Origin of the sequence: Nocardia sp. NPDC051832 (genome assembly GCF_040681285.1) — a bacterium.
Taxonomy (GTDB): domain Bacteria; phylum Actinomycetota; class Actinomycetes; order Mycobacteriales; family Mycobacteriaceae; genus Nocardia.
Window position 1 is genome coordinate 67,027 of record NZ_JBFAYL010000007.1, and the last position, 55,835, is coordinate 122,861.

General features: G+C 67.9%; 54 protein-coding genes, 1 other RNA gene and 1 pseudogene (1 of these 56 running past the window's edge). 34 read left to right on the forward strand and 22 right to left on the reverse strand.

Features of this window, described 5'->3' with window-relative positions; all coding sequences use genetic code 11:
- Positions 1–23: 23 nt before the first annotated feature.
- The 5 genes from AB0M14_RS34510 to AB0M14_RS34530 all read left to right on the forward strand — a co-directional run bounded on the left by AB0M14_RS34510 (position 24) and on the right by AB0M14_RS34530 (position 7,763).
- Positions 24–3,365, forward strand: coding sequence for a hypothetical protein (locus AB0M14_RS34510; RefSeq protein WP_365003240.1), 3,342 nt, complete (start codon positions 24–26; stop codon positions 3,363–3,365).
- A gap of 60 nt (positions 3,366–3,425) precedes the next feature.
- Positions 3,426–4,682, forward strand: coding sequence for a hypothetical protein (locus tag AB0M14_RS34515; protein ID WP_365003244.1), 1,257 nt, complete (start codon positions 3,426–3,428; stop codon positions 4,680–4,682).
- A gap of 36 nt (positions 4,683–4,718) precedes the next feature.
- Positions 4,719–4,985 carry a hypothetical protein gene (locus AB0M14_RS34520; RefSeq protein WP_365003247.1) on the forward strand — a complete coding sequence of 89 codons (267 nt, stop codon included), beginning with the start codon at positions 4,719–4,721 and terminating at the stop codon, positions 4,983–4,985.
- A gap of 134 nt (positions 4,986–5,119) precedes the next feature.
- On the forward strand, positions 5,120–6,016 hold the full coding sequence (locus AB0M14_RS34525; protein ID WP_365003862.1) for a M48 family metalloprotease: 897 nt from the start codon (positions 5,120–5,122) through the stop codon (positions 6,014–6,016).
- A gap of 31 nt (positions 6,017–6,047) precedes the next feature.
- Entirely contained in the window at positions 6,048–7,763 is a 1,716-nt protein-coding gene (locus AB0M14_RS34530; RefSeq protein WP_365003250.1) for an N-6 DNA methylase, read from the forward strand.
- A 1-nt stretch (position 7,764) separates the two neighbouring features.
- On the opposite strand, the gene AB0M14_RS34535 is transcribed toward AB0M14_RS34530, so the two are convergent.
- The 4 genes from AB0M14_RS34535 to AB0M14_RS34550 form a co-directional block, all read right to left on the reverse strand.
- The gene (locus AB0M14_RS34535) at positions 7,765–8,385 is read right to left on the reverse strand and encodes a TetR/AcrR family transcriptional regulator (RefSeq protein WP_365003253.1); all 621 of its coding nucleotides are present in this window, start codon (positions 8,383–8,385) and stop codon (positions 7,765–7,767) included.
- A 100-nt stretch (positions 8,386–8,485) separates the two neighbouring features.
- Positions 8,486–8,671 carry a hypothetical protein gene (locus tag AB0M14_RS34540; protein ID WP_365003256.1) on the reverse strand — a complete coding sequence of 62 codons (186 nt, stop codon included), beginning with the start codon at positions 8,669–8,671 and terminating at the stop codon, positions 8,486–8,488.
- A gap of 161 nt (positions 8,672–8,832) precedes the next feature.
- Positions 8,833–9,348, reverse strand: a complete 516-nt coding sequence (locus AB0M14_RS34545; protein ID WP_365003258.1) for a gamma carbonic anhydrase family protein — start codon at positions 9,346–9,348, stop codon at positions 8,833–8,835.
- Between the two features lie 35 nt (positions 9,349–9,383).
- Positions 9,384–10,352, reverse strand: coding sequence for a helix-turn-helix domain-containing protein (locus AB0M14_RS34550; RefSeq protein ID WP_365003261.1), 969 nt, complete (start codon positions 10,350–10,352; stop codon positions 9,384–9,386).
- Positions 10,353–10,423: 71 nt separating this feature from the next.
- Between AB0M14_RS34550 and AB0M14_RS34555 the strand changes: the two genes are divergently transcribed.
- From AB0M14_RS34555 to AB0M14_RS34570, 4 genes are all read left to right on the forward strand, one after another.
- Positions 10,424–11,191: an MBL fold metallo-hydrolase gene (locus AB0M14_RS34555; protein WP_365003263.1), complete on the forward strand. Its 768-nt coding sequence runs from the start codon at positions 10,424–10,426 to the stop codon at positions 11,189–11,191.
- Between the two features lie 175 nt (positions 11,192–11,366).
- Complete coding sequence (locus tag AB0M14_RS34560) at positions 11,367–11,720, forward strand: hypothetical protein (protein ID WP_365003266.1); 354 nt, start codon at positions 11,367–11,369, stop codon at positions 11,718–11,720.
- Positions 11,721–11,766: 46 nt separating this feature from the next.
- A complete protein-coding gene (gene ald, locus AB0M14_RS34565; protein ID WP_365003269.1) occupies positions 11,767–12,879 on the forward strand; it encodes an alanine dehydrogenase in 1,113 nt (370 codons plus the stop codon).
- Positions 12,880–12,937: 58 nt separating this feature from the next.
- A complete protein-coding gene (locus AB0M14_RS34570; RefSeq protein ID WP_365003271.1) occupies positions 12,938–13,324 on the forward strand; it encodes a hypothetical protein in 387 nt (128 codons plus the stop codon).
- A gap of 4 nt (positions 13,325–13,328) precedes the next feature.
- On the opposite strand, the gene AB0M14_RS34575 is transcribed toward AB0M14_RS34570, so the two are convergent.
- Positions 13,329–13,946, reverse strand: coding sequence for a helix-turn-helix domain-containing protein (locus AB0M14_RS34575; RefSeq protein ID WP_365003274.1), 618 nt, complete (start codon positions 13,944–13,946; stop codon positions 13,329–13,331).
- 77 nt (positions 13,947–14,023) lie between these two features.
- Between AB0M14_RS34575 and AB0M14_RS34580 the strand changes: the two genes are divergently transcribed.
- Both AB0M14_RS34580 and AB0M14_RS34585 read left to right on the forward strand, forming a co-directional pair.
- On the forward strand, positions 14,024–15,418 hold the full coding sequence (locus tag AB0M14_RS34580) for an MFS transporter (protein WP_365003278.1): 1,395 nt from the start codon (positions 14,024–14,026) through the stop codon (positions 15,416–15,418).
- Complete coding sequence (locus AB0M14_RS34585; RefSeq protein WP_365003281.1) at positions 15,418–16,341, forward strand: NAD-dependent epimerase/dehydratase family protein; 924 nt, start codon at positions 15,418–15,420, stop codon at positions 16,339–16,341. Before AB0M14_RS34580 ends, AB0M14_RS34585 begins: the two co-directional genes overlap by 1 nt.
- Before the next feature lie 2 nt (positions 16,342–16,343).
- On the opposite strand, the gene AB0M14_RS34590 is transcribed toward AB0M14_RS34585, so the two are convergent.
- From AB0M14_RS34590 to AB0M14_RS34600, 3 genes are all read right to left on the reverse strand, one after another.
- Complete coding sequence (locus AB0M14_RS34590) at positions 16,344–16,934, reverse strand: hypothetical protein (RefSeq protein ID WP_365003284.1); 591 nt, start codon at positions 16,932–16,934, stop codon at positions 16,344–16,346.
- An 83-nt stretch (positions 16,935–17,017) separates the two neighbouring features.
- The gene (gene sigJ, locus AB0M14_RS34595; protein ID WP_365003287.1) at positions 17,018–17,962 is read right to left on the reverse strand and encodes an RNA polymerase sigma factor SigJ; all 945 of its coding nucleotides are present in this window, start codon (positions 17,960–17,962) and stop codon (positions 17,018–17,020) included.
- A 25-nt stretch (positions 17,963–17,987) separates the two neighbouring features.
- Complete coding sequence (locus tag AB0M14_RS34600) at positions 17,988–18,374, reverse strand: RidA family protein (protein ID WP_365003290.1); 387 nt, start codon at positions 18,372–18,374, stop codon at positions 17,988–17,990.
- Between the two features lie 133 nt (positions 18,375–18,507).
- Here AB0M14_RS34600 and AB0M14_RS34605 point away from each other — a divergent pair, with 133 nt between their 5' ends.
- On the forward strand, positions 18,508–19,437 hold the full coding sequence (locus tag AB0M14_RS34605; RefSeq protein ID WP_365003293.1) for a cobalamin biosynthesis protein: 930 nt from the start codon (positions 18,508–18,510) through the stop codon (positions 19,435–19,437).
- A 78-nt stretch (positions 19,438–19,515) separates the two neighbouring features.
- Here AB0M14_RS34605 and AB0M14_RS34610 read toward each other — a convergent pair whose 3' ends face one another.
- Genes AB0M14_RS34610 through AB0M14_RS34620 form a run of 3 tightly spaced genes read right to left on the reverse strand, consistent with a single transcriptional unit; the run spans position 19,516 to position 21,527 of the window.
- The gene (locus AB0M14_RS34610; protein WP_365003296.1) at positions 19,516–20,133 is read right to left on the reverse strand and encodes a hypothetical protein; all 618 of its coding nucleotides are present in this window, start codon (positions 20,131–20,133) and stop codon (positions 19,516–19,518) included.
- A gap of 27 nt (positions 20,134–20,160) precedes the next feature.
- Positions 20,161–21,048 carry an SURF1 family cytochrome oxidase biogenesis protein gene (locus AB0M14_RS34615; protein ID WP_365003298.1) on the reverse strand — a complete coding sequence of 296 codons (888 nt, stop codon included), beginning with the start codon at positions 21,046–21,048 and terminating at the stop codon, positions 20,161–20,163.
- Entirely contained in the window at positions 21,048–21,527 is a 480-nt protein-coding gene (locus AB0M14_RS34620; RefSeq protein WP_365003302.1) for a low molecular weight protein-tyrosine-phosphatase, read from the reverse strand. The genes AB0M14_RS34615 and AB0M14_RS34620 overlap by 1 nt, the downstream gene beginning before the upstream one ends.
- Before the next feature lie 386 nt (positions 21,528–21,913).
- Here AB0M14_RS34620 and AB0M14_RS34625 point away from each other — a divergent pair, with 386 nt between their 5' ends.
- The 4 genes from AB0M14_RS34625 (at position 21,914) to AB0M14_RS34640 (ending at position 25,862) form a co-directional block, all read left to right on the forward strand.
- Positions 21,914–22,648 carry a tyrosine-protein phosphatase gene (locus AB0M14_RS34625; protein ID WP_365003305.1) on the forward strand — a complete coding sequence of 245 codons (735 nt, stop codon included), beginning with the start codon at positions 21,914–21,916 and terminating at the stop codon, positions 22,646–22,648.
- Between the two features lie 310 nt (positions 22,649–22,958).
- Positions 22,959–23,996, forward strand: coding sequence for an Rv2231c family pyridoxal phosphate-dependent protein CobC (cobC, locus tag AB0M14_RS34630; RefSeq protein WP_365003308.1), 1,038 nt, complete (start codon positions 22,959–22,961; stop codon positions 23,994–23,996).
- 30 nt (positions 23,997–24,026) lie between these two features.
- Positions 24,027–25,148 carry a Nif3-like dinuclear metal center hexameric protein gene (locus AB0M14_RS34635; protein WP_365003311.1) on the forward strand — a complete coding sequence of 374 codons (1,122 nt, stop codon included), beginning with the start codon at positions 24,027–24,029 and terminating at the stop codon, positions 25,146–25,148.
- A gap of 69 nt (positions 25,149–25,217) precedes the next feature.
- Positions 25,218–25,862 (forward strand): hypothetical protein, encoded by a 645-nt coding sequence (locus tag AB0M14_RS34640; protein ID WP_365003313.1) that lies wholly within the window; start codon positions 25,218–25,220, stop codon positions 25,860–25,862.
- Positions 25,863–25,874: 12 nt separating this feature from the next.
- Here the strand turns inward: AB0M14_RS34640 and AB0M14_RS34645 are convergent, their stop codons facing one another.
- From AB0M14_RS34645 to AB0M14_RS34660, 4 genes are read right to left on the reverse strand one after another with little or no spacing between them, the layout of a single operon-like run.
- A complete protein-coding gene (locus tag AB0M14_RS34645) occupies positions 25,875–26,639 on the reverse strand; it encodes an ESX secretion-associated protein EspG (protein WP_365003316.1) in 765 nt (254 codons plus the stop codon).
- Positions 26,640–26,671: 32 nt separating this feature from the next.
- Positions 26,672–28,021: a hypothetical protein gene (locus AB0M14_RS34650; RefSeq protein WP_365003319.1), complete on the reverse strand. Its 1,350-nt coding sequence runs from the start codon at positions 28,019–28,021 to the stop codon at positions 26,672–26,674.
- Complete coding sequence (locus AB0M14_RS34655) at positions 28,021–28,410, reverse strand: hypothetical protein (RefSeq protein WP_365003322.1); 390 nt, start codon at positions 28,408–28,410, stop codon at positions 28,021–28,023. The genes AB0M14_RS34650 and AB0M14_RS34655 overlap by 1 nt, the downstream gene beginning before the upstream one ends.
- 44 nt (positions 28,411–28,454) lie before the next feature.
- The gene (locus AB0M14_RS34660) at positions 28,455–29,006 is read right to left on the reverse strand and encodes a DUF3558 domain-containing protein (protein ID WP_365003324.1); all 552 of its coding nucleotides are present in this window, start codon (positions 29,004–29,006) and stop codon (positions 28,455–28,457) included.
- A gap of 384 nt (positions 29,007–29,390) precedes the next feature.
- Here AB0M14_RS34660 and AB0M14_RS34665 point away from each other — a divergent pair, with 384 nt between their 5' ends.
- From AB0M14_RS34665 to AB0M14_RS34690, 6 genes are all read left to right on the forward strand, one after another.
- The gene (locus AB0M14_RS34665; protein ID WP_365003327.1) at positions 29,391–30,128 is read left to right on the forward strand and encodes a C4-type zinc ribbon domain-containing protein; all 738 of its coding nucleotides are present in this window, start codon (positions 29,391–29,393) and stop codon (positions 30,126–30,128) included.
- Positions 30,129–30,311: 183 nt separating this feature from the next.
- Positions 30,312–31,478 (forward strand): bifunctional RNase H/acid phosphatase, encoded by a 1,167-nt coding sequence (locus AB0M14_RS34670; RefSeq protein ID WP_365003329.1) that lies wholly within the window; start codon positions 30,312–30,314, stop codon positions 31,476–31,478.
- Between the two features lie 155 nt (positions 31,479–31,633).
- Positions 31,634–32,338, forward strand: coding sequence for a hypothetical protein (locus tag AB0M14_RS34675; RefSeq protein ID WP_365003332.1), 705 nt, complete (start codon positions 31,634–31,636; stop codon positions 32,336–32,338).
- 201 nt (positions 32,339–32,539) lie between these two features.
- On the forward strand, positions 32,540–33,499 hold the full coding sequence (locus AB0M14_RS34680; RefSeq protein ID WP_365003335.1) for a YihY/virulence factor BrkB family protein: 960 nt from the start codon (positions 32,540–32,542) through the stop codon (positions 33,497–33,499).
- The gene (locus AB0M14_RS34685; RefSeq protein WP_365003338.1) at positions 33,496–33,702 is read left to right on the forward strand and encodes a hypothetical protein; all 207 of its coding nucleotides are present in this window, start codon (positions 33,496–33,498) and stop codon (positions 33,700–33,702) included. Before AB0M14_RS34680 ends, AB0M14_RS34685 begins: the two co-directional genes overlap by 4 nt.
- 112 nt (positions 33,703–33,814) lie before the next feature.
- Positions 33,815–34,546 carry a S1 family peptidase gene (locus tag AB0M14_RS34690; RefSeq protein WP_365003341.1) on the forward strand — a complete coding sequence of 244 codons (732 nt, stop codon included), beginning with the start codon at positions 33,815–33,817 and terminating at the stop codon, positions 34,544–34,546.
- Here AB0M14_RS34690 and AB0M14_RS34695 read toward each other — a convergent pair.
- Both AB0M14_RS34695 and AB0M14_RS34700 read right to left on the reverse strand, forming a co-directional pair.
- Entirely contained in the window at positions 34,543–35,061 is a 519-nt protein-coding gene (locus AB0M14_RS34695) for a TrmH family RNA methyltransferase (RefSeq protein ID WP_365003344.1), read from the reverse strand. The genes AB0M14_RS34690 and AB0M14_RS34695 overlap by 4 nt on opposite strands.
- A 144-nt stretch (positions 35,062–35,205) precedes the next feature.
- Positions 35,206–36,093, reverse strand: a complete 888-nt coding sequence (locus AB0M14_RS34700; RefSeq protein ID WP_365003346.1) for an alpha/beta fold hydrolase — start codon at positions 36,091–36,093, stop codon at positions 35,206–35,208.
- Positions 36,094–36,178: 85 nt separating this feature from the next.
- Between AB0M14_RS34700 and rnpB the strand changes: the two genes are divergently transcribed.
- Together rnpB and AB0M14_RS34710 are read left to right on the forward strand one after the other, a co-directional pair.
- Positions 36,179–36,582, forward strand: an RNA gene (gene rnpB / locus AB0M14_RS34705) — RNase P RNA component class A.
- A 302-nt stretch (positions 36,583–36,884) separates the two neighbouring features.
- Entirely contained in the window at positions 36,885–37,718 is an 834-nt protein-coding gene (locus AB0M14_RS34710) for a slipin family protein (RefSeq protein WP_365003349.1), read from the forward strand.
- A gap of 99 nt (positions 37,719–37,817) precedes the next feature.
- On the opposite strand, the gene AB0M14_RS34715 is transcribed toward AB0M14_RS34710, so the two are convergent.
- Entirely contained in the window at positions 37,818–38,219 is a 402-nt protein-coding gene (locus AB0M14_RS34715; protein WP_365003351.1) for a hypothetical protein, read from the reverse strand.
- A 425-nt stretch (positions 38,220–38,644) separates the two neighbouring features.
- Here AB0M14_RS34715 and AB0M14_RS34720 point away from each other — a divergent pair, with 425 nt between their 5' ends.
- From AB0M14_RS34720 to AB0M14_RS34730, 3 genes and pseudogenes are all read left to right on the forward strand, one after another.
- On the forward strand, positions 38,645–38,977 hold the full coding sequence (locus tag AB0M14_RS34720; RefSeq protein ID WP_365003354.1) for a hypothetical protein: 333 nt from the start codon (positions 38,645–38,647) through the stop codon (positions 38,975–38,977).
- A gap of 20 nt (positions 38,978–38,997) precedes the next feature.
- Positions 38,998–39,975: pseudogene (locus AB0M14_RS34725) on the forward strand (RNB domain-containing ribonuclease); the annotation flags it as partial.
- A gap of 33 nt (positions 39,976–40,008) precedes the next feature.
- Positions 40,009–40,956, forward strand: coding sequence for a hypothetical protein (locus AB0M14_RS34730; protein ID WP_365003865.1), 948 nt, complete (start codon positions 40,009–40,011; stop codon positions 40,954–40,956).
- Between the two features lie 1,044 nt (positions 40,957–42,000).
- On the opposite strand, the gene AB0M14_RS34735 is transcribed toward AB0M14_RS34730, so the two are convergent.
- From AB0M14_RS34735 to panB, 4 genes are all read right to left on the reverse strand, one after another.
- On the reverse strand, positions 42,001–43,173 hold the full coding sequence (locus AB0M14_RS34735) for a CHAD domain-containing protein (RefSeq protein ID WP_365003356.1): 1,173 nt from the start codon (positions 43,171–43,173) through the stop codon (positions 42,001–42,003).
- A gap of 9 nt (positions 43,174–43,182) precedes the next feature.
- Positions 43,183–44,148, reverse strand: a complete 966-nt coding sequence (gene pip / locus AB0M14_RS34740; protein WP_365003359.1) for a prolyl aminopeptidase — start codon at positions 44,146–44,148, stop codon at positions 43,183–43,185.
- Positions 44,148–44,588, reverse strand: a complete 441-nt coding sequence (locus AB0M14_RS34745) for a hypothetical protein (RefSeq protein WP_365003362.1) — start codon at positions 44,586–44,588, stop codon at positions 44,148–44,150. The genes pip and AB0M14_RS34745 overlap by 1 nt, the downstream gene beginning before the upstream one ends.
- Before the next feature lie 133 nt (positions 44,589–44,721).
- A complete protein-coding gene (gene panB / locus AB0M14_RS34750) occupies positions 44,722–45,576 on the reverse strand; it encodes a 3-methyl-2-oxobutanoate hydroxymethyltransferase (RefSeq protein WP_365003868.1) in 855 nt (284 codons plus the stop codon).
- Positions 45,577–45,762: 186 nt separating this feature from the next.
- Here panB and AB0M14_RS34755 point away from each other — a divergent pair, with 186 nt between their 5' ends.
- The 7 genes from AB0M14_RS34755 to AB0M14_RS34785 all read left to right on the forward strand — a co-directional run.
- Complete coding sequence (locus AB0M14_RS34755; protein ID WP_365003365.1) at positions 45,763–47,298, forward strand: alpha/beta hydrolase; 1,536 nt, start codon at positions 45,763–45,765, stop codon at positions 47,296–47,298.
- A 203-nt stretch (positions 47,299–47,501) separates the two neighbouring features.
- Positions 47,502–48,377, forward strand: coding sequence for a PHB depolymerase family esterase (locus tag AB0M14_RS34760; RefSeq protein ID WP_365003368.1), 876 nt, complete (start codon positions 47,502–47,504; stop codon positions 48,375–48,377).
- Between the two features lie 119 nt (positions 48,378–48,496).
- On the forward strand, positions 48,497–49,837 hold the full coding sequence (locus AB0M14_RS34765; protein ID WP_365003371.1) for a glutamine synthetase family protein: 1,341 nt from the start codon (positions 48,497–48,499) through the stop codon (positions 49,835–49,837).
- Between the two features lie 84 nt (positions 49,838–49,921).
- Complete coding sequence (locus tag AB0M14_RS34770) at positions 49,922–52,936, forward strand: bifunctional [glutamine synthetase] adenylyltransferase/[glutamine synthetase]-adenylyl-L-tyrosine phosphorylase (protein WP_365003374.1); 3,015 nt, start codon at positions 49,922–49,924, stop codon at positions 52,934–52,936.
- A gap of 117 nt (positions 52,937–53,053) precedes the next feature.
- Complete coding sequence (locus tag AB0M14_RS34775) at positions 53,054–53,662, forward strand: aminodeoxychorismate synthase (RefSeq protein ID WP_365003376.1); 609 nt, start codon at positions 53,054–53,056, stop codon at positions 53,660–53,662.
- A gap of 137 nt (positions 53,663–53,799) precedes the next feature.
- Positions 53,800–54,744: an endonuclease/exonuclease/phosphatase family protein gene (locus tag AB0M14_RS34780; RefSeq protein WP_365003378.1), complete on the forward strand. Its 945-nt coding sequence runs from the start codon at positions 53,800–53,802 to the stop codon at positions 54,742–54,744.
- A gap of 105 nt (positions 54,745–54,849) precedes the next feature.
- Positions 54,850–55,835: the 5' portion of a metallopeptidase gene (locus AB0M14_RS34785; protein WP_365003381.1), read on the forward strand. 454 nt of this gene lie beyond the right edge of the window; 986 of the gene's 1,440 nt are visible here — the first part of the coding sequence; its start codon is at positions 54,850–54,852; its stop codon lies beyond the right edge, outside the window.

The following is a 55,835-nucleotide window of genomic DNA, read 5'->3' on the forward strand; positions in this document are numbered from 1 at the left end:
CTGATCAGGTGGTGGATAAGCCGATGACGGTGGGTCGTCGGATCGAGAAGCCGGTTGTGACGGTGACGGATCAGGTTGTGGAGAAGCCGGTTTCGGTGACGCGGCGGATCGAGAAGCCGAATGTGACGATCACTGATCAGGTGGTGGATAAGCCGATGACGGTGGGTCGTCGGATCGAGAAGCCGGTTGTGACGGTGACGGATCAGGTTGTGGAGAAGCCGGTTTCGGTAGCGCGGCGGATCGAGAAGCCCGTGGTCACCGTGACCGATCAGGTGATCGAGAAGCCGTACAAAGTGACTCGCACGACCGAGCAGCCGCGCGTCTCCGTGCGGGATCAGGTCGTCGAGAAGCCGATGCAGGCCACCCGGCGGATCGAGAAGCCGGTCGTCACCGTGACGGATCAGGTTGTGAACAAGCCGGTTTCGATTGCGCGGCGGATCGAGAAGCCGAATGTCACCATCACCGATCAGGTGGTGGACAAGCCGGTGACGGTCTCGCGCCGGATCGAGAAGCCGGTCGTCAACATGACCGACCAGACCGTCGAGAAGCCGATGACGGTCGGCCGCCGGATCGAGAAGCCGGTCGTCCGGGTGACCGATCAGGTGGTGGACAAGCCGGTCGACATCACCCGCCACATCGAGAAGCCGACCGTCACGGTGACCGACAAGGTCACCAACAAGGCGGTCGAACTCGAGCGCCACATCGAACAACCGGTGGTCAGCATCGTCGACAAGATCTCCAACAAGCCCGTCGAGGTGCAGCGCCTGGTCGAGAAGCTGGTCGTCAACATCGTCGACAACGTGCAGACGCGCCCGGTCGAGGTGCAGCGCCTGGTCGAGAAGCTGATGATCGACATCAAGGACAACGTCGTCAGTAAGCCGGTCACCATCGAACGCCGGGTGGAGAAGCCGGTCGTCAACGTGGTCGACAAGGTGGTCGAGGTACCCGTGCAGAAGTTCGTGGAACGGGTCGTCGAGAAGCCGGTCGAGAAGATCATCGAGCGGGTGGTGGAGAAGCCGGTCGAGAAGGTGGTCGAGAAGATCATCGAGGTGCCGGTCGAGCGCATCGTCTACAAGACGGTGGAGAAGCCGGTGACCCGGACCGTCGAGCTCATGGTCGAGAAGCCGGTGATCAAGACCGTCCAGGTGCCGCGCGAGATCGTGGTCGAGAACATCGTGCAGCGGCCGGTCGAGAAGGTGGTCGACCGCGTGGTCGAGAGCGTGGTGGAGCAACCGAACATCATCGAGCGGACGATCGAACGTCCGGTGGACAAGGTCGTCGAGCGCACTGTGGAGAAGCCGCACATCATCGAGAAGGTCGTCGACCGTCCCGTCGACAAGGTGGTGGAACGCATGGTGGAGAAGCCGAACATCATCGAGAAGGTGATCGACCGTCCCGTCGAGCGCATGGTGCAGAAGGTCGTCGAGAAGCTCAACGTGGTGGAGAAGGTCGTCGACCGTCCCGTCGACAAGGTGGTCGAGCGGGTGGTGGAGAAGCCGAACATCATCGAGCGCACCATCGACAAGGTCGTCGACCGCATCGTCGAACGAGTGGTGGAGCAGCCCAACATCATCGAGCGCACCATCGACCGTCCGGTGGACAAGGTCGTCGAGCGCGTCGTGGAGAAGCCGAACATCATCGAGCGCACCGTCGATCGCCCCGTCGACAAGGTGGTCGAGCGGATGGTGGAGAAGCCCAACATCATCGAGAAGACCATCGACCGCCCGGTCGACCACGTCGTGGAGAAGGTCGTCACCAGCCCCAACATCGTCGAGAAGACGGTCAACCGGCAGGTCGATCAGGTGGTGGAGAAGGTCGTCACCAGCCCGAACGTGGTGGAGAAGGTGGTCAACCGCAACGTCGATCACGTGGTGGAGCGGGTTGTCGACAAGCCGAACATCATCGAGAAGACCATCGATCGTCCGGTGGACAAGGTGGTGGAACGCGTCGTCGAGAAGCCGAACATCATCGAGAAGGTCATCGATCGTCCGGTGGACAAGGTGGTCGAGCGGGTGGTGGAGAAGCCCAACATCATCGAGAAGACCATCGATCGCCCCGTCGACAAGGTGGTCGAGCGCGTGATGGAGAAGCCCAACATCATCGAGAAGACGGTCGAACGTCCGGTGGACCGGGTCGTCGAGCGGATGGTGGAGAAGCCGAACATCATCGAGAAGACCGTCGACCGGCCGATCGACAAGGTGGTGGAACGCGTCGTCGAGAAGCCGAACATCATCGAGAAGGTCATCGATCGTCCGGTGGACCAGGTCGTCGAGCGCGTCGTCGAGACCCCGAACATCATCGAGAAGACCGTGGACCGCAAGGTCGATCAGGTGGTGGAGAAGGTCATCACGCACCCGAACGTGCTCGAGAAGGTGGTCAACCGGCAGGTCGATCAGGTGGTGGAGAAGGTCGTCACCAACCCGAACATCATCGAGAAGACGGTCAACCGCAACGTCGACCAAGTGGTGGAAACCGTTGTCACCAACCCGAACATCATCCAGAAGCGGGTCGATCGCAACGTCGATCAGGTCGTGGAAACGGTGGTCACCAACCCGAATGTGGTCGAGAAGGTGGTCAACCGTCAGGTCGATCAGGTGGTGGAGAAGGTGGTCACCAACCCGAACGTGGTCGAGAAGACGGTGAACCGTCAGGTCGATCAGGTGGTGGAAAAGGTTGTCGAACAACCGAACATCATCGAGAAGACCATCGATCGCCCCGTCGACAAGGTGGTGGAGCGGATGGTCGAGAAGCCGAACATCATCGACAAGGTGGTCGATCGCCCGGTCGACAAGGTCGTCGAGAAGATCGTCGAGCGGCCCAAGATCGTGGAGAAGACCATCGAGAAGCCGGTCGACAAGGTGCTCGAGAAGACCGTCCAGGTCCCGCGTCTGGTCGAGAAGGTCGTCGAGAAGCGCGTCGACGTCCTGGCCGAGCGGATCATCGAGAAGCCGGTCGAGACCATCGTCGAGAAGATCGTCGAAAAGCCGGTCTATGTCGAGGTGGAGAAGATCGTCGAAAAGCCGGTGGAAAAGATCGTTGAGGTTGTTGTCGAAAAGCCGGTGCTGGTGCACAAGTACGTGGAGAAGCCGGTCGAGCGGGTCGTAGACCACGGCCAGGAGACCGTCACCACCGTTGTGCACGAGGACAAGGGCTCGGCGAGGGAGGTGCAGGCGGTGGTTCGCGAATCCGGCGAACCGCGCGACGTGGAGTTCATCGAGCGTCGCACCGGCCGGCATCCCATCGACGGCATCCTCGGCAAGGCGTCCGACGTCCTGCCGGGTGAGGAACTCGTCCAGGATTCGCGTTCCGAGCAGAAGGACCGCGACCGTGACGACGCCGATCGGGATCATCGCCAGCATCACTGACGATCCCTGCTCTACCGACCGGAAAGCACATCCGTAACCCTTTACAAAGGAGTTTCTGTGATGTCAGATTTCACGCATTTCGCCCCTGCGACAAAGGCTCTCGGTGATCGCAACGATTGGCGCGCCCGCGGTTTCGCACTCGGCGCCATGGTCCTGCTCGGTTCCGGCGCGCTGCTCGGTGCGGCTCCGTTGGCCCAAGCCCAAGAGGTGACGGCGGAGGCCAATCAGCAGATCGACGCTCGTTTCGCCGATTTCGGCGGCGCCGGCTCCATCTGCGGCCAGCCCACCGGTCCGGCCAGTGCCGTCGCCGGCGGCGCCATGCGCGCCTACCAGGGTTGCAACATCTACTACTCCGCCGATACCGGCGCGAAGGTGATGTACGGCGACATCCTGGCGAAGTACCAGGCGATGGGTGGGCCGGAGGGGTCGCTGGGCTTCCCGACCAACGACGAGAGCGGCACCGGTGACGGTGTCGGCCGCTTCAACAACTTCGCCATGGAAGGCGGCGCGGCCATCTACTGGAGCCCGCAGAACGGTGCGCACGTCGTCGAGGGCAAGGTCCTGGACGCCTGGCGCGCCAGCGGCGGCGTGGCCGGCCCGTTCGGTTATCCGACCGCGGACATGACCGATGCCAACGGCGTGATGACGGGCATGTTCGCCGGTCCGGCCGGAACCGAGATCCAGTGGTCCGAGGCCAACGGCACCGTCACCGTCCCCGCCGATCTGGCCGCGACCCTGCCCGGGTTCAAGGCCGGGGCGCCGAACATGCAGGTACCGGCCGTCCCGCCGGCGCCGAACATGCCCGAAGCGCCCAACCCCATGCCCGATGTGGCCGCTCCGACCGTGAATACGGATACCTCCTCGGGCATCAACCGGTGGTGGGGCGTGCCGATCGGCCTGGCGATCACCGCCGCGGCCGGCGCACTGCTCGGCCTGATGGGTCGTCGTCCGGCGACCACGGCCCGGGTCGATCGCCCGGTGGCGACCCGGTCGATGCCCCCGCGGGGCGCTACCACGCGGGTGCCGGAGCCGCCGAAGTACACCGCGCCGCCGCGCCCGGAGTACAAGGCTCCGAAGGTGGACGTGCCCAAGACGCAGCCGTGGACCACGCCGCGTCCGGCCTATGAAGCCCCCAAGCCGGCCACCCCGCCGCGCATGGTGGATCGCGAACACGAGGAGCCGCTGACCACAGGGCGACACGCGTTCACCGACGACAAATCGAAAGATGTCGGCATGTCCGTCACCTACGAGAACAACGCAGTCGGCGCCAACCAGCGCAGCTGGGAAGACAAGAGCGATTCCGATCCGAACCGCTAGCAAGCGCATCACCAATCCGATTAGGAGGGCACAGCAATGGAATGGATCCTGGGACTTCTCGCTGGACTGGTCGGCGGTAACCTCGCCGGCGCCAAGAGCAACCTCGGTATGGCCGGCAACAGCGCCCTGGGCGCCGTGGGCGGCGGCATCACCGGCGCCATCATTCAGGCCGCCACCAGCAGTGGACTGGACTTCGGTCAGGTACTCGGCCAGGTCGCCGGTGGTGGTGTGGTCGGTGCGATCCTGACCGCGGTCGGGTCGATGATCACCCGCGGCCGGGGTACCGGTACCCACACTCGCTGATCACAGTTGACGGCATCGGCGCGCCCGCGACATCGCACGGGCGCGCCGATGCTCGTTTCTGGCCCCTCAACACGCACGGAGACGAGGCAGTCGTGAATGCCAACGGGTGGAAGACTTTCGGTTTGCTGGTCGGTATGTCGGCGCTCATCGTGTTCATCGGAGCGCTGTTCCGCAATCCGGCCATCCTGGTTCTGTCGGTGCTGCTCGCGATCGGCATGAACGCCTACGCCTACTTCAACAGCGACAAGCTCGCGTTGCGGGCCATGCAGGCCCGGCCGCTCGGCGCCGACGAGGCGCCGCAGATCCATCGGATCGTGCAGGAACTGGCGAGCGCGTCCGGGCAGCCGATGCCCCGGCTCTATGTCAGCCCGGCGGGCACGCCGAACGCCTTCGCGACCGGGCGCAATCCCCAGCACGCCGCGGTCTGCGTGACCCAGGGCATCCTGCGGATCCTCGACGAACGGGAACTGCGCGCGGTGCTGGGGCACGAGCTGTCCCACGTCTACAGCCGCGACATCCTCACCTCGTCGATCGCGGGCACGATGGCGGCGATCGTCTCCGGCATCTCGCAACTGGCGCTGTTCTCCGGCGGCATGCGCGGCGACGGGCGAGTGAATCCGCTGGCGATGCTGCTGGTTTCGCTGTTCGGTCCGATGGCGGCGACGATGGTCCGGCTGATGGTGTCGCGCACCCGCGAATACGAGGCCGACGCGGACGGCGCCCGCCTCACCGGCGACCCGATGGCGCTGGCCTCGGCGCTGCGCAAACTCGACAGCGGTATCGCGGCGGCCCCGATGCGGCCGGTCCCGAAGATCGCCTCCCGCGCCCATCTGATGATCGCGAACCCGTTCGGGCCGTTCGGTCGCGGCCGGAACGGGCCACAGGGCGGGCCGATGGGACAGCCCAGCCGGATGGGCCGGATGTTCGCCACGCATCCGCCGATGGCCGACCGGATCGCGCGCTTGGAGCGGATGGCGGGCAAGCCGGAGACACCGAGATACGTGGCGCCGGATGATCGATATCGGGGGTGAAGCCCCGCGCGACTGGGGCACAATCCCAGCCATGAGCGCGGCGCGCGAGCGCAAACGGCACGGGCGGCACTACACGCCGCCCGTGCTGGCGCGTTTCCTGGCGGCTCGGTTGCTGGCGCATGTGCCCTCGGGTGATGTGCTGCGGGTGCTGGATCCGGCCTGCGGAGACGGGGAGCTGCTGCTGGCGGTCCGGCGCGAGGCGGCTGTCCGGCTGCCGGGGGTGCGCCTCGAGTTGACCGGCTACGACCTCGACGGGTCGGCGGTGACGTTGGCCCGTTCCCGGGGCGGCGACGAAATCAGCTGGCACTGTGGGGATTTCCTGATCGGCGCGGCGCGACTGCCGGATGGTGCGTTCGACGCGATCATCACCAACCCGCCCTATGTGCGTACCCAGCAGCTCGGGGGAGCCACTGCGCAGCTGCTCAGTAGACAGTTCGGTTTGACCGGGCGGATCGACCTGACCCATCCATTCGTCGCGATCGCGCCGCGGCTGCTGAGACCCGGTGGGGTTCTCGGATTGCTTTGTGCGAATAGGTTTCTCACCACCAGAGCCGGCACCAACATCCGCGCGATACTGCAACGTGAACTAGCGCCGGTGGAGCTGTACGACCTGGGGGACACGAAGCTGTTCGAGGCGGCGGTGCTGCCCGCGATCACCATCGCCCGGCGTGACGGGCCGGCCACCGAATGCAGATATGCGTCGGCGTACGAAGTCGATGTCGCCGAGATCCCCAGCGAAAGAGACCTTTTCGAAGCTTTGACCCAGAATGACGGCAGCGTGATCACGCACAAGGGCCGAACCTTCGCCATCGAGGTGGGAAGCCTGTCTACGGGCAGCGAGCCCCCTCCTCGCGATCCCGCGACTGCGCCTGGCGTTCCCGCCTCTGCTGCTGTTGCCGTGCCCGCGGGCGCCGGGCCATCCCGGTCTCCTGGGCACGGTGCGGGCGGGGCGTGGCGGATGTCGCGACCCGCGGTGGACGCCTGGCTGGCGGGGGTGGGGGCGGCGACCTGGAAGACGTTCGGGGAGGTGGGGCGGATTCGGGTGGGGATCAAGACGACCGCGGATCGGGTGTTCATCTCGGATCGGTGGGGGCAGGCGGATCCGTGTCCGGAGCCGGAGTTGCTGTTCGATTTGCTGACCCATCATGATCTGGAGCCTTGGCGGATCGTGCGGGCGCGCGACACTCGAGTGCTGTACCCGTACGACACCACGCAGCCCCGCCGGATTCCGGTGGATCTGCGTGAGTTTCCAGGGGCCGCAGGGTATTTGCGGAATCACCGGGCTGTGCTGACGGCGCGCAAATACGTGATCGAGGGCGGGCGGGAGTGGTTCGAGATCTGGGTGCCGCAGCGGCCGCATCTGTGGCAGGTGCCCAAGCTGGTGTTCCCGGATATCAGTGTGCGGCCCAGATTCGCGTTCGACAGATCCGGCGCGGTGGTCAACGGGGACTGCTACTGGATCTCGCTGGCCGACATCGGCGCCGAGCGGATCGCGTATCTGCTGATGGGCGTGGCGAATTCGGGCCTGGGGCTACGGTTCTACGACGCGGTGTGCGGCAACCGGCTCTACTCCGGCAGGCGGCGCTGGATCACCCAGTATGTTTCCCGCCTGCCGGTACCCGATCCCGGCTCCCGAGCCGCATCCGAAATCATCGACCTGGTCGGCGAATTCGTGGACGGCCGCCCCCTCGACCCGGACGCGCAGCGGATCCTCGACGAACGCGTGGACCTCGCCTTCGCGGGCTGACTCACGCGGTGACGCGCACCCCGACCATGGGAAGCAAAGTGCGCCGGGCGAACTCGCGCCCCGCGGCCGGATCCGCCAGCGGAATCAAGCCATCCGGCGTCAGCGCGAGCGAGTGCGCCAGCCGAGCCATCACTTCGGCGACCAGATCGGCGTCGAAATCCCCATCCACGGGCCGCAATTCCCGCAGTTTGGCCGCCAGATAGGTGCGCCCGACCGCGAGGATCGGCCCGGCCTCGGTGGTCAGCCGCGGCAGAATCAGATCCGGCTCGGTCGCCACCAGCCGGCGCAGCAGCTTGTTCCCCGCGATCGCCGCGATGAACGCGACGAAGATCTCGACCAGCTGCTCGTCGGGCCCGCCCTCCACCCCTTGTACCCGCTTGTCGATCTCGGCGACGAACCGCTGCGCCTCGCGCACGCTCACCGCTTCGACCAGTTCGTTCTTCGATTCGAAACGCCGGTACAGCGTGGCCGGGCTGATCCCGGCGCGGCGCGCGACCTCGCCCATGCTGGTGCGTTTGATGCCGAAGTCCAGGAATGCCGACAGGGCGCTTTCCAGCAGCTTCTCGCCGTCACTGACGGGCTTCTCGAGGATGCGCTGCAGGATGGTCGGAACGTTCGGCATGGGGCTCCAGTCGGTGGCCGGATGATGCGCCGCAGCGACGATGCTGGTGCGGGGCGTTCATTATTTCACCGGCATCGTCGATCCTGCGGTCGCTATCGCCTTAACTGCGCGGTAAGTCGAAAGCGGCCATCTCTTGCTCGATCGCATTGGCCGCGAAATCTATACCGCTGGACCGTAGTTCGTGCACGCGACGCTGCAGGGCTTCGACCCCGCCGGGTTGCGCCGCGATGTCGGCTACGCTGATCCGCCCCTTCGACCGGTGCAGCACCGGCTCCCCGTACGCCACCGTAATACCTCCTGCCATACACGCCTGCCCCACATGGTGTCCCCGGGGCGGACGGTTCGAACGTCTCGGCAAGAGCCCCCGGGACGCCGGGCACGCAGGCAAAATGTTATCAGTGGTTCTTACTGGACACTTGATCAGTGTGGCCTGTCTCACACCAATCTTCACAAGACCTTTGCGTCCCGATGCGTGGCCATGTTGTGCAGGTAGACCGCACAGTTGAGGCGGATGCGATCCAGCTCGGGCTCGGTCAACTCCCGGCGAACCTTGCCGGGGACACCGGCTACCAGCGAGCCCGGTGGAATCTGCGCGCCCTCCGGGATCAGGGCATTGGCCGCGATCAGGCTGCCCGCCCCGATCACCGCGCCGTTGAGCACGGTCGCGCCCATGCCTACCAGCACGTCGTCGCCGATGCTGCAGCCGTGCAGAATCGCGTTGTGCCCCACCGAAACTCCGGCGCCGACGGTCAGCGGCATGCCCGGGTCGGCGTGCAGCACGCAGCCGTCCTGAATGTTGGTCTTGGCTCCGACGCTGATGTCCTCCAGGTCGCCGCGCAGCACCGCGTTGTACCAAATGCTCACCTCGGCGGCCAGCCGCACCCGGCCGATCACGGTCGCGTTCGGGGCCAGCCAGGCGGTGTCGTCAATCTCCGGCGCAACTCCGCCGATCTCGATCATCATGCTTGGCAACCTAACCCACCTCGCCCGCCCGGCGGCTAGGCGACCGAGGTGCGGCGGAACAGCGCGCGGTGCGCGGCGGGGCTGGTGCCCAGGATGCGATGGAAATGGTGGCGCAGGCTGACCGCGGTGCCGAAGCCGGTGTCGGCGGCGATGCGGTCCATGGTGTCGTCGGTGGTCTCCAGCAGCAGCCGGGCGCGGTCGGTGCGCTGCGACAGCAGCCACTGCTGCGGACTGGTGCCGGTGCGGTCGCGGAAGTGCCGGGTGAAGGTGCGCCGGGACAGCAGCGCGACGGCGGCCCAGCTGTCCAGATCGATCGGATCGCCGAGGTGGGTCCGGGCCCAGAGCATCGCGTGCTCGATGGGGTCGTCGTCGACGGCGTCGGGAACCGCGACCGGGATGTACTGGGCCTGTGAGCCGCTGCGGTGCGGCGCGGTGACCAGGGCGCGGGCGAGGTCGGTGGCGGCGCGGCTGCCGAGGTCGTGCCGGACCAGGTGCAGGCAGCAGTCCAGGGCGGCGGCGACGCCGGCCGAGGTGATGAGGTCGCCCAGGTCGGACCAGAGCGTGTCGGCGCGGACCTGGACGGCCGGGTAGGCGCGGGCCAGCTCGTCGGCCGAGGACCAGTGCGTGGTGATCTCGCGTCCGTCGGCCAGGCCGCTGGCCGCGACGGCCCAGGCGCCGAGGCATAAGCCGACGACGCGGGCGCCGTTGGCGTGGGCGCGGGTGAGCGCGGTGTGCAGGGCGGGGGAGAGGCCGGCGCCGCGGATCCAGCTGGGGATCACGATGGTGTCCGCGCTGTCGAACACGTCGAGACCGTGCCGGACGTGGATGTCGAAACCGGCGGGGGTGCTGAGGGTTCCGGGGCGCTCGGCGCAGACCTGGACGTCGTAGGGGCCGCTCGGTTCGCCGCCGGCGCGGCCCGCGCCGATGCGGCCGAACACCAGGGTGGGCACGGACAGGTGGAACGGGCTGATGCCGTCGAAGGCGAGGACGGCCACGGAATGCATGGCCCGATCTTAGCGAAAGGTGACTCGCGGGCCACTAGTCGTGAGTCGCGGTGGCGCGCAAGCTCTTTCTCATGACCGAGACGATCGAACGCACCAGCCTGCAAGCCCTGCACATCGGCGGACCCACGCTGCGGTTCCGGTACGGCGGGCTGACCTGGCTCACCGACCCCACCTTCGACGCGCCGGGGGATTATCCGGGCCCGGTCACCCTGCACAAGCTCAACGGTCCCGCGGTGCCGGTGGAGCAGGTCGGACCGGTGGACGTGGTGCTGCTCTCGCACGACCAGCACGCGGACAACCTCGACAACTCCGGGCGGGAACTGCTGGCCTCGGTGGGCACCGTGTTGTCCACGCCGGAGGCGGCCGGGCGGCTGAACGGTGTGCGCGGCCTGGCGAACTGGGAGACGGTCACCGTCGGCGCGGTGACCGTCACGGCGGTGCCCGCGCTGCACGGGCCCGAGGGCTGCGAGCCGGTGACCGGTGTCGTCACGGGATTCGTCTTGCAGGCCGCGGGCGAGCCGACGGTCTACGTCTCGGGGGACAACGCCTCGGTCGACCTGGTCGGGGCGATCGCCGAACGGTTCGGCCGGATCGATGTCGCGATTCTCTTTGTGGGCGCGGCGAACCCGGGCCGTTTCGGCGATACCGATGTCACCCTGAACGCGCGCACCGCGGTCCAGGCCGCGGCGCGGCTGGGCGAGGCCGTCATCGTGCCGGTGCACGGCGAGGGCTGGGCGCACTTCACCGAAACGCTCGAGCACCTGGCGCGCACCTTCGAATACGCGGGCCGCGCCGGGCAATTGCGGATTCCGCCGCTGGGGCAGGAGATCGGTGTCTGAATTCCCCGGAATGCGGTGCCGCGCGCCGTGCCATCGATCCGAGGATTGCGTTTCGCGAAGAATAGCGCGTTCCTCGAATCTTTTGGTGCAGTAGGTAATTGGGTTTGCCGTGTGGTAGTTCTTTCCTGGCCCGCGGCGCGGATGCCGCGGGCATGTGTTCAAGGGAAGTGACTGTATGAAAGCGATCCGCATTGTCGGCGCGTGTGTGGCCGTCATCGGTATCGGTATCGGGGGATTGAGTGTGGCCTCGGCCGCGCCGGGTGTCTCCAGTGGATCTTCGAGCGGATCGGCGGGCACCACGCCCACCATGCCGACCGTTCCCACGCCGAATCCGAATCCGGGCTGTGTCGGTGCCTGCCCCGGGCCGATCATCACGGTTCCGCCGAATCCGGGCTGCGTAGGGGCCTGCCCGGGCCCGGTCGTGACGGTTCCGCCGCGTCCGGGTGGCGGCATCTGCGTCGCCTGCCCGCCGGAAGTGACCGTGCCCGGCCCGCAGCCGCCGATCGTCGTGGGCCCGCAACCGAAATAGGGCGCGCCCTCGTGCTTCCGGGCCTTCCGTGGGCCACGATGGCGATATGAGGATCGCGGTTCCACGGGAGGTCAAGGAACAGGAATTCCGGGTGGCGCTGACGCCGGCCGGCGCCGCCGAATTGGCGAGCGGCGGGCACGAGGTGCTGGTCGAAACAATGGCCGGGGCGGGGTCGGGATTCGCCGACGCCGATTATCTGAAAGCCGGGGCGCGGGTGGCGGCCGATGCCGCCGCCGCGTGGGACGCGGACCTGATTCTGAAAGTGAAAGAACCCCTGCCGCAGGAATATTCGCTGCTGCGCCGGGGCCGGATCCTGTTCACCTATTTGCATCTGGCGGCGTCGCGGGAATGCACCGACGCGATCCTGAGTTCGGGGATCACCGCGATCGCGTACGAGACGGTCCGGTTGCCGGACGGGTCGCTGCCGCTGCTCGCGCCGATGAGTGAGGTCGCGGGGAAGCTGGCCACCCAGGTCGGGGCCTACCATCTGATGGCGCCGCTGGGCGGGGCCGGCGTGCTGCTGGGCGGGGTGCCCGGCGTGCGGCCCGCCGAGGTGGTGGTGCTCGGTGGCGGGGTTGCCGGGACGAACGCGGCGACCGTGGCCGCCGGGATGGGCGCTCGGGTCAGCGTGCTCGATACCAATCTCGCGCGATTGCGGGCGCTCGACGCGCAGTTCCGGGGGCGGATCGGGACCGTGGCGTCCAACACCGCGGAAATCGAGCGGGCCGTGCTGGCCGCTGATCTGGTCATCGGGTCGGTCCTGGTGCCCGGGGCGCGGGCGCCGAAATTGGTCTCGCGGGAATTGGTTGCCGGTATGCGGCCGAATTCGGTGCTGGTGGATATCGCGATCGATCAAGGCGGCTGCTTTGCCGGTTCGCATCCGACCACGCACGCGAATCCCACTTTCCGCGTGGCGGATTCGCTGTACTACTGCGTCGCCAATATGCCGGGCGCGGTGCCGCACACCTCGACCGTCGCTCTGACCAACGCCACCCTCCCGTACGCGCGCGCTATCGCCGATCTCGGAGTGCGGGCGGCGCTGGCCGCGAAACCCGAACTCGGACTCGGGCTCACCGCGGACGGTGGCCATCTGTTTTCGGCGGAAGTCGCCGCTGCCCACGGGTATTCCATGCCCGAGCCCTACGGTCTCGCGGTCTGAGGTCCGGGCGCGGCAGCGCGACGTGGCGCGATCCACGAAGCGCGAGGACACTGAGGACATGGCAAACAATGGACCGTTCGGCATCGACCCGGAGGATTTCGAGCGCGTACTGCGCGAGGTCGGCGTGGAGTTCCGGGACAAGCTCGAGCAGGCCAGTCAGTACATCGATCGCAATAGTTTCAACGCGCTGGGCGCGCTGCTCGGGCAGTTCGCGCAGCAGCAGGAGCGCCCGAGCGCGCCGAAACCGGAGGGGCCCACCACCGGCGAGACCGGCAGCGGCGTCTGGGCGATCTACACCCTCGGGGCGGATGGCGAGGCCCGGGTCGATCAGGTCTTCCCGAACGAGCTGGAAGCCCTGCGCGCCCATCGGGACAACACCGATGATCGGCGGCGCGTGCGCTTCCTGCCCTACGGAGTTCCCGCGAGCGTCCTCGACGCCGGGTGAGCGGTCAGGGCAGCAACTGACGAATCAGGGCGTCGCTCGCCCATGACGTCCACTGCGCGGGCGTCCAGCCGCGTTCGTGGACGAGCAGGTGGTAGGTCTCGGGGGCGAGTACCGCCAAACTGATGTCGGCGGCGCGTTCGGTGTCGAGACCGGCGCGCAAGGGGGATTTGGCGGCGAGGGCTTCGGCCAGCCGCAGCTGCACCAGGTGGCGCTGGGCGAGGTTGGTCTGCCACAGGTCGGCGAGTTCGGGATCGGTCGCGGCGGCCGAGCGGATCACTTCGAGCAGGGCACTGACGCGGCCGAAAATCGTTGCCGCGGCGTCGACTTGGCGCCGGATCTGGTCCTGCGGCGGCGCCTCGACGGCGGCGGCGAACCAGGGGCGGTCCAGGGTCGCGATCGGTTCGGCATCGCCGGCGATCTCCAGGTCCAGCAGCTCGGACAGGATCGCGCGCTTGGTCGCGAAGGTGAAGTAGAGCGTCTGCACCGCCATGCCCGCGGCTTCGGCGATGGCCTTCATCGTGGTCGCCGTGTAGCCGCGGGTGGTGAACAAATTCCGCGCGGCCGTCAGCATCTTGGCCCGGTTGGCCGTCGTCTTGGCCGCCCGGGCGCCCTTCTCGGTCATACCGCAGATAGTACTTGACTAGAGCGGCGCTCCAGTGAAACTCTCACTAGAGTATTGCTCTAGTGAAAGGTTCGATCATGAGCGGCGGCAGAAGTTTCGGGGCACGGGATCGGCTGATCCTGGTGCTGATCACGGTGGTCGAGCTGGTGGTCTTCTTGGACACGACGGTGCTGAACGTGGCGTTGCCCAGCATCGGCGCCGACCTCGGCCTCGGCGAGGCGGGTCTGGGCTGGGTGACCAACGCGTATCTGCTGGCCTTCGGCGGTTTCATGCTGCTCGGCGGGCGGGCCGCCGACGTACTCGGGCCGCGGCGGGTGTTCGCCGGGGGACTGGTGGTGTTCACCGTCGCGTCCGCGCTGGCCGGGTTCGCCGAGACCGCGACGGTCCTGATCGGGGCGCGGGCGTTGCAGGGCGTCGGCGCGGCCGTCCTGATCCCGGCGCAGCTGGCGTTGCTCACCGCGGCGTTCACCGAACCGGGCGCGCGCAACCGGGCCTTCGGGGTGTGGAGTGCGATGGGCGCCGCGGGCGCGGCGCTCGGCACGGCGGTGGGCGGGCCGCTCACCGATCTGTTCGGCTGGCCGTCGATCTTCCTGATCAATCTGCCGGTAGGTGTGCTCGCGCTGGCCTTCCTCCGGCTGCTGCCCGCGGATTCGGCCCGCGGCGGGTCCGCGCGGCTCGACGTGCCCGGCGCGATCGCCGGGACTGCCGGGCTGCTGCTCGTCGGGTATGCCATCGGGGCGCTGGGCGACGCGACGACGCGGGGCGCGGCGACCGCGCTGCTGGGGCTGGGACTGGTGCTGCTCGGCTGCTTCGTGTTCGTCGAAAAGCGCAGCCCGCACCCGCTGATGCCGTTGCGGCTGTTCGCGATTCGGCAGGTGAGCGGATCGGCGGTGGTCAATGCGCTGGTCGGCGCGGCACACGTGCCGGCCTTCGCGCTGCTGGCGCTGTACTTGCAGAACACCCAGCACTACACCGCCACCGAGTCCGGACTCGCGGTGCTGCCGGTCGCCGTGGTGAACATCGTCATCTCCCGCAGCCTGATTCCGTTCGCGCTCGACCGGCTCGGCGCGTGGCGGGTACTGACGGTGGGCCTGGGGCTGCAAGCCTTGGCCATGGGCTGGTTCGCGCGGTTGCCGGAGCACAGCACGTACCTGGTCGATGTGCTGCCCGGGGCGGTGCTACTCGGAATCGGTTTGCCCGCTGCGTTTGTCGGCGTCACGGCGCCCGCGGTGACCGCCGTCGCGCAGGCCGATGCCGGTATCGCGGCGGGAATCGTCAACACGGCTCAGCGGGTAGGGTCGGGACTCGGGGTGACCGCGTTGCTGTTGCTCGCCGAACTGGCGACGAGCTCGTACCGGAGCGGTTTGACGATCGCTTTCGGGGTGGCGGGCGCGCTGGCCGCGCTGGGTGCGGTGCTGACCGTGGTCCTGTTGCGGACGAGTGTCGTGCGGACCGAGAAGGCGGTGCTGTGATGCGGGTTCTGGTGCTGGGTGGATACGGGGCCGTCGGGCGGCATCTGGTGGCCCGCTTACGGGCGGACGGCGAGACCGTGCTGGTGGCTGGGCGTGATCCCGAACGGGCCGACCTCGTAATGGATTTGGGTGCGGACGAGCTGCTGTCGTACCGAACGGCCCTGGAGGGGGTGGACGTCGTCGTCAACGCCTCCGGGTCCGAGGACGTCCGGTTGGCGCGGCTGGCCGGGGCCGCCGACGCCGCGTTCGTCGATATCACCGCCAGTGCGGAATACGCTGGGCGACTGCGGGATATCGAGCCGGTGCGGCCGGTGATCGTGGATGTCGGGCTGGCGCCGGGGCTGACGAATCTGCTTGCCGTGGCGGTGCATTCGCCCGAGAGCGGCCCGATCGATCTGGCGGTGCTGCTCGGTGCGGGTGAGGAGCACGGCGCCGCCGCTACGGCGTGGACCTACGGTCTGCTCGGGCGCAGCTTCGATGCCGGGGACGGTAGCGTGCGGAATTTCAGTCGGCCCAGCACATTTCAGCTACCCGGTTACGGGCGGCGGCGGATGTATCGGGCCGATTTCTCCGATCAGCACACGTTGACCCGGGAACTCGGGGTCCCGGTGCGTACCTACTTCGCGGTGGACTCGCGCCTCGCGACCGCCGGTCTGGCCGCGATGACCTGGTTGCCGGGTGCGGCCAAGTTGCCACGCGGACTGCACTTTCCGGGTACCGACGAGTGGCTGGTACTGGCCCGTCCGCGATCCGGTCCGGCGCGGTGGGTGCGGGGGCGCAATCAGTCGCGGGCCACGGCGCTGCTGGCGGCCGTCGCGGTCCGGCGGGCACGGGACTGCGCGGCTGGAGTGCGTCCGCTGCATCAGTTGATGGAGCTATCGGAGCTGGCGGGCGCGGCGGATCTCGAACTCGGGCAGGCCTGAAATCAGGACGGGCGTACCGGCGTCCAAGCCTGCGCGCTCCGCAGCAGGGCGAGGGCGCTGTCCGGGACGAGTTCGCGCGGCAGGACATAACCGTTGGCGTCGGCAGGCTGCACATACACCGCGTCCTCGGTGGTGACGATCTTCCGGATCTCGCGGTAGCGGTGGGTGAGCGGCTGGGTGACCAGACTCAGCTCCATCGCGTCCGGGGTGTAGCGCGCGGACATGCGGGCGCCGGAGTAGCTGTAGGCCTTGATGTTCGCGGCCGGGCGGTTCATCCGGACGGCGGTCAGGATGCCGACCAGGACCAGCTCGATCGCGAGCACCGCGAAGAACGAGCCGCAGATCTCGCTGGGCGCGCTGTCGGTGCCGTCGGCGAGCCAGTGGATGGTGTTACGGGTCAACAGGAAGACCGGGAGGGCGAGCAGGATGCCCCAGCGCAGCGGCAGCCGCCAGGCGATCAGCGCGGCGGCCCGGCTCAGGCGCAGGGCGGTGGCGCTGTCACAGATGAAGGTCGTTTCGTGCAGCGCGGTATCGGGTTGCGGCGCAGGCTGGTCCGGGTAGCTGTGCTGTCCCACCGGCTGCTGCTGTTGCATGAATCCCCGATCCTTGGTTGATGATTCGCCGCGATGGTAGACAAACCGCCGCTACCTGTCGAATCAACAAGATCATCGGCGAGTTACTCGCCGTGCAGAAAGAAGGTGGGGTCGCCCTCGGTGGGGAGGTCGTGCAGCTTGTCGGGATTGCGGACGACGTCGATGGCGACGATGCGGCCGGCGTCGACGGTGAAAGAGAAGACGCCCGTGTGGGTTCCGTCGAAGACGACCAGTCCGGGGTGGCCGTTGACCAGCACCGCGCGGCCCCAGGCGCCCTGCGCGGAGGGCGCGTGGTACCAGCCGAGCAGCATCTTGGCCACCAGTTCCGCGCCGTGGACCGGCTTGCGGATGGCGGGCACCTTGCCGCCGCCGTCGGCGGTGAGGCTGACCTTCGAATCCAGCACGCCCAGCAGGGCGCTCAGGTCACCCGAGCGCCACGCCAGCGCGAAGGCCGAGACCACCTTCTCCTGCTCGTCCGGGGAAGCCGGGAAGCGGGGCGTGCCGCTCTCCACGTGTTTGCGGGCGCGAGAGGCCAACTGCCGCACCGCGGCCGGGGTGCGGCCCACCACCTCGGCGACCTCCGGGCCGGTCATGCCGAACACGTCCTGCAGCACGAACGCGGTGCGCTCGGCCGGCGAGAGCGATTCCAGCACCACCAGCAGCGCGGTCGTGACGCGTTCGTCCTGGGAGATCTTGTCGGCGGGGTCGTCCCAGCTGGTGACCTCCGGCTCCGGCAGCCACTCGCCGACGTACTGCTCGCGGCGCGCGCGGGCCGAGCCGAGATAGTCGAGGGCGAGACGCCCGGTGACGGTGGTCAGCCAGGCGCGCAGGTTGTCGATCTCGCCGGCCTTGCCCGACTCGTGCTGGCGGTGCAGCCGCAGCCACGCCTCCTGCACCACGTCATCGGCGTCGGTGAGGCTCCCCAGCGTGCTGTAGGCCAGCCGCCGCAGGTACGGGCGATGCTCCTCGAACTGCCGCGCCAACTGCGCGGCGTCGATCGGTTCGGGAGTCGGTGCCTCGGTGCTCACGTCCAAGAGTCTGACACCAGGGCGCTCAAGCCGCCGCAACCACCTCCACTTCAACCAACCAGTCGGTCTCCAGCAGCTGCACCACGATCGCCGTCGTCGGCACCGCCCGGCCCCCGAGCGCCGCCACTCTGGCCTCGGCATTCGCCGCCGCGTACGCCGGATCTCGCAGATAACTGGTGAGCCGCACGATGTTGTCCACGGTCATCCCCGCCGACGCGAGGATCACCCGGATGTTCTGCCAGATCAACCCGAGCTGGTCCGCCACCGTCTTCCCGGCCACCCCCGCCGCGTCCAACCCCATCGTCCCCGCCACGAACAACAGCCGCTCATGCCCCCGCACCTCCAGCCCATGCAGATAATCGGACGTAGCTGGATAGATACCTTCGTTCGGACTGTGCGCAAACGTCTCCATGGGCCGATCATGCGGCGAGACCTCGTGCCCGTCAACGGGTTTCGCCCGGTTGCGGAGGTGTGCTGGTTCCGGTGTGCGGGACCGTCGGGGGTTGGGGGAGGGGTGGGGGCCGGGCGGTCGTTACCCTCGCTGGATGCGGACGGGAACTGCTACTGCGGCTGGGCTGGTGCTCGGATTCGCGTTGGATCGTGTGCTGGGGGATCCGCGGCGCTGGCATCCGGTGGCCGGGTTCGGTTCGGCGGCAAGCGCGTTGGAATCGGTGACGTATGCCGATCGGCGGGTCAACGGGGTGGTGCACGAGGCGGTCGCGGTGGGGGTGGTGGTCGGGTTGGGGTACGCGGTGCGGGGCGGCGGGGTGGTGGCGACCGCGCTGGCGACCTGGACGGTGCTGGGCGGGCGCAGTCTCGCGCGGACCGGGCGGGAGATGGCCGATCGGCTCGAAGCCGGTGATATCGAGGGCGCCCGCGCGCTGCTGCCGTCCCTGTGCGGTCGCGATCCCGCGGTGCTCGACGCCGACGGATTGGCCCGGGCCGCACTGGAATCCATCGCCGAGAACACCTCCGACGCGACCGTCGCCCCGCTGGTCTGGGGCGCTCTGGCGGGCGTACCGGGCCTGCTCGGCTATCGCGCCGTCAACACCCTGGACGCCATGATCGGCTACCGCAACGACCGCTACCGCAACTTCGGCTGGGCCGCCGCCCGCACCGACGACGTGGCGAACCTGCTCCCCGCCCGCCTCGCCGGTGTCCTCACCGCGGCCCTGGCCCCCGTGGTCGGCGGCCGCCCCCGAAACGCACTGCGCGCCTGGCGTTTCGACGCCGCCAAGCATCCGAGCCCGAACGCCGGCGTCGCCGAGGCCACCATGGCCGGCGCCCTCGGCATCCAACTCGGCGGCCGCACCCAATACCGCTACGGCACCGAACTCCGCCCCACCCTCGGCGCCGGCCCGCCCCCGGAGGTCCCGGACCTGCGCCGCGCGGTCCGCATGTCCGAGGCCGTCCAACTCGCCGCCACCCTCACCACCGCGGCATTCGCCCTGCTGGCCGATCGCCGAGCGGCCTGAAGCAAGGGAGCGGGAGTTCCGTGACCCAACCTTGTCTTCCCCGCCACCCGCTCTCGAGTCGGTGACCGCGAGCCGTTGTCAGTGGATGTGCTGCTGGGTGCCGGTTCGACGGTCGAGAATTGTCACCTCGCCCGGCGAGCAGTCCGGTGGACAGCGATTGTCATGGCAGATCAACGTGTCGAGAGCGGTGGTGATGGACGCGTCGGCACCGAGGAATGCGGTGTCCAATTCGTAGGTGATGTGGACGCCCCGGCCGTGGCGTTCCGGTGTGAACGGTTCGATGGGCGGGTCGGGCGGAAGCTGGGTCAGCAATTGCCGGAAACCGCGGCCGTCGTACCAGATCTCGGCGACGGCGTGGCTGCTCAGCGCAGCCGCCGCCGCGGGCGCCCAGAGGTTCGGGCCGATCACGCCGAAACAGCCACGACGAGGTAGCTGATCGTCGTCGAACGCGGCCGTTTGATCGCTGCTGACCGAGAATGCGACGGCGGAACTGATCTCTGCCCGGACGCGAGCGGGTGTCGGCAGGTCGTCTTGTGCGTGTGAATGCAGTAAGTCGCTGAGTACGGCACCGACCACTCGGCTCGCCAGATTCGGATCGTCCCGGCTCGCACCGAAGTACATCGCCGGTCTGCTTCGGACCGCTTCCCCGGCCTCCAGCACCCGGATGTGCGCCGCGCTGTAATCGGATCTCCCCACACCGCGATTCTAATCGCGATTGACGGGTCAGCGACGGCCGTAGCGGTCGGCCAGCCGGGACTCGGTGGTCGGTGCGGGGGCAGGGTCGGTGGGGGAATCTGATTTCGGCGTGGGCGTGGATTCGGTTGTGGTGGTGGCGGGTTCGCCGCGGGAAGCGCGGTCCTTGCGGCGTTCGCGGAGTTCGGCGTAGACGAAGTAGCCGAGGCCGAGGGGAGCCATGATGCCGAAGGCGAGCCATTGCAGGCCGTAGGAGAGGTAGGGGCCGGCGTCCAGTTGCGGGAGGGGAGTGGGGGTGAAGGCGCCGGGCTGGTTTTCGGAGATCTGGAGATAACCGCCGCGGTCTTCGCCGGTGGGGAGCGCGGTGATGGGCTGGGCGAGGACGGTGGCGGCCTGGGTGGTGTCGATCGAGTAGACCTGGCGGTAGCCGTCCTGGGTGAGCGGATCCTTGCCGGGGGTGACGCCCTCCGAGGTGCGGACGCGGCCCTCCAGACGTTGCTGTCCGGTGGGCGCGGCGGGGATCGGCGGTGGGGCCGAGGTGCCGTTGAGGCCCGCGATCATGCCGCGGTCCACGAGGACGAGGTGGCCGTCGGTCAGTTTGAAGGCGGCGAGCACGGCGTAGGCGGGCGCGCCGTCGAGGTGGCGCAGGCGCACCAGCACCGTCGAGTCGGGGACGTAGCTGCCCTCCGCGGTGACCCGCCGCCATTCGGTGTGCCCGTCCGGCTGGGTGAATAGGCTGGTGATGTCGACGGGGTCGGCGCGCACCGAGTCGGCGATCAACTCGTTGCGGTGCTCGGTCGCGACGTTCTTGCCGAGCTGCCACGGGGCGAGCACGGTGAAGCACATATAGGCGAAGGCGACGACGACCACGGCCAGGATCACCCAGCTGGGCCGCAGGAGAAAGGTGAGTTTGCGCATCAGCGGTGTCCGTCGGGGAGTTCGGCGCGCACCCAGTCGAGCAGGCCGGGGAGGGCGGCTTCGATCTGGACGCGGACCAGTTCGAAGTCGGCGATGTCGCCGTAGTAGGGGTCGGGCACGTCGGGTCCATCGGCGCCGGGGTCGAAGCCGCGCAGCAGGGCGCGCTGCTCGGACGGCACGCCGAGGTGGGCGAGGGCCCGTTCATGGGTGCGGTCGAGCGCGACCAGTAGATCAGCCGCCAGATGATCGGGGCCGAGCACCGCGGCGGCATGCCCGACCGGGTATCCGTGGCGGCGCAGAGTGGCGGTGGTGCGCGGGTCGGCCTCGTCGCCGACATGCCAGGATCCGGTGCCCGCGCTGGACACCCGCACCTGGTCATCGAGCCCGGCCAGCCGCAGATGGTGCGCGAACATCTTCTCCGCCATCGGCGAACGGCAAATATTCCCCGTGCAAACGAACGTGACGTGCAGTTCACCCATTGCGCACCTGGTCTGAGCTGGTTTTCACGCTTCCTCTGTCTCTCTGGAAACCCGTGGCGTCGTGCCGGCGTTCTCGTGTCCGAGCATACGAGACAGGGCGATCGCGTTCGCTCGGGCCGACGCGCACATGGCCATGGCCATGACTGGTTGTGCCGAGAGGTGACACGCGTTACAGTCTGTGCGCAATTCAAATACGAGCCACATCGTATCGAAAAGGGTTTCACATGGCAGTTCGCACACTCACTCGCACGGCAGGCACCCTTGCTCTGTCGGCAACCCTGCTCCTGGGCGGATTCGCCCTGGCCGAGGCAGCGCCCGGCGGACTGGGCTCCGGCTCGTCCAGCGGCAGTGCCAATGGCAGCACCGGGACGCCTCGCCTCGCATCCGTGGACAACTTCCGCGACGTCGCGGGCACCGGTGGCGGTTACCTCGGCACGGACGGCAAGCGGGTAAAGCAGGGCACGTTCTACCGGTCCAACGCCATTGACGCTCCGAGCGAAGCCGACCTGGCCGCGCTGGCTTCGGTCGGCCTGCGGACCGTGATCGACCTGCGCGGACCGGAGGAGGTAGCGAAGGCCCCGGACAAGTTGCCTCCGGGTGTGGGTTATCGGAATATCCCCATTTTCGGCGGCAATATCGCGGATGAAGCCCGAGGGGTGCGCACGCCCGAGGAGGCGCGCGCGTTGGCTCATCGCGTATACCGGGGATTCGTGACCGGGGCGGACGAGCGGAACGCGCTCGGACAGGTGCTGACCGCGCTGGCGACCGAGCCGGGTCCGCAACTGTTCCACTGCGAAATGGGTAAGGACCGTACCGGCTGGGTGGCGGCCACTCTCCTTAGCCTCGCCGGTGTTTCGCGGGACACGATCATGTCTGATTTCCTGCTGTCCAACGAGTACGCCGCAGCGTCGATCAAGGCCAGGCGCGCGGCGATCGTCGCGCAGTACGGCGAAGAAGCGGCGAAGATCTTCGATCCGATATTCGGTGTCGAGGCAGGGTTCTTGCAAGCGGCATGGTCCCAACTCGATCAGTCGTACGGCTCGGTGGCGAAGTACCTCACCGAGGGGCTCGGCCTCAGCGCCGAGACCGTCACCGCACTGCGGGCGAAGCTGATCACCTAGCCCGCGTGTCGCGGCGTCGCGGCCGGTGCGGTGGAATCCGAGCTCCGCCACGCCGCCGCGATGATTGCATTACGAGCGGTCGTTACCCAGGCTTGGCACCCATGTCCTCCGCCTGCCCGTCCTGCTCCTGGCCCTCCCCGATGCAGGTGTCCACGCATCGGGGCGTCCGCTATCTCCGCTGTGTATGCGGTGAATGGCTGATCGCGCGCGGTGATGCGGTGACCTTGATGGCCGGCCGCGGTTGCTCCACCGCACCCGAACACCTGGAATTGATTCCGCTTCCCGAGGAGTGACCTACTACGGTGATCTGGTGCCCGAGGAGAGCGTCGACCACGTGAAATTGCGTCACCACGGTGATGTGGACGCGGTGCCGGGCATGCTCGATTTCGCGGTGAACGTGCAGGGCAGCGCCCCGCCGCCGTGGTTGCGGGAGCGTTTGGCCGGGCGCTTGGACGCGCTCGGCCGCTACCCGAGCGCCGCCGAAGCCGCCACCGCCCGAGCCGCGGTGGCGGCCCGGCACCGCCGAAACCCGGACGAGGTGCTGTTGCTGGCCGGCGCCGCCGAAGGCTTCGCGCTGCTGCCGAAACTGGCGTCGCGGTCGGCGGCGGTGCTCCACCCGTCGTTCACCGAGCCGGAGCTGGCGTTGCGGGAGGCCGGGGTGCCCGTGCGTCGAGTGCTGCTGGCGCCGCCGTACCGGCTGGCGTCGGCGGTCGTGCCCGATGACGCCGATCTCGTGGTGCTCGGCAACCCCACCAATCCGACCTCGGTCCTGCATCCCGCGGCAGCGATTCACGCGCTGCGCCGTCCGGGCCGGATCGTGGTCGTCGACGAGGCGTTCACCGATGCGGTTGCGGGCGAACCGGAATCGCTGGCGAGCCTGCGCGCTCCGGACATTCTGGTCTTGCGCAGCCTCACCAAGACGTGGGCGCTGGCGGGGCTGCGCTGCGGATATTTCCTTGGTGCGCCCGAGATCCTGGCCCGGTTGAACCATGGCCGCGCGCATTGGCCCTTGGGGACACTGCAATTGGAGGCGATCACCGCTACCGCCGAACCCGGTGCGGTCGACGAAGCGCAGCAGCGGGCAGCGGTGATCGCCGCCGAACGGGATTCGATGATCGAGCGGTTGACCGCGGCCGGAGTGCAGGTCCACACCCCCGCCGACGGCCCGTTCCTGCTCCTGCTCGTCAGCGATGGTGAACTGCTTCGAAAGCACCTGGCCGGCCAAGGGATTGCCGTCCGCCGTGCCGACACCTTCCCGGGCCTGGGCCCGGACCACCTCCGCGTGGCTGTCCGCGGGACCGCCGAGGTCGATCGGTTGATCGCGGCGATTCGCGCGGCAGATCTCTGACCTTGGCGAGCAATTAATGGAAGGTGGACGGTGACGACACTGGCAGATCTCATCGGGGTGCTGGACGCGGCGTATCCGCCGAAGTTGACGGAGTCGTGGGATTCGGTGGGGCTGGTGTGCGGGGATCCCGCGGACGAGGTGACCCGGGTCCTGTTCGCCGTGGACGCTACGGCCGGAGTGGTCGAGGAGGCGATCGACTGGCGGGCACAGGCTTTGGTGGTGCATCACCCGCTGTTGCTGCGCGGGGTCGACTCGGTGGCGGCGGATACGCCGAAAGGCGCACTGCTGCATCGGCTGATCCGATCCGGGTGCGCGTTGTTCTCGGCGCACACCAACGCGGACTCCGCCGATCCGGGCGTCTCGGACGCGCTCGCGGCGGCGGTCGGGCTCACCGTGATCGGACCGCTGGATCCGAAACCTACCGCGGCCGTGGACAGCTGGGTGATCCAGATTCCCCGCGCGCACACCGATCAGGTGCTGGCGGCGTTGTTCGCCGCGGGCGCGGGCGGCCAGGGCGCCTACCACGAATGCGCCGCGCGGACAGCGAGTCTCGGGCAGTTCCGGCCGCTGGCGGGCGCGAATCCGGCGATCGGATCGATCGGCGAACTCGAGCACGTCGAGGAGGATCGCGTCGAAGTCATCGCGCCGCCCTCGGCCCGTGCCGCCGTGCTGGCCGCGCTGCACGCCGCGCACCCGTACGAGGAGCCCGCGTACCACGTCACCGAGCGGGCGGCGCTGCCTTCGGGACTCGGCATCGGCCGGGTCGGCACCCTCCCGGAACCGGAAACGTTGCGCGCCTTCACCGCCCGCGTCGGCGCGGCCCTGCCCCAGACCGTGTGGGGCGTGCGTGCCGCCGGGGACCCGGATCGGATGATCCAGACCGTCGCCGTCTGCGGCGGCGCGGGCGACTCCTATCTGGGCAAGGTGTCGGCCCTCGGCGTCGACGCCTACGTCACCTCCGACCTGCGTCATCACCCCGCCGACGAACACCTGCGCGCCGGCGGACCCGCCCTGATCGACGCCGCGCACTGGGCCACCGAGTTCCCGTGGTGCGGTCAAGCGGCGGCGATCGTCCGAAAGGCCTTGCCCAGCCTGGAAACCCGAGTCAGCACACTGCGCACCGACCCCTGGACGGTCAGCGCGGGCGACTGACTGGCGCCGGCCGGTTCAGGTTGCCCCGATCGGGCGAATCGACCGCCCGATCGGGGGTATAACCAGCGCATGAACTTCTCAGTGGACTTCGGGGTCGTACAGATCACGATGATCCTGCTCATCGTGCTGGGGCTGGCGCTGCTGGTATCGGCGCTGGTCAAGGTGCGCCGAGTCGGCGGCCTGCGGGTGCTGCTCGGCCGCGGATCGGCCGGGCTGGTCCTGCTCCTGGTCGCGGTGGTGCTGCTGTGGTTCGCCACGCTCATGCAGACCTTCCTCGGGCTGAGCGGGGAGATCAAAGCCGCGCACGTGGTGGTGAACGAGGTTTCGGGACAAGACCATCAGCTCGAAGTCGACCTCACCCTCTTCGGCCAGGACGGTGAACCGGACCGGCGGGAACGGTATCTGGTCCAAGGCGACCAGTGGGCGATGCAAGCCAACATCGTCGAACTGGAGCCCTGGGTGAACGCGCTCGGCTTCCACTCCGGCTACAAGGTGAGCCGCCTGTACGGCCAGCGCACCGACGGCGAACCGACCACCCAGCGCCACATCTTCCTCAACGGCAGCGACAAAGACTTCTTCGACGACATGCGCGAAGGCGAATGGTGGACAAAGCCTTTCGTACGCTCCGCCTACGGCAACGCGGTGATCGCGGTGCCGGGCGAATGGGACGTCTACATCTCCCGCGACGCCATCAAGGTCCGCAAACCCGACTGAAAAGCGTTGCGCCTACCAGGCGTTCGTGCGTGACCGCTGACATGCCTCGATGCGGTACTGCAATTGCCGCAGGATCTCCTCCGTCGGTCCGGGCGTGACACTCAGGTCGTTGTCGTTGTGGTTCACCAGCAGATACCGGCCGTCGTCCGGATAGTCCAGCCAGTGGAACGCCTGGCCGTCCTTGGTCGGCCGGGCGTCGTAGGCGATGCTCGGATAGACGGTGATCTCGCCCAGGCTGGTGCGCGGACGCTGGAAGAACCGGTTCAGCTGCTGAGCGGGTGAGGGCCGCATCGAATAGCCGGTGTAATCGGTCTCCGCCAGATCGGAACGCCGGGCGCCGAACGGCTGATGCGAACCCCCTTGGCAGCGTGGCAGTTTCGCGACGATCTCGGAAGTCAGCCCGCGCGCACTGCCCATCGTGAGCACAACGTCACGACCGTGCTCCGGATCCGGGCCCGGCAGCTGCACCGCCATGACGGCATCCCGATCCACGATGCCCGCGTGCATCCGCACCACCTGCCCGAGTTGCGGACCGTGGAAACCGTGGACCTCGATCCGCACCTGCGGTTCCAGCAGCACCACCATGGCCGCGTACAGGCGTTCGTCGAACATGCCCTGCACCCGCTCGGCCGCCAGCTTGCGCGCGTACTCCCAGTCGTCGTGGCATTCCATGAACGGCGGCAGGAAGCTCAGCGGGTACGGCCAGCGGTCGCGGCCGACCGCCTCCAGCAGCACGTCGAACGCGAGTCCGTCCAGCTGCCAACGTAATTCACTCATGTGTAGTTCTCGAACCTTCGAAGTGATCTGACTCAGCCGCCGATGACCCCGCCGGGCGGGAGCACGCGCGGCTGTATGCCGAGCAGTTCGGTCTCGCGGTCCTGGATCAGATAATCCGGGATGCTGTGTTCGTCGTCGTCCTGCCCCTGCCCGCCACGATTACCCATGCCACCCATACCCGGCATGCCGTTCCGGCCGGCGCTGGAACCGGTGCCCTTGCTGTTCGCAGCGGCACCGGTGGCGGTGTTGGTGCCGGGCGTCGCGGCAACGGTCTTCGGGGTGCCGGGAGTCGCCGTCGCCGCCGGAGTGCCGGTGCCCCTCGGGGTACCCGAGCCGGGCGTACCGGACCTGGGGACAGCGGAGGTCGGGACGTTGGCGCTCGGCACGTTGGTGGTCGCCGGAGACGTGGGGACCCCGGAGGTCGGGACCGACGTCGTGGGGACGCCGGTGGACGGAACGCCGGTGGACTGGGCGCTCGTGGGGGCGTCGGTGGTCGTGGCCGGGGTGGTCGGAGCGCCGGTGGGGCTGCTGACCGGGGAGCCGGTGGGGCCGCCGGTCGGGCCGCCGGTGGGGCCGCCCGTGGGGCCTCCGGTGGGTCCGCCGGTCGGGCCACCGCTGGGACCGATGTTGGTGTCCTGGGAGACCGTGCTCACCGGTGCCGGTAGCAGCGGAGTCTGTCCGTCGACCTTCTGCGCGCCCGGCTTGTAGATGGACTCCATGATGTCTTGTGCATTCGCGGCAGCTTCGTTGGCGCGATGCTTCTCGAGTTTCAGCACGCCGTTACCGGGGATGTGGCCGACGATCTCGCCGAGAGTGGATACTTCTTTCGGCTGCGTGACCGATTTCTGGGCTTGAACGATATAACCCTGGAAGAGATCAATACTGTTGGCGACCTGTTGGAACGCAGTCGACAACTTTTCGGTCTCTGTGATGTAGTTCTGGGTGCCTTCCATTGCGGCGTTGGCAGTTTTGCCCGACCATTTCTCGCTGATGTCGGTTGTGACGCCGTCTTTGAATGCCTTGACCGCGTCGTTCGTTGCGCCGACTAGGATACGCCAGCCGTCAGCGCCATTGTTGATATCGCCTGAGAAGACGCCATTTTCGTTATTGAGGGCGTCCCAAATCTTCTGGTGATCCCAGGTTTTGAAGGCTTCGTTCGCGTCCCCTACAAGCACCTTGATGTTGTCGGTGACGTTGTATTTCTCACTAAGCAAGCTGTACTCGTCGTTGATAATGTTCCGGTCGCCACTCCATTCCTTTTCGGCCTTGGTCCGTTCGCCCCGCTCATCGTTATTCTGATCGTCGGACTTTTGGTGACCATCTATGCCGACACCCGTGATTCCCGCTAGCGCGGCGCCTGCTGCGATCAGTGGGAGGACCATCACTTCACCTCTTCGGTCTTCTGCGACGTCGCCAACGCGGCGGATTGATCGGCTTGCGTGATCTTGCCGATTGCTGCGGCGTACGCGTCGTGCATGAGCTGGACGACCTCGATGTGCTGCTGGATCCGCTTCACTGCCGAATCTTCCCCGGACGCCTTGTTCTGGAATTTGCCCTGCAACGCTGTAGCGGAGGGAAGAGTGCCGTAGCCCGAGAGATGATCGAGGGTCTGAGCTTTATCCTTCATATCGTCGAGCGCCGTCAAGAAAGTCTCACAGCGCTTCCTCAGAGCTTCGCCGATATCAGTATCCATCTTGAACTCGCCGGCCAGACCTTGTGTCTTGAGTGTCTGCCAATTGTTCTTCTGCGCCTGCATTTCTGGGCTCGTCATGCCTCTTCCCTCCCAAGGTGAATCATCGAAAGTCGCGCAGTGTCCTACTTTGGCAAGTAGGGCTCGAGATCTTTGGCATGCCCGATAGCCAGCTCGCAGCGGTCGGCGGTGATTGGCTTGGATGCTCGCCAGCTGGCCGTGATCTCCACCATTCCTTGCTGGGCGGGGAGTGCGACATAGCAGATATCGCCGCGGGTGTCTGACTTATCCTGATAGATCAGGCCGTTTCGCGGGCCGATAGTAACGTCTCGAAACCCGGTGAGCTTTTGGTTGGCTCGTGATTCATCAAGTGTGTGACTGGTCGAATTGACGCCCACATAGTAGGGGCCCTCGGTTGAAGTCCACTTGCAAATTCGCCAGGCGGCCGGTCCTTGCGCGGGGTCCGTTGTCACGCTCTTCGTGGCTGGGTCAACTCGAGTCTTTCGCAGCGCCTCGTCACTCAGCTGTGTACAAGGGTTCCAAACCTGGATCGCATCGGGATTGCGGGTGGTCGGCTTGGCCGTCCCCTCCACCGACTTACCGGTTCCGCACCCAGCGGCCAGCCCCACAACAGCGGCTCCAGCCATCACGGTCCGCAGGACGTAGGCGATACGCATGTTTCTCCTGGCGTAGGCGTTGATTTTTCCCCCTCGGTAACTATATGACGCACCGGACCCACCCGTGGTTCCAGCCTTTTCCCCGGTCTGGGGCGCGAACCCTCAGCCGCGCCCTGTCGTGCGGCCTCTGCGCTGCGAGCCGGTCACGGTAACCCCCTACAACTTCGATCTGGTGCTGATCGTAAACCCAAATCCGGTCGCTGACCGGCCTCGGACCTATTCCCGCAGTTGATCGTCGCCCGGTCGGGGGCGGGGGTGGCGGGGCAGGGCGCGGGCAATGGCCGTCAACCTCGCCGCACCGGGGTACCGTGGAGCCTTGGCATTCGCCGCCTCCGGCGCCGGGATGCCGCCCACCCGTCCATAGCGTTCAGGAGTTTCCCCGCGTTGAATGTCGAACCACCGGTCCAGGCCAAGCTGCTCCAGCTCGCCGCTGTCGACGCCGAGCTGACTCGGATCGCGCATCGGCGCACCGTGCTGCCCGAGCAGCAGGAGGTGGCGCGGCTGGAGGCGGAGCGCAACAATCACAAGGACGCCGCGGTGGCGGTGGAGATCCAGATCGATGATCTCGATCGGGACATCCGCAAGCTGGAGGGCGAGGTCGATGCCGTCCGCAAGCGGGAGGAACGCGACCGGGGCATGCTGACCTCGGGAAGTGTTGGCGCCAAGCAGCTTTCGGAGATCCAGCACGAGCTGGGCAGCCTGGAGCGCCGCCGGTCGGTGCTGGAGGACGAGCTGCTCGAGGTGATGGAACGCCGCGAAGCCTCGGCCGCCGACCACGACCACGCCGGCGCCCGCCTCAGCAAGACCGAGCAGGAACTCGCCGACGCGCAGCGCCTGCGCGACGAAGCCGTCGCGGATCTCGATGTGGCGCAAGGCCGTTGCGACCAGGACCGGGCCAACCTGGTGGACCTGTTCCCGGCCGAACTCCTCACCATCTACGACAAGCAGCGCACCAAGAACGGTGTCGGCGCGGCCCTGCTCCAGGCGCGCAAATGCGGCGCCTGCCGCATCGAACTGGACCGCGGCGAGCTCGCCCGCATCGCCAAAGCCGCCCCCGACTCGGTGGTCCGCTGCCCCGAATGCAGCGCGATCATGGTGCGCACCAAGGAATCCGGCCTGTAAGCAGCACCCGAATTCGGTCAGACCGTGGTCCATCCAGACGGGACCACGGTCTGTTTCTGTCCGGACCACCGCCTGCACCAGCTGCCCGGACGACGAGGTGGAGGTGTCAGGATGTCGAGGCGATCTGTGGTTGGCTACTGGAGGTCGGCATTGGTCGGGGATTGGTCAGGGCGAGGAGGCTCGGTGCAGAACGCGCATGTGATCGTGGAGGCCGACGGCGGGTCGCGGGGTAATCCCGGACCCGCGGGTTACGGGGCTGTCGTCTTCGCCGCCGATCATGCGACCGTGCTCGCCGAGCGGCGCGAAAGTGTGGGCGTGGCAACGAACAACGTTGCCGAGTACCGCGGATTGATCGCAGGGCTGGAGGCCGCGTCGGAGCTCGGGGCGCGCACGGTCGAGGTGCGGATGGACTCCAAGCTGGTCGTCGAGCAGATGTCGGGCCGATGGAAGGTCAAGCACGCGGCGATGATTCCGCTCGCTGACCGCGCCCGGCGATTGGTGTCCGGGTTCGACCGGGTGAGTTTCGACTGGATCCCACGCGCCGAGAACTCCTACGCCGACCGCCTCGCCAACGAGGCCATGGACGACGCACCCCTGATCGACGAGGTGCGTGCGGCGCGCGCCGCGGGCCACGGCGATTCGACCACCGAATACCGGGTCGCCACGTCCGCGCCGAACGTCGAACCTGCGCGCGAGTCGGCGGCAACGTCCAGCCCCGGCTGGACGGGGGCGGTCGGCCGCCCGACCCGCATGCTGCTGCTGCGCCACGGGCAGACGGAACTCTCTGTGCAGCGCAGGTATTCGGGACGGGGGAACCCGCCGCTCACCGCTCTCGGCCGGGAGCAGGCCGCGCGCGCCGCGAAAATGCTCGCGGCGAAGGGCGGTATCGCCGCCATCGTCTGCTCGCCGCTCGGCCGGGCCCGCGAAACCGCCGAGGCGGCGGCCGCCGCGTTGGATGTCCCGGTGCGCGTCCTCGACGGACTCATCGAAACCGACTTCGGCGACTGGGAGGGACTCACGTTCTCCGAAGCGTCGCAACAGGATCCGGAGCTGCACTCGCGCTGGCTTGGTGACACCTCGGTGACCCCGCCGGGCGGCGAGAGCTTCGACGCGGTCCGCGAGCGCGTCGAGGCGGTGCGCCGGGATCTGGTGGCGTCGTACCCGGGCGAGAACATCGTGGTCGTCAGCCACGTCACCCCGATCAAGACCCTGCTGCAGCTGGCACTCGGGGTCGGTCCCTCGTTGCTCTACCGCCTGCACCTGGATCTCGCGTCACTGTCCATCGCCGAGTTCTACCCCGACGGCGGCGCTTCGGTCCGCCTGGTCAACGACACGTCTTACCTCGCCTGACACCGGCCACGTAACAACCGGCCCGGCGCCGCCGATCGACAGGCCAGCAGACAGTGCGCGGGGAAACCTGTCGGGCGGGTGCTTCATGATGTGTGGGTGTGGCCGACGGCCGGGAAACCGGGCGTCGGCCGGTGTTTCGAGAGAAAGAGTGCTACGTGAAGTTCAGAGGCGTGGCGGCCATTGCTGCCGTCATCGCGGGTGTGGGTGCAGCCCTGGCCGGTACCGCGCAGGCCGACCCGGGGAGTGTGGTGCTGGGCGGGAGCTCGGGGCTGGTCTTCGAAAACGATCACGCGTGTTCGCTGGCCGCCATCGGCTACGACAACGCCGACCGGCTGGTCGGCCTGACCGCCGGTCACTGCGCGCCCACCGGTTCGCTGGTCGGCTCCGAAACGCAGCTGCGCGCGGGCGCGGTCGGCATCGTCGCCTACTCCGACAACGGGGAGGGCCTGGATTTCGCGGTCCTGGTCTTCGACAAGCAGCGCGTCACTCCGGTGCGCACGGTCGGCGCGACCACGATCGCCGGCATCGGCGAGCGTCCGGCGCCGGGCAGCACCGTCTGCTCCAACGGCCGGAGCAGCGGCCCGGGCTGCGGTCTGGTCTGGGGCAACCTCGACCCGATCACCACCCTGAACCAAGCCTGCTCCAAGCCGGGCGATTCCGGCGGCCCGGTCACCGTGGGCGACCGGCTGGTCGGCATGAACCTGGGCCGTCTCACCGGCCTCGCGGGCATCGGTTTCGATATCCCGTGCACCACCGCCGCCAACCCGATCCACTCGCCGGCGTACTTCGCGCCGATCGATGAGATCCTCGCGGCCATCAACGAAACCGGCGGCCCCGGAACGGGATTCCGCCCGGTATAACCGCTCGCAGCGCACCGCCGTACCCGCGCAGGGTGCGGCGGTGCGGTCGTTCCGGGACGGTCGCGCGGTGTTCCGGCCGGACCAAAGCGGTGATTTCCCTGCGGGTTTGGGGCTGGTAGCGGCGGGTATTGCGGCCTTCGATCGGGAGGTGACGTGATGCGCGGTGCCAGGCGCCAGGATGGGCACAAGACGGATTGGTCGGTGGGTCCGACGCAGCTGAAATGGCGATCCTGGTGGGGCGTGCTGAAGCGGACCGTCGCCGAATTCCTGGACGACAACCTGATGGACTGGGCGGCCGCCCTCACCTACTACTCGATGCTGTCGATCTTTCCCGCGATCATCGTCTGTACCGCCCTGCTCGGTTTGCTGGGCGATTCGCAGACCCAGACGCTGATTCAGACGGTCGAGGACATCGGGCCCGGCAGCGGCACCGCGCTGCTGGTCGACGCGATCAAGGAATTGCAAGGGTCGCAGCAGATCGCGGGCCCGCTGGCGATTATCGGCCTGCTGACCGCACTGTGGACGGCGTCCGGATACATCGGGGCGTTCATGCGGGCCGCGAACGCGGTCTACGACGTCGAGGAGGGCCGCCCGATCTGGAAGACCGTGCCGGTGCGCGTCGGCCTGACCGCGCTGATGGTGGTGTTGCTCGCGGTGTGCGCGGTCGGAGTGGTCGCCACCGGCGGCATCGCGGACCGGGTGGGGCAATGGATCGGAGTCGGATCGGCCGGCGTGACGGCCTGGGACATCATCAAGTGGCCGGTGCTGGCGATCCTGATCAGTCTGGCCTTCGCCCTGCTGTATTGGGTGGCGCCGAACGCGCAGCAGCCGGGATTCCGCTGGCTCAGCCCGGGCAGTGTGCTCGCGGTGCTGGTGTGGGTCGCGGCCTCGGCCGGATTCGCCGTCTACGTCGCCAATTTCAGCTCGTACAACAAGACCTACGGCTCGCTCGGCGGTGTCGCGGTTTTCCTTGTCTGGCTGTGGATTTCGAATATCGCGGTGCTGCTGGGCGCGGAGTTCGACGCGGAACTGGCGCGTGGTCGCCGGATCGAGGAAGGCATGCCGCCCGAGCAGGAGCCGTTCCTGCCTCCACGGCAGGAGGCGGAGGAAAACTCCGGCAGCCCAAAAGAATCCTTGGCCGAGCCAAGGCGGCCGGCATGAAGGATCGCACGGACGACGGACCGGCGCAGGCCGCCTACGCCGCGACCGACGCGGTGGACCGGGTCCGCGCCCAGGCCCGCGACCTGGTCGAGCGCGCCGAGGCGAACGCCCCGGTCACGCCGAAGAGCAAGACTGTTCCGGTGCTCGCCATCGCGGGAGCCGGTGCGGCCGTGGTGCTTTGGCGTCTGCTGCGCGGGAACTGACCGGCCGGTCGCCGCCGTAGGTCTGGCGGGGCGCGGGACCGGTGGATTGCGTTGTGCGTGTTGGGATCAAGGTTCGAGCCGCTGCCGTTAATGTTGCTGGAGATTGTCTGACATGTCCCTTTCTCTCCAGGAAGAGGTAACTGTGGTGGCATCTCGGCGTTTGGCGGCGGCAGTCACGGTTCTCGCCGGTATCGGAGCATTGTTCGCGGGCGAACTGCAGGCCGAACCAACCGTCGCGGTGGGCGGCGGCTCGGGCATCATCCTGAACGACGAAGCGGTGTGCTCGGTCACGACGATCGGATACGACAACGTCGGCCGGCTGGTGGGTTTGACGGCCGGACACTGCACGGCCGCAGGGGCCCTGGTGCGGGCGGAGCATCAGCCGGACGCCGGCGTGATCGGCCGGGTGGTCTCCTCCGATCTCGGCCAGGGCCTGGATTTCGCGGTCATCGAATTCGATTCCGACATGGTCATTCCGCTGCGCAGCGTCGGCGCCACCACCATCGCCGGCACCGCCCCCGCGCCCGGTTTCGGCGCGGTGGTGTGCTCCAGCGGCCGCACCTCCGGCGCGGACTGCGGCATCGTCTGGGGCAACCTCGATACCAACACCGTCAACCAGTCCTGTTCGCTCCCGGGAGATTCCGGCGGCCCGGTGACCGTCGGCGACCGTCTCGTCGGCATGAACCAGGGCCGGTTCATCAGCATCGCGGGCATCCGGTTCAACGTTCCGTGCACCAATCCCGCCGACCCCATCCACTCCCCGGCGTATTTCACCTCGATCGATCTGATCCTGGGCGAAGTCAACGGGAGCGGCGGCGTCGGCGCCGGATTCCAGCCCGTCTAACTCAGCCCGGCGAGCTTGTAGAGCACGAGCGAACCGGCTACCGCGACGTTGAGGCTGTGGCCGGTGCCCACCATCGGGATTTCCACTGTGAGATCGAGGTATTCGAGCCCTTCCGGTGGAATCCCGTCGGCTTCGTGGCCGAGCACCATGACGGTCCGTTTCCGGGCGGGCGGCAGATCGGCGAGGCGGATGGATTCATCGGTGAGTTCGACACCGACGATCGCCGAGCCGCCCGCTCGCTGTCGTTGCAGCCAGCGGTCCACCCGGCCGTCGACCCAGTGCACGCATTGCCGCTTCCGCAGTGTGTTGCCGTGCTCGAGGGCGTCGGGCACCCACGGCTTGCGCGGCACCACCAGGCACGCGCCGACCGCGTCGCAGGTGCGCAGCAGGGTGCCGAGATTGACGCCGTGCTTGGGCCACAGCGGTGCGGCGAACAGGTGGTTCCAGCAGCCGTGCGAGCGCTGACGGCGTTGGCGGCGCAGTTCGGGGCGGGTACGGATCCGCGCGGCCGTCACAGCGAAAGGGGAAAACCCTTCCCCAGGGTGAGAACAGAATTCATATCGACGATGCTTCGCGGCGCATCGGGGCCATCGACAAGGGTGCGCGAGCACCCGGCAGAAAACGTCGATCAACGATACCGCACGCCGCCGTCGCGGCGGTCAGGGCCGCAGCACCGAGACCAGGAACTCGGTCTGGTCGTACACCGCCTGCTCGAAGACGTCGTCGAAGTACACGTCGAAGTGCCCCACCGGATACCGTTTCACCACCGCGTGTTTCGTCCGCTCGGCCGCCTTCAGCGTCGGCTTCACCGGAGCGATCGAATCGTTGTCGGCGACGGCGTAGAACACCGGCACCTTCAAACCCTTGGTGCGCCGCCCCGGTGAATCGAACAGCGCCGAGAAGGCAAAGCGCGCAGCGACTTTCGGCTCGTAGGTCAAGCTCTCCTCGGCCAGTCTGCCGTAACCCTCGGGCACGTCCGAGGCCGACATCAGCGCCGCCGACCGCTTGCGTCCCGCCAGCTTCACCCGGATCGGCTTGCGCCGGATCGGCGCGAGCAGCAGGTCGGTGGTGGCCAGGGTGGCGACCTTGGTCAGGCTGATCGGCCCCTTCGCCAGCCCCGAGGCCAGCCCGCTGGTGAACGGCACCTGCGCCACCACCGCGGCCAGATAGTCGTCCTCGGGCGCCACCGACAGCACGTGTCCGCCCCCGAAGGACGTGCCCCACAAAGCAATTCGTGTCTTGTCGATACCGCGCAGGGTGCGCGCGTAGGCGATGGCGTTGCGCCAGTCCTCGCGCTGCTTGGAAATATTGATCACCTGCCGCGGCTCGCCGGCGCTGGCGCCGAAATGCCGGTAGTCGAAGACCAGCACCGCCATGCCCGCGGCGGCGAAGCGCCGCGCGTACCGATCCAGACCCATGTCCCGTGTGCCCCCCAGACCGTGCCCCATCACCACAAGTGGGCGGGGCTTGGGGACGCCTGCGGGAGGATACAGCCAGCCGGCGCAATGCTCGTTACCCGACGGGAAACTGACCTCGAGACGTTCCATGGGCCATTACCGTACTGTGTTCGACTCCCGCTTTCGCGGCGTGGTTGGGCGCGCGGTTACACACCGGCTACGCTGGGCACGCGGACGAGTTGGCCGGGCGACCGCGGCGAAGGGAACGGACACCGAGTGTCGCTGCCCGTCGCCGAGGAAAGTCCGGACTCCACAGAGCAGGGCGGTTGTTAACGGCAACCCGGGGTGACCCGCGGGACAGTGCCACAGAAAACAGACCGCCGGCCGTAAGGCCGGTAAGGGTGAAACGGTGCGGTAAGAGCGCACCAGCGCCCCGGGTGACCGGGGCGGCTAGGTAAACCCCGCCCGGAGCAAGGTCGAAGGTCGCACCTCGCGGTGCGGCTGCGCAGGCGTTCGAGGGCTGCTCGCCCGAGCCTGCGGGTGGGCCGCTCGAGGCACCCGGCAACGGTGTGTCCAGATGGATGGTCGTCACCCGGCGCGAGCCGGGGACAGGATCCGGCTTACAGGCCAACTCGCCCGCCCAGAAACGTGAAACGCCGGCGCTGTGTGACAGCACCGGCGTTTCCGGTTCGATCAGACGGCCAGCCTCGCGAGGAAGGTGAGGAGGGCGGCGACGATGTCGGCAGCGCTCGTCTCCTCCGAACTGCCGGGCAACATGCTGCTCATCTGAACTCCTTCGAGTTGTGGCGAATCCGCGGTGCGCCTGCTGAATGGTAGCCAGCCGTCCGCGAATTCCCGGGATTGCCGCATTGCCGATTTCCCAGCTCACCGCCACCGTCGGAGGTGCATCATGGGAGGTGGGCCCGGGAGGGAGAGCGGCTATGGACATCCTCGGGATCATCGCGAGCATCTTCGGTGCGGGGGTCGTCGCGGGCGCTACGCTCACCGCGGTGGGCGCGCGGGTGGTAGCCCAATACGAGCGCGGCGTGGTGTTCCGCTTCGGCAAGGTCGCCGGCGTCCGGGATCCCGGTCTGCGCCTGCTGATTCCGTTCGTCGACAAGATGCGCAAGGTGTCGGTGCAGATCGTCACGCTGCCGGTACCGGCGCAGGAGGGCATCACCCGCGACAACGTCACCGTGCGGGTGGACGCGGTGGTCTACTTCCGGGTGATCGATCCGCGCTGCGCGGTGGTCGAGGTGCAGAACTATCTGTTCGCCGTCGGTCAGGTGGCCCAGACCTCGCTGCGCTCCATCATCGGTAAGAGCGACCTGGACGATCTGCTGTCCAACCGCGCGGAGTTGAACAAGGGCCTGGAGATCCTGATCGACAGCCCCGCCCTGGGCTGGGGCGTGCACATCGATCGGGTCGAGATCAAAGATGTGGCGCTGCCCGAAGCGCTGAAGCGGTCGATGTCCCGCCAAGCCGAGGCCGAACGCGAACGGCGCGCCCGCGTGATCTCGGCGGAGGGCGAATTGCAGGCGTCCCGGATGCTGGCGGAGGCGGGCGCGCGGATGGCGGAATCGCCCGCCTCGCTGCAACTACGGCTGCTGGAGACGGTGGTTCAGGTTGCGGCGGAGAAGAATTCGACGCTGGTGCTGCCGTTCCCGGTGGAGCTGCTGCGCTTCCTGGAACGGAGCACCGCCGACGCCAAGGCCCCGGCGCCCCGGGAATCCGCCGCGTCCGAGTCGAAATCCCTGGATTCCCAAGACAAGTGAGGAAACCATGTCCATGCTGATTCCGCTGGTAGCGATTCTCGTCATGATCGGGGTCGCCTACCTGTTGCGGTACCTACCCAGGCTCCTTGGTCCCAAGGATTAGCCGCACATGATCTTGGCCATCTGGTAGACCGACTGCGCCTCTTCCTTCGACGCCTCGACGGTGCCGTTCTTGGCCAGTTTGATGATGTCGGTGACGATCGCGTCTTCGGCCTTGCCGGCCTTCACGTTCGAGCAGGTCTCGGTGAGGATCCCGGCGATCTGGGCATCGGTGCGGCCCGCGGCGAGCTTCGGGAAGGCGGACTTGTAGCTGACCACGAAGGTGCCGGCGCGGGCACTGTCGATGATCGACGCGGCGGACGCCGCGGCGGCGCTGGAAGCAGTGGAGGCGGGCGCGGCCGCCTTGTCTTCGCCGCCGCAGCCGACGAGCAGCAGAGCGGCGACTACGCCTCCGAAGAGAGCGGTGGAGCGGGCCGCGATGGCGGCGGTAGTTCTGGTCACGCTGCGGGATGCTAGCGGCAACCGGCGAAAGCCGCCTCCCGTCCGGTTAACGGAAGGCGACCACCGCGTGGACGGAAACCGTGAGGTCAGGTCGGGTTGATCATGAAGACCGAGGCCCAATACGCGGCCTGTTCCGGACCGAGCACCGGCATCAGGTAGTCGAAGAGGATCGTTGACATGACTGCGTTTCTCCCAATTGTCGACGTACACGGACACTTTGCGAGCGATGCGGACTCTCGCCGTCCGCATCGCCGGGGAACCCTAACAGCCGGTGCCGGTTTGTCCGGTCCGGCACGGCGTTTCGGTGGTAACTGGCCTTCGGAGTGATCGACGTCATAGAGTGGGCGCCGTTGGTAAGACCCGTTTGCGGGGCGGTCTGACGGGTGCTTTTCATCTCCGAGTGCAGGAAGCAGGTCTCAAAACATATGCGGGTAGTTCGTTCACTGGTCGCCGGCGCGCTTATCGCCGGGGCCGCATCGGTTTTCGCCGTGCTGGGCGCTGGGTCCGCCAACGCGGTCGCGGTGACACCGCTGCCGGGTGGGTTGCAGGTCGACCTCAGCCCTGCGGATACCCAGTGGGTCAGTCAGTCCAATATCGGTCTGGCGCTGGCCGGTCTGCCGCATCCGTCGGCGGCGTCTTTCGGTCAGGCGCTCGACGCCGCGGCCGAGGTGTCGGCGGCGGTGCCCAACGGCCGGGTGACCTTCACCGTGTTCGGTCCGCTCAATGAGCTGAACGGCACCATGCTGGCGCTGCAGTAGTAGCGAGCGGCTCTCACACTGTGGAACTGCACCAGCGGATTGTCTCGGCTCCAGTGGATTTCGGAGCCATCAGATCCGAATTCGGTCTGGCCTCGGCGTATCCCGCCGAGGCCACCGCGGAAGCCCGCGACGCGTCTGACGCGTTCGCGGGTTTTCGGATCGATCGCACGGACCTCGAGTTCGTGACGATCGACCCGCCGGGCGCCATGGACCTCGATCAAGCGGTTCATCTGGAACGCACGGCAACCGGCTTCACCGTGCACTACGCGATCGCCGACGTAGCCGCGGTGATCGATCCCGATGGCGCGCTCGCTCGCGAATCGGGTACGCGGGGGCAAACTTTCTACTTACCCGACGGCACCGTGCCGCTGCATCCGCCGGAGCTGTCGGAGGATTCCGCCAGCCTGCTGCCGGAACAGACCCGGCCCGCCGTGCTGTGGACCATCGAATGCGACGCCGCCGGCGAACCCTTGGCGTATACGGTCGAGCGGGCCCTGGTCCGCTCCCGCGCGCGCCTGGACTACGCGACCGTCCAAGCCGACGCCGACGCGGGCCGCCTGCACCCCTCGATCGCGGCGCTGCCGGAATTCGGCCGCAAACGGATCGAGGCCGGGCTGGCCCGCGGTGCCATCGGCCTGCGCCTACCCTCACAGAGCATCATCCGGGACAACGGCGCCGACGGGCACTGGCAACTCGTCCTGGAACCACGCACCGCCGCCGACGACTGGAACGAACAGGTATCGCTGCTCACCGGCATGGTCGCGGCCCGAATCATGCTGCAAGGCAACAACACCGGCGACCCCATCGCCCTACTCCGCACCATGCCCCCACCCGCCGACTCCGCCATCGCCGCGATGCGCCGCACCGCCGCCGCCCTCGGCGTCACCTGGCCCCCCACCCAGCCGGTCGGCCAAATGCTGGCCCTGCTGGACCCGAATACCCCTGCGGCACTGGTCCTTATGTCCGAGGCGACGGGTTTGCTGCGCGGGGCCGGATACACGGTGCTGAACGGTGACGAGGACAGCAAGGCGATGTCTGCGGACGCCGAGGGGCGCGGCAACGACGGAGCGGGTAAGCCTGTGTCGGCGGATGCTGCGGGGCGTGGCAAAGACGGGGCGGGTAAGCCTGTGTCGGCGGATGCCGCGGGGCGTGGCATAGACGGAGCGGGCAAACCTGTGTCGGCGGATGCCACGGGGCGTGGCACCGACGGGGCAGACAAACCTGTGTCGACAGATGCCGCGAGGCGTGGCGCTGACAGGACAGGCAGCGCTGTGTCGGCGGATGCGGAGGTGCGTGGCACTGACGGGGCGGGTAAGCCTGTGTCGGCGGATGCCGCGGGGCGTGGCGCTGACGGAGCGGGCAGTGCTGAGTCTGCGGATGCAGATGCGGATGCTGCGGGGCGTGGCGCTGACGGGGCAGGCAGTGCTGTGTCGGCGGATGCCGCGGGCCCTGGAGCCGACGTGGCGGCCGGCGTTGAGACTGCTGGCCGGACCGGGGATTCGGCTGCTGCCGAGACTGGAGCGCGGCCATCCCGAGCCAATCGGCCAGACCTGTTGCAGCACAGCGCTATCGGTGCACCCTACGCACACGTCACCGCACCGCTACGCCGCCTCGGTGATCGCTTCGCCACCGAGATCTGCCTCGCACGAACCGCCGGAACCGAAGTCCCGCAATGGGTCCGCGACGGTCTGTCCGCCGTGGCCGCCACGTTGCGCCGCACCGACGCCATCGCAGGCCGCATCGAACGCGCCTGCATCGACCTGACCGAGTCGACTCTGCTCTCCGACCGTGTCGGCACGACCTTCGAAGCGGTCGTCCTCCGCGAGGCCAACGGCAACCGCCCCGCCGAAATCTTCGTCGCCGACCCACCCGTCCTCGGCCCCTGCACCGGCGAACCCCCAGAAGGCTCAACCGTCCGCGTCCAACTGACCTCCGCCGACCCCACCACCCGCAAAGTCACCTTCGCCTACCCAGCCTGACAACACCGGCAGTCGCACAGCCCGCTGCCCGAAGGCTCGCCCGCACGCGCGGGGCGCTGACCCGTTGTCCGCTACGCGCCGTCCCCACCGCAGAGCGCCTTACCCACCGCGGTGCGCCGTCCCCACCGCTGAGCGGCAGCCGCATCGCTGAGCGGCGGCTGCATCCCTGAGCGGCGGCTGCATCCCTGAGCGGCAGCTGCATCGCTGAGCAGCGGTTGCATCGCTGCGCGGTGGTCTCGGGACCAGGTACAGCCAGGGAGTGACCGCACAGGCCTGGCCGACATGACACAGCGGTCATTGCACGGGTGCGGTCGTCTAGGCGCTGTAGCCAGCTCGGCAACAGCGCTGTTCGCGACCGATGGCCGCGACGTTGTCCGTGCTGGCAGCTGTGGTTGAGGATTTGGGCGGCTGTGCGGGCAGCATCGGCGGCTGCACTGCTGCGCGGCGGCTGCACCGCACAGCGGCATGGTTGCGGGGCTGGTACAGCCAGGGGGAGCGACCGCACAGGCCGGGCCGACATGACACAGCGGTCATCGCGCGGATGCGATCGCTCTAGGCGCTGTAACCAGCTCGACGACAGCGCTGCCCGCGACCAGACAAATAGCCGTGACGTTGTCCGTGCTGGCAGCTGTGGTTGAGGGTTTGGGCGGCCGTGTGGGCAGCATCGGCGGCTGTGTGGGATGTATCGGTGGCTCCACCGCCGCGTGGCGGTTGCATCGCTCCGTGGCTGGCACAGCCACGGAGTGGCCGTACAGGTCGAGCTGTCACAACACAGCGGACATCGCATGGGTGCGGTCGCACTCGGTGCTGTAACCAGCCCGGCGACAGCGCTGTTCGCGACCGATGGCCGCGACGTTGTCCGTGCTGGCAGCTGTGGTTGAGGGTTTGGGCGGCCGTGTGGGCAGCATCGGCGGCTGTGCGGGATGCATCGGTGGCTTGCAGTGCTGCGGTTCGCGCCGGTGTGGCTGTTCTGTTGAGGGAGGGCGGGGGTCGCGTTGTGCGGTGTGTGGCTGTTCTTTTCGGGGGAGGGTGGGTGCTGCGTGGCTATCGGGTGGGTTGGGGGGAGTGGGTGGTGAGGGCTTCGGCGGCGGCGGGGTAGCGCTCGAGTTCGTCGTGGGCGGCTTGGGTTTCGGCGGCGGATAGGAGGTGGTAGAGGCCGGGGTTTTCGCCTGCGGCTTCGGCTTCGGCGGCGCGGGTGCGGATGGCTTCGCAGGATTCGATGGCGTCGCGGTGGTCGCCGAGGACTGTTTGCAGGTGTTTGGCGTGGCGGCCGAGGTCGGTGGCTTCGGTGTCGAGGGTTTCGGCGGCGGCTTCGCAGGAATAGCGCAGGCGTTTGGCGCTTTTGCGGATGTCGTGCAGCATTTCGATGCGGTCGGCGGGGGCGGTGCTGGGTTCGGCGCGGATGAAGGCTTCGATGCGTTCGTGGTCGCGTTGCAGGACGACGCGGAAGAAGTCGGGGGCGGGGACGGCGGCGCGGGAGGGGCGTAGCGGGGGCTCGGACTTCCAGTTGGACAACGTGTTTCGCAACGTCACGTAGCGCTCGCTATCGAGGGCGGCGAGGATCTGGGCGTGCGCGCCGTCGTAGCGGGCGTGTTCGGCGGTCACCAGGCGTGCGGTGGTTTTGGCGACATCGTCGGCCGTGGCGATGGGAGCCTCGACGCGCGTCTGGCCTGCGGCAGCCTGGGCCGCGGCACTAGACGCCGCGCCGCCACCCGCAGTATCGGAGGTTGAGGCACCGTGTGTAGCCCCAGACGCCGCGCCGCCAGCCGCAGTATCGGGGACTGCTGCACCGTGTGTAGCGTCAGACGGCGCCGCGGTATCGGGGACCGCGCCGCCGCGGCTAGCGTCCGCCGCCGCGCCGCTGTCCGCAGCATCCGATGCCGGTTTCCCGGTGACCGTGTCGATTTCGGTGACTTCGGTGGCGGCGCGGGTGTGCTCGGCGAGCAGCTTTTCGAACCGATCCGCCCGTACCTCGGCGTCGCGCGCCACACCGAGCAACCCCGCCAGCCACTTCAGTTCCGTGCTGATCTCATCGGCTCGATCCCGTTGCAGCAGCATGCGATAGGAGCGTAGGACGCTGCGCAGCCGGCGGGTGGCGACGCGCATCTGGTGGACCGAATCGTCGGCGTCGGCTCGGACCTCGGGCTCGGCGGCCAGCAGCCGGTCGACATCGCCCGCGAGGGCCGCGATGAATGCCGTTCCGGCGCTGACGGCCATGAGATCAACTCACTTTCGGGCGAAGCTGTCTGTCGCTTCGACCAATCGGTCGACGATGCCGGGTTCGCTGGAGGCGTGCCCCGCGTCGTCGACGATGTGCAGCACCGATCCGGGCCAGGCGCGGTGCAGGTCCCATGCGCTGACGGCCGGGCAGACGACGTCGTAGCGGCCCTGCACGATCACCACGGGGATATGGGTGATCTTAGCGAGGTCGCGCAGCAACTGCCCCTCCTCGAGGAAACCACCGTGCCGGAAGTAGTGGTTCTCGATGCGGGCGAAGGCGAGCGCGAAACGCGGGTCACCGAATTCGGCGACCCGATCCGGGTTCGGCAGCAGCGACGCGGTCGCGCCCTCCCAGGTGGTCCAGGCGATGGCCGCCGTGGCGGCGACCTCCGGATCGGGGGAGTGCAGCAGCCGGTGATAGGCCTCGACCAGATCGCCGTCGCGCTCGGCCACCGGCACCGGGGCGAGGAACTTCTCCCACAGATCCGGGTAGATGTTGCCCGCGGCCCCGTTGTAGTACCAGTCGATTTCCTTGCGCCGCAACAGGAAGATGCCGCGCAACACCAGCTCGGTGACGCGCTCGGAATGCTGCTGCGCGTAGGCCAGGGCCAGGGTGGAACCCCAGGAGCCGCCGAACACCTGCCAGCGCTCGATGCCCAAATGCGTGCGCAGCGCTTCGATATCGGCGATCAGATGCGGTGTGGTGTTCGCCGCCAGACTCGCGCCGTCGGCGATATGCGGTGTGCTGCGCCCACATCCGCGCTGATCGAGCAGCACGATGCGGTAGGCCTCCGGATCGAAGAAGCGCCGGTAGACCGGATCGGTGCCGCCGCCGGGCCCACCGTGCAGGAACACCACCGGCTTCCCGTCGGGGTTGCCGCTGACCTCCCAGTACAGGGATTGGCCGTCGCCGACGTCGAGCATTCCGGTGTCGAACGGCTCGAGGGCGGGGTAGAGGGTGCGCCGAGTCATCAGAAGGCGATCCCCGCGGCGAGATTCGGCAGCCCCAGCGCCTCGATGGCCTGCTGGCGCACATCCGGGCAGGACTTGGTCGTCACCGTGTCGATGATCGACTTGTCTTGCAGGATATGGCCGTTGATGCCCCCCTGCTGGATACCCCACTGGTGCACCAGCGCGTTCAGCCCGATCTTGCCGATCGTCGGGCCCTGCACCCGCCAGCTCGACAGCTCCGGCTTGATCAGCTCACACAACTGTGTGGCGCTGGCATCGGAGATCTCCAGCGTGGTGGTCGGCGCGGCCGTCGTCTTCGACCCCTGCGCGGCGGAGGTAGTCGGCGCGGAAGTCCCCGCCGGTTGTGGATCGCCCGTGGTCGTGCACCCGACCAGCGCAGCTGCGCTGAACACCCCCGCCACCACCAGGGTGCTGCGTGAAATCCAACGGCTCTGCGGCATTCGATACCTCGTAACTCGTGTCGGCATATCGCCCCGAGTCTGCCACCCTCCCCTGTGGGATCCATGAAAAGTGGGACATGACCGGGCTGAACGTCGAGTAGACGGCACGGTCATGTCCCACTTGTCAGCTAGCTCAGAAGCTGTGCTCCGGGCCGGGGAAGGTGCCGCGGCGGACTTCGTCGGCGTAGTTGGCGGCGGCGGTGCGCAGATCGAGGCCGATGCTGGCGAATCGCTTGACGAACTTGGCGGTTTTGCCGCTGGTGTAGCCGGCCATGTCTTGCCAGACCAGTACCTGGGCGTCGCAATCCGGGCCGGCGCCGATGCCGACGGTCGGGATGGTCAGCTTGTGGGTGACCTGGCCCGCGATCTCGGCCGGAACCATCTCCATCACCACGGCGAAGGCGCCCGCCTCCTGGACGGCCATGGCGTCGTGGACCAGTTGTTCGGCGGCGTCGCCGCGACCCTGCACGCGGAAACCGCCGAGGGTGTTCACGCTCTGCGGGGTGAAGCCGACGTGCGCCATGACGGGGATGCCGGCGGCGGTGATCAGCGCGATCTGTTCGGCGACGCGCTCGCCCCCCTCCAGCTTCACCGCGTGCGCCTGGCCCTCTTTCATGAACCGGGTCGCGGTGGCGAGCGCCTGCTCGGGGGAGGACTCGTAGGTGCCGAACGGCAGATCGGCCACCACCAGGGCATTCGGTGCGCCCCGGACGACGCCGCGGACCAGCGGGATCAGCTCGTCGACGGTGATCGGCACGGTGGTGTCGTAGCCATAGACCACATTGGCCGCCGAATCGCCGACCAGCAGCACGGGGATGCCGGCTTCTTCGAACAGGCGCGCCGAGGAATAGTCGTAGGCGGTGAGCATGGCCCACTTCTCGCCGTCGGCCTTCATCTGCTGCAGATGCGTGACGCGGGTCTTGCGCCGCTTCTTCGGTTCGGCCGGGGCCGCGCCGTAGGCAGGGGTTTCCGAATCGGATACGGACATCATCGTCCCTTCGTTGGATGTCGCCTCGAGGCCCGTATCGGGTCCCCGGGTTTCTGACACCTCCAGTCTGCCACCGCCCGCCACGCGTCAATAAGGGCCCTGCCCGGTGCGATCGGTCACACCGGCCGGTGGGCCTCGGTTTGCCCGGGAGCAGCTGAGCGCGGCGGTACTGGCAGGATCGTGCGCATGGGCTTGCGACGGGGCGTGCTGGGTGTGGCGGTGCTGGCATTGATCGCGGGCGGGTGCGCGGCACAGGAGGACGCCGAGCCCGAGGCGCCGATGCCCGCCACACCGGCGACGCTGGACAAGTTCTACGCGCAGACCGTGCGGTGGGGGTCTTGTCAGGACGTCACCAGCGATCGGCTGCCGCCCGCGGCGGAGTGCGCGAAGGTGACGGTGCCGATCGATTACGCGAAGCCGGACGGTGCGACCGCGCAGCTCGCGCTGTCCCGAATTCCGGCGGCCGGCAAGAAGATCGGCTCGCTGCTGCTCAACCCGGGCGGTCCCGGGGTGTCCGGGCTCTCGATCGTCAGCCTGGCCGGGGGCTCGCCGCTGGCCGATCGGTTCGACCGGGTCGGGTTCGATCCGCGCGGCGTCGGCGCGTCGACGCCGGCGATCACCTGCCTGAACCCGCCGGAAACCGACGCCGAACGCGCCGAGCTCCCCGTGGACAACACTCCCGAGGGCATCGCCGAGCAGGAGACGGAGAGCAAGGAATACGTCGGCAAGTGCGTCGAACGGACCGGGGCGGAGATCCTTTCGCACGTCGGCACCCGGGAAGTGGTGCAGGACATGGACGTCATCCGCGCGGTGCTCGGCGACCCGAAACTCAGCTACCTCGGCTACTCCTACGGCACCAAGCTGGGTTCGGCCTACGCCGAGAAATATCCGGACCGGGTGCGCGCGCTGGTCCTCGACGGCGCCATCGACTCCGCGCAGGATCCGGTCGAGGAATCCCTGCGCCAGGCCGCCGGTTTCCAGAAGGCCTTCGACGGCTTCAGCGCGGACTGCGCGAAACAGCCCGAGTGCCCGCTCGGCGCCGACCCCGCGCAAGCGGTGGCCCGTTTCCGCGAGCTGGTGAATCCGTTGCAGGACAAGTCCGTCGCGACGACCGACCCGCGCGGACTGTCCTACGGCGACGCCATCACCGGCGTCCAGCAGGCGCTCTATTCCGACTCGCTGTGGCGGGTGCTGTTCACCGGCCTGACCGAGTTGCGGCAGGGCCGCGGCGACACCCTGCTGCAACTGGCCGACATGTACGACGGCCGCAACGACGACGGCACCTACACCAACACCCAGGACGCCTTCAACGCCATCCGCTGCGTCGACGACCCGCGCATCACCGACCCCGCCATCGCTTCCCGCCAGGACGCCGAATACCGCAAGGCCGCACCGTTTCTCGACGACGGGAAGAGCACCGGCACGGCGGCCCTGGAGCTGTGCGCGTTCTGGCCGGTCCCGAACAGCTCGCAGCCGCACCAGATCTCGGTCCAGGGTCTGCCGAAGGTGGTCGTGGTCTCGACCACCCAGGACCCCGCGACGCCGTACCAGGCGGGTGTCGACCTGTCCCGGCAGCTCGGCGCGGCGCTGATCACCTTCCACGGCACCCGGCACACCGCGGCCCTGGTCGCCGGTGACGAATGCCTGGACAGCGCGGTCATCGCCTACCTGACCGACCTGACGGAACCGGGCTCCGAGCTGACCTGCGGCCAATCGAGCTGAACTGCCGCATAGCTGATTATGCTCTGGCATACCAGAGGGGCCGTGGATCCCGTTACCAAGTCACAAGCCTGGGTGCGAAGTGCGCTGCACGCGGTCCGGGCGGACTGTTCACTCGCCTAGCGATGGCGGAAAGTCCTTCCGGGTGGCAGCACTGTCTGGGTACCGTGCGGATTCGCAAATCTGTTCGCACACAAGGAGTTTCTGTGGCGTCCTCACTAACGACCCGCTTGGCAGCGCTGTTCGGCGCGGCCTGTGCGGCGCTGTCCCTGGCGGTCACCGTGGCCGCACCCGTCTATGCCGATGAAGAACCAGAGCCGGGGGTCAACGCCGCCGCCTGCACCACGTCGCCGACCAGCGGAACCGAGGAAAGGGGTCCCGATGGACGCAAGTACCTGGTGAAGGTCCCCGCCGGCCTCTCCGGCAACGCTCCGCTGGTCGTGGCACTGCACGGTGGCTACAGCAACCCGCGCCAGCACCTCGACCAGTCGGGGTGGGAGGACTTCGCCACCGAGAAGAAGTTCATCCTCGTCGCGCCGCGTGGAAACAAGGACGAAAACGACAGCAATCCCAGCACCTGGGCCTGGCACGACACCGCCACGGACGTCGCCTACATCAAGTCGGTGGTGGAGGCGGTCAAGGCGAAATGGTGCGTGAACCCCAAGCGCATCCATCTCAGCGGGCACTCCAACGGCGGCCAGATGGCCTCGCGCACCGGCTGCCTGGAGTCGAACTACTTCGCCTCGGGCGCGGTGTACGCACCCGCCCCGCCGCCCACCGGTTGTAACCCGGACCGCGCGATCTCGTGGGGCGTGTTCCATCAGCGCGGTGACGGAACGGTGTGGCACGAGATGGCCTACAGCCACGTCATGTACTGGATGTGGGAGAACCGCCCCTGCAACAACGACACGCCCGATGGCGGAACCAACACCTTCGAATCCAAGCGCTGGTCGTGCGCCTCGGGCACCCAGGTCGTGTGGCGCACCTACCACGGCGGCAACCATGACTGGCCCACCGGCGCTCGCCGCGCCGAAGTGATGAACCGCATGTGGTCGTTGTTCCAGGGCAACCCGCTCCCGTAAGGCCCGCGAGCCCCGGCGAGATCCTTCGTGTCCGCGAAGGATCTCGCTTTTTGCTCTTGTGCTCAATCTTCAGCCCCCACGTAACACGGATTTAACGCCAAGTGCCTACGCTCGCGGACATGGATCGCCAGAAGGAATTCGTGCTGCGGACGCTCGAAGAACGGGATATCCGCTTTGTGCGGCTCTGGTTCACCGACGTCTTGGGTTATCTGAAGTCCGTCGCGATCGCTCCCGCCGAGCTGGAGGGCGCGTTCGAGGAGGGCATCGGGTTCGATGGCTCGGCCATCGAGGGCTTCGCCCGCGTGTCGGAGGCCGACATGGTCGCCCGGCCGGATCCGTCGACGTTCCAGGTGCTGCCGTGGGCGACCTCCAAGGGCCACCAGCATTCCGCGCGCATGTTCTGCGACATCACCATGCCCGACGGTTCGCCGTCCTGGGCCGACCCGCGCCACGTGCTGCGCCGGGCGCTGAACAAGGCCGCCGATGTCGGGTTCAGCTGCTACGTGCACCCCGAGATCGAATTCTTCCTGCTGGAGAACGGCCCGCAGGGCGGCGCGAAGCCGGTCCCGGCCGACAGCGGCGGCTTCTTCGACCAGGCCGTGCACGATTCCGCGCCGAACTTCCGCCGGCACGCCATCGACGCGCTGGAGTCCATGGGCATCTCGGTGGAGTTCAGCCATCACGAGGGCGCGCCGGGCCAGCAGGAGATCGACCTGCGCTACGCCGACGCGCTGTCCATGGCCGACAACGTGATGACCTTCCGCTACCTGATCAAGGAAGTAGCGATCGACGAGGGCGTGCGCGCCACGTTCATGCCCAAGCCCTTCTCGGAGTACCCGGGCTCGGCCATGCACACGCACATGAGCCTGTTCGAGGGCGAGGCCAACGCCTTCCACGATCCCGACGACCCGATCAACCTGTCCGGGACGGCGCGCGCGTTCATCGCGGGCATCCTGGAGCACGCCCCGGAGATCTCCGCGATCACCAACCAGTGGGTGAACTCCTACAAGCGGCTGATCCATGGTGGCGAGGCCCCGACCGCCGCCTCCTGGGGCCGGTCGAACCGGTCCGCGCTGGTGCGCGTGCCGATGTACACACCGAACAAGTCCTCCTCGCGCCGGGTCGAGATCCGCAGCCCTGATTCGGCCTGCAACCCCTACCTCACCTTCGCGGTGCTGCTCGCGGCCGGTCTGCGCGGCATCGAGAAGGGCTACACGCTGCCGCCGGAGGCCGAGGACGACGTCTGGTCGCTCACCTCGGCCGAGCGCCGCGCCATGGGTTTCCGGGAACTGCCGGGCACCCTGGACGAGGCGCTGCAGGCGATGGAGAAGTCCGAGCTGGTCGCGGAAACGCTGGGCGAGCACGTGTTCGACTTCTTCCTGCGCAACAAGCGCCGGGAGTGGGCGGATTACCGCAGCCAGGTGACGCCGTGGGAGCTCAAGGAGTACATGGGCCTGTAAGGGCCGCTGCCCGGTAAGTACCGTTTGCGTGTCTTTCCACGCCCCGTGCTGGAAAGCGTTGTTCAGACAACTAAGTTGGGAGCTATGGTTCGGCCCCCAACTACGCGCTCCGCGGTCCCCGGCGTCGGTCGGCTCGGGTTGCTCGAGCCGAACGCCGCCCAGTCGCTGCGTGAGCTGGCCTGGGACAACGTCGACAGCATTCCGGTGCTGTGGGCGCTGTCGCGGGCGCCCGACGCCGATCTGGCGCTGAGCACGCTGATCCGGTTGCGGGACGCGCTGGGTACGGCCTGGGGCGAACTGGACTCGGTGCTGCGGGCCGATACCTCGTTGCGCGGCAGGCTGTTCGCGCTGATCGGGTCGTCCAGTGCGTTCGCCGATCATCTGGTGGCCGAGCCGTCGGCGTGGAAGCTGTTGCAGCGCAAGAACTTGCCGGACCGGGACGAGTTGATCGCGGACCTGCTCGACGCGGTCCAGGCGGCGCCCGAGGAGGGCCCGAACGCGGGCCCGATGCTGTTCCGGGCGGGCCTGACCGGGCCGGAAACGGTGTCGTTGCTGCGCCGGCGTTATCGCGATCAGCTCATGCTGCTCGCCGCCCTCGACCTCGCGGCCACCGTGGAGAACGAGCCGGTGCTGCCCTATCAGGTGGTCGGCAAACACCTCACGGCCCTGGCCGACGCGGCGCTGACGGCGGCGCTGTCGGTCGCGGTGGCGCGGGTCTGCAAGGACGGGCCGTGCCCGGTCCGCCTGGCCGTCATCGCCATGGGCAAGAGCGGCGCCTGCGAACTGAACTACGTCAGCGATGTCGACGTGGTCTTCGTCGCCGAACCCGCCGACGCCACCGCCACTCGGCTGGCCGCGGAGCTGATGAGCGTCGGCAGCCAGGCCTTCTTCGAGGTCGACGCCGCGCTGCGGCCGGAAGGCAAAGCGGGAGCGCTGGTTCGGACGCTGGAATCGCACGTCGCCTACTACAAGCGCTGGGCGCGGACCTGGGAGTTCCAGGCGCTGCTGAAGAACCGGCCGATGACCGGCGACCTGGAACTCGGCCGGGCCTATCGGGACGCGCTGATGCCGATGGTCTGGACCGCTTCCGAGCGTGAGGATTTCGTCGCCGACGTGCAGGCGATGCGGCGGCGCGTGGAAGATCTGGTGCCCGCGGATATGCGCGAGCGGGAACTCAAACTCGGGCACGGCAGCCTGCGGGATGTCGAATTCGCGGTGCAGCTCCTGCAATTGGTGCACGGCCGGGTCGACGACACGCTGCACGTGCAGGGGACGGTCGAGGCGTTGACCGCGCTGGCGGCCGGTGGATACGTCGGGCGTGACGACGCCGCGAATCTCACCGCGTCCTATGAGTTCCTGCGGCTGCTGGAGCACCGCTTGCAGTTGCAGCGGTTGAAGCGCACGCACACACTGCCCGCCGCCGACGACGAGGAAGGCATGCGCTGGCTGGCGCGCGCCGCGCATATTCGCCCGGACGGCAGGCAGGACGCGGTCGGTGTGCTGGGCACCGAGATTCGCCGGAATGCGGTGCGGGTCAGGCGGTTACACGCGAAGTTGTTCTATCGCCCGCTGCTGGAATCGGTGGTGCGGCTGGAATCGGACGCGTTGCGGTTGAGTCCGAGTGCGGCGGTGCGCCAGCTCAAGGCGCTCGGTTACGCCTCGCCCGAGCATGCGCTCGGACATCTGAAAGCGCTCACCGGCGGGGTGTCGCGCAAGGGCCGGATTCAGGCGTTGCTGTTGCCGACCTTGCTCGAATGGCTCGGGGAGACACCGAATCCCGACGCGGGTCTGCTGGCCTATCGCCGGGTGTCGGAGGGTCTGGACGATCAGATCTGGTTCCTGCGCGAACTGCGGGACGAAGGCGCGATCGCGCAGCGGCTGATGATCGTGCTCGGCTCCTCGGAGTACCTGCCGGATCTGCTGATCAACGCGCCGGACACGATTCGCATGTATGCCGACGGGCCGAGCGGTCCGCTGCTGCTGAGTCAGCAGCCCGAAGACGTCGCGCGCGGAATCCTGACCGCCGCCGCCCGGTACGACGAGCCGAAACGCGCTGTCGCGGCGGCTCGTTCGTTGCGCAGGCATGAACTGGCGCGCGTCGCGTCGGCCGATCTGCTCGGCATGCTCGACGTGCAGCAGGTGTGCCGGGCGCTGTCCGCGGTGTGGGTGGCGACGCTGGAAGCCGCGCTGCTGGCGGTCATCCGGGCCAGTGAAGCCGAACTGGGGGAGCCCGCGCCCGCCGATCTCGCGGTGATCGGGATGGGCCGGCTCGGCGGTATGGAACTCGGGTACGGCTCCGATGCCGACGTGCTGTTCGTCTGCGACCCGCGTCCCGGCGCCGACGAGACCAAAGCGGTGAAGTGGTCGATCTCGGTGGCGGAGAAGGTGCAGCGCCTGCTCGGCGCGCCCAGCACCGACCCGCCGTTGCAGGTCGACGCGGGCCTGCGTCCGGAAGGCCGGAACGGTGCCCTGGTCCGCACCCTCGCCGCGTACGCCGCCTATTACGAGCAGTGGGCCCAGCCGTGGGAGATGCAGGCCCTGCTGCGCGCGCATCAGGTCGCCGGTGACGAAGCGCTCGGTGTGCGGTTCCTGCTGGCCGTCGACAAGATTCGGTACCCGAAGGGCGGGGTCTCGCCGGAAGCGGTCCGGGAGATCCGCCGCATCAAGGCCCGGGTCGACTCCGAACGACTGCCGCGGGGCGCGAATCCGGCCACCCACACCAAACTCGGCCGCGGCGGGCTCGCCGACATCGAATGGACCGTGCAGCTGCTGCAACTGCGGCACGCGCACGAGATTCCGGGGCTGCACAACACCTCGACCTTGGAATCGCTCGATGTCATCGAGGAGGCCAAACTTCTCGAACCCGCCGATGTCGCCCTGCTGCGCGACGCCTGGCTGACCGCGACCAAGGCCCGCAACGCCCTGGTGCTGGTGCGCGGCAAGCCCGCCGATCAGCTGCCCGGGCCGGGCCGGCTGCTCTCCGCGGTGGCCCGGGTCGCCGGCTGGCCGAACGACGACGGCAGCGAATTCCTCGACAACTACATGCGCGTCACGCGGCGGGCGAAAGCGGTGGTGGAGCGGGTCTTCGGCGGCGTCTGACCGGTGCGGCTCCAGCGCGGTGCGGGCCGGAAACGGGGACACGGTCGGGGTTCGAACCAGAGATTGGGGTCGCGTCGTGGTTCGATCATCCGGATCCGCACACCTAGAGTGGCCGGTATGGATCCCCTCCTACCCAAGGAAAACGCCGATCTGAGCGAGCTCGCGCAGACCTTGCGAGCGCTACCGCCGTCGTGCGGGCCGGTGCGACTGGTCGGGGTGGACGGGCACGCGGGGTCGGGGAAGAGCACCTTCGCCGGCCAGTTGTCCGCGGCGCTCGGGGGTGCGCCGGTGCTGAATTTGGATGACCTGGCTACGCACAGCGAGTTCTTCCAGTGGACCGATCGCCTGCGGGAGCAGGTGCTGGCGCCGTTCAAGTGGGGCCACACGGCCTTCTATCGAGCTTACGACTGGCAGCAGTGTGAGTTCGGCGGCGAGCGGGCGCTGCTCGCCGAACCGGTGGTGCTGCTCGAAGGCGTGGGGGCGGGGCGCCGGATGCTGCGGCCGTACCTCGCGCAGCTGTTGTGGATGGAGTGCGGGGCGGAGGAGTCGTGGGAGCGCGGACGTCAGCGAGACGGGGCCGCGCTCTCGTCGTTCTGGGACGAGTGGACTGCTGAGGAGCGCGCGCACTTCGCGGAGGATCCCGCCCGCCCGCACGCGGATCTCCTTGTCGTGCAACAGCCGTCGGGTTACGCCGTGATGCCGGGACCGCGCACGACGGCGTCCTGAGTATCCGGTACGTGCGTTCAGTGGGCTCGCGCCGAGTTCGGTAGGGAGGCGCGGGGGTGCGTCCGGTCGTGTGATCTACACCGAATCCGCACATGGGGCGCACGGTGCGGCCATGTGCGCCACATAGGGTGCAAGACATGCGTAGATGGTTGGACCGGGCTCTGCTCGGCGTGGGGTGGGCAGCTGTGCTGGCGGGAATAGCCGGGGTTGTGCTGCATCTGGGGAGCTGGCAGTGGGAGCTGTTCGTGCTGGGGGCTTCCGGGGCGTCGTATCTGATGATCGGTGCGCTGGTGGGACTGGTGCTGGTGTTGATCGCGCGGGGGTGGCGCAGCGCGGCCTTCGCGGGAGTTGTCGTGGCGGTGGCATTGTGGACGCAGCTGCCGATCTTCGTGCCGAATGGGCATGCCGCGACCGGACCGAAAGTGACTGTGCTGCAATCGAATATCCTGTTCGGTGGCGCTGATGTGGGTGCCGTGGTGCGGACCGTGCGCGAAGAGCAGGTGGACCTGCTGACCGTGGACGAGCTGACTCAGGAGTCGGTCGATCGTTTCGCGGCGGCGGGAATCAGCGCGGAATTGCCGTACCAGTTCCTGATGCCCGGCGCCGGCGGAGGCGGCACCGGTATCTACAGCCGGTACCCGTTGCGCGACACCAAGCGGTTCGACGGCTTCCAGATCAACAACCTCGGCGCGACCATGGAACATCCGCAGCGCGGCGATATCGCCGTGTTCGCGCTGCACCCGATTCCGCCGAACCTGAACTTCGCCGCGTGGAGCTGGGAGATGCCCCGCATCCGCGAAATCCTGGACGCCCAAACAGGTCCCGCGATCGTCGGCGCGGACTTCAACGCCACCCGCGACCACGCGGCCTTCCGTGATCTGATCGCCGGCCGGTTCGACTCGGCGGCCGACCTGGTCGGAGCGGGTCCGATGCTCACCTGGCCGGACAGCAGACGCTGGGGGCCGGTGCTCGGTATCGACCACATTCTGGTCGCCGACGGCACCGCCGAAGATCTCCGATCCCTGTCCATCCCGGGCTCGGACCACCGCGCCCTCCTCGCGCACCTCCGGATGAACGCCTGAGCATGATCATGTGATATACGCGGTGGGGTTCCGGCGATTACGATAAGAGCGCTCGGCGGGTGGCCCGGGAATGGCTCTGCGGTGTAACCGGGGAGGAACTTCATAATGAGACGATGGCGTTTCGGCGTGGTCGCGGTGGTGCTGGCGGTCGGTGCCGCACTGTCCGGCTGCGCGGAGGTATCCGACAGCACTGCGGGGCAGGCCATTACGGACCCGAACAATCCCTGGGTGCTGGCCGGCGCGGCGAAGGCGGAGGGGCCGAGCGGTCCCCGCAAAGGAGTGCCGGACGCGCCCCTGACCGCGGCGAACGGTGATGGGGGAGCGGTCGACAAGCTCGCACTCAACGCCATCGCCGATATCGAGGCCTTCTGGAAAGCCGAGTACGCCAAGACATTTCCGGGCACGTTCGAACCGGTCGGCAAATACTTCTCCTGGGATGCCAGGGCCGCCAAGGAAAATTCCATCACCTTCTGTAAGTCCTCCACCTATCAGCTGGTGAACGCGGCCTACTGCAGCCTCGACCACACCATCGGCTGGGACCGCGGCGTGCTGTTCCCGCTGCTGGAGAAGAAATACAACTCGCTGGCCGTGGTCATGGTGATGGCGCACGAGTACGGGCACGCCATCCAGGGGCAAGCCAAGATCGCGGGCTTCTTCACCAGCGCCCTGGTGCAGGAGCAGCAGGCCGACTGCCTGGCCGGTGTGTTCTTGCGCCATGTGGCGGAGGGGGATTCGCCGCACTTCACGATGAACCTCACCGACGGGCTCGACGGTGTGCTCGGCGCAACCATCGCGGTGCGCGACACCGATCCGAGCAACAAGAAGAACGTGCACGGGTCCGCGTTCGAACGCGTGACCGCGGTGCAACTCGGCTACACCGACGGCGCGAGCGCGTGCAAGCAGATCAACCGGTCCGAGCTGAACAAGCGGCGCGGGAACCTGCCCACCACCTTCGAGTTCGAAGACGAAGAGCAGCGGCAACTTCCGATCGACCGGGAATCGCTGGCCAGTGTCGCGCAGGCGTTGTCCAAGGCTTACCCGGTGGCGAAGACGCCGGAGTTCGACTACCAGGGTGTGGTACGCAACTGCGC

Excerpts from the sequence above, each read along its gene's own strand:
- AB0M14_RS34520 (WP_365003247.1), top strand. The coding sequence starts at position 4,719 with ATGGAATGGATCCTGGGACTTCTCGCTGGACTGGTCGGCGGTAACCTC.
- AB0M14_RS34770 (WP_365003374.1), top strand. The coding sequence starts at position 49,922 with ATGGTTCGGCCCCCAACTACGCGCTCCGCGGTCCCCGGCGTCGGTCGG.
- pip (WP_365003359.1), bottom strand. The coding sequence starts at position 44,148 with ATGACTCGGCGCACCCTCTACCCCGCCCTCGAGCCGTTCGACACCGGA.
- AB0M14_RS34590 (WP_365003284.1), bottom strand. The coding sequence starts at position 16,934 with ATGCAACAGCAGCAGCCGGTGGGACAGCACAGCTACCCGGACCAGCCT.
- AB0M14_RS34710 (WP_365003349.1), top strand. The coding sequence starts at position 36,885 with ATGGACATCCTCGGGATCATCGCGAGCATCTTCGGTGCGGGGGTCGTC.
- AB0M14_RS34570 (WP_365003271.1), top strand. The coding sequence starts at position 12,938 with ATGGCAAACAATGGACCGTTCGGCATCGACCCGGAGGATTTCGAGCGC.
- AB0M14_RS34775 (WP_365003376.1), top strand. The coding sequence starts at position 53,054 with ATGGATCCCCTCCTACCCAAGGAAAACGCCGATCTGAGCGAGCTCGCG.
- AB0M14_RS34780 (WP_365003378.1), top strand. The coding sequence starts at position 53,800 with ATGCGTAGATGGTTGGACCGGGCTCTGCTCGGCGTGGGGTGGGCAGCT.
- AB0M14_RS34560 (WP_365003266.1), top strand. The coding sequence starts at position 11,367 with ATGAAAGCGATCCGCATTGTCGGCGCGTGTGTGGCCGTCATCGGTATC.
- AB0M14_RS34550 (WP_365003261.1), bottom strand. The coding sequence starts at position 10,352 with ATGCATTCCGTGGCCGTCCTCGCCTTCGACGGCATCAGCCCGTTCCAC.
- AB0M14_RS34645 (WP_365003316.1), bottom strand. The coding sequence starts at position 26,639 with ATGAGTGAATTACGTTGGCAGCTGGACGGACTCGCGTTCGACGTGCTG.
- AB0M14_RS34640 (WP_365003313.1), top strand. The coding sequence starts at position 25,218 with ATGAACTTCTCAGTGGACTTCGGGGTCGTACAGATCACGATGATCCTG.
- AB0M14_RS34700 (WP_365003346.1), bottom strand. The coding sequence starts at position 36,093 with ATGGAACGTCTCGAGGTCAGTTTCCCGTCGGGTAACGAGCATTGCGCC.
- AB0M14_RS34515 (WP_365003244.1), top strand. The coding sequence starts at position 3,426 with ATGTCAGATTTCACGCATTTCGCCCCTGCGACAAAGGCTCTCGGTGAT.
- AB0M14_RS34620 (WP_365003302.1), bottom strand. The coding sequence starts at position 21,527 with ATGGGTGAACTGCACGTCACGTTCGTTTGCACGGGGAATATTTGCCGT.
- AB0M14_RS34585 (WP_365003281.1), top strand. The coding sequence starts at position 15,418 with ATGCGGGTTCTGGTGCTGGGTGGATACGGGGCCGTCGGGCGGCATCTG.
- AB0M14_RS34545 (WP_365003258.1), bottom strand. The coding sequence starts at position 9,348 with ATGATGATCGAGATCGGCGGAGTTGCGCCGGAGATTGACGACACCGCC.
- panB (WP_365003868.1), bottom strand. The coding sequence starts at position 45,576 with ATGTCCGTATCCGATTCGGAAACCCCTGCCTACGGCGCGGCCCCGGCC.
- AB0M14_RS34690 (WP_365003341.1), top strand. The coding sequence starts at position 33,815 with ATGTCCCTTTCTCTCCAGGAAGAGGTAACTGTGGTGGCATCTCGGCGT.
- AB0M14_RS34580 (WP_365003278.1), top strand. The coding sequence starts at position 14,024 with ATGAGCGGCGGCAGAAGTTTCGGGGCACGGGATCGGCTGATCCTGGTG.
- AB0M14_RS34765 (WP_365003371.1), top strand. The coding sequence starts at position 48,497 with ATGGATCGCCAGAAGGAATTCGTGCTGCGGACGCTCGAAGAACGGGAT.
- AB0M14_RS34555 (WP_365003263.1), top strand. The coding sequence starts at position 10,424 with ATGACCGAGACGATCGAACGCACCAGCCTGCAAGCCCTGCACATCGGC.
- AB0M14_RS34655 (WP_365003322.1), bottom strand. The coding sequence starts at position 28,410 with ATGACGAGCCCAGAAATGCAGGCGCAGAAGAACAATTGGCAGACACTC.
- AB0M14_RS34530 (WP_365003250.1), top strand. The coding sequence starts at position 6,048 with ATGAGCGCGGCGCGCGAGCGCAAACGGCACGGGCGGCACTACACGCCG.
- AB0M14_RS34535 (WP_365003253.1), bottom strand. The coding sequence starts at position 8,385 with ATGCCGAACGTTCCGACCATCCTGCAGCGCATCCTCGAGAAGCCCGTC.
- AB0M14_RS34615 (WP_365003298.1), bottom strand. The coding sequence starts at position 21,048 with ATGCGCAAACTCACCTTTCTCCTGCGGCCCAGCTGGGTGATCCTGGCC.
- AB0M14_RS34600 (WP_365003290.1), bottom strand. The coding sequence starts at position 18,374 with ATGGAGACGTTTGCGCACAGTCCGAACGAAGGTATCTATCCAGCTACG.
- AB0M14_RS34605 (WP_365003293.1), top strand. The coding sequence starts at position 18,508 with ATGCGGACGGGAACTGCTACTGCGGCTGGGCTGGTGCTCGGATTCGCG.
- AB0M14_RS34730 (WP_365003865.1), top strand. The coding sequence starts at position 40,009 with ATGTCTGCGGACGCCGAGGGGCGCGGCAACGACGGAGCGGGTAAGCCT.
- AB0M14_RS34650 (WP_365003319.1), bottom strand. The coding sequence starts at position 28,021 with ATGGTCCTCCCACTGATCGCAGCAGGCGCCGCGCTAGCGGGAATCACG.
- AB0M14_RS34720 (WP_365003354.1), top strand. The coding sequence starts at position 38,645 with ATGCGGGTAGTTCGTTCACTGGTCGCCGGCGCGCTTATCGCCGGGGCC.
- AB0M14_RS34575 (WP_365003274.1), bottom strand. The coding sequence starts at position 13,946 with ATGACCGAGAAGGGCGCCCGGGCGGCCAAGACGACGGCCAACCGGGCC.
- ald (WP_365003269.1), top strand. The coding sequence starts at position 11,767 with ATGAGGATCGCGGTTCCACGGGAGGTCAAGGAACAGGAATTCCGGGTG.
- AB0M14_RS34510 (WP_365003240.1), top strand. The coding sequence starts at position 24 with ATGACGGTGGGTCGTCGGATCGAGAAGCCGGTTGTGACGGTGACGGAT.
- AB0M14_RS34755 (WP_365003365.1), top strand. The coding sequence starts at position 45,763 with ATGGGCTTGCGACGGGGCGTGCTGGGTGTGGCGGTGCTGGCATTGATC.
- AB0M14_RS34735 (WP_365003356.1), bottom strand. The coding sequence starts at position 43,173 with ATGGCCGTCAGCGCCGGAACGGCATTCATCGCGGCCCTCGCGGGCGAT.
- AB0M14_RS34660 (WP_365003324.1), bottom strand. The coding sequence starts at position 29,006 with ATGCGTATCGCCTACGTCCTGCGGACCGTGATGGCTGGAGCCGCTGTT.
- AB0M14_RS34685 (WP_365003338.1), top strand. The coding sequence starts at position 33,496 with ATGAAGGATCGCACGGACGACGGACCGGCGCAGGCCGCCTACGCCGCG.
- AB0M14_RS34525 (WP_365003862.1), top strand. The coding sequence starts at position 5,120 with ATGTCGGCGCTCATCGTGTTCATCGGAGCGCTGTTCCGCAATCCGGCC.
- AB0M14_RS34745 (WP_365003362.1), bottom strand. The coding sequence starts at position 44,588 with ATGCCGCAGAGCCGTTGGATTTCACGCAGCACCCTGGTGGTGGCGGGG.